This is a genomic window from Parafrankia soli (assembly GCF_001854695.1).
Lineage (GTDB): Bacteria > Actinomycetota > Actinomycetes > Frankiales > Frankiaceae > Parafrankia > Parafrankia soli.
Genome location: NZ_MAXA01000113.1, coordinates 1 through 57671 on the forward strand (window position 1 = coordinate 1; position 57671 = coordinate 57671).

The 57671-nt window shown below is 73.9% G+C and carries 44 protein-coding genes (1 of these 44 running past the window's edge); 30 read left to right on the forward strand and 14 right to left on the reverse strand.

Annotation, left to right across the window (positions count from 1 at the left end; all coding sequences use genetic code 11):
- On the reverse strand, nt 1-1574 hold a 1574-nt coding region (locus BBK14_RS10490), incomplete at its 3' end, for a glycoside hydrolase family 13 protein (RefSeq protein WP_241831382.1).
- A 170-nt stretch (nt 1575-1744) separates the two neighbouring features.
- Here BBK14_RS10490 and BBK14_RS10495 point away from each other — a divergent pair.
- On the forward strand, nt 1745-3964 hold the full coding sequence (locus tag BBK14_RS10495; protein WP_071061441.1) for an ATP-binding SpoIIE family protein phosphatase: 2220 nt from the start codon (nt 1745-1747) through the stop codon (nt 3962-3964).
- A gap of 42 nt (nt 3965-4006) precedes the next feature.
- Here BBK14_RS10495 and BBK14_RS10500 read toward each other — a convergent pair whose 3' ends face one another.
- The gene (locus BBK14_RS10500; RefSeq protein ID WP_071061443.1) at nt 4007-5551 is read right to left on the reverse strand and encodes a DUF2867 domain-containing protein; all 1545 of its coding nucleotides are present in this window, start codon (nt 5549-5551) and stop codon (nt 4007-4009) included.
- A 57-nt stretch (nt 5552-5608) separates the two neighbouring features.
- Nucleotides 5609-6130 carry an HNH endonuclease gene (locus BBK14_RS10505; RefSeq protein WP_020462780.1) on the reverse strand — a complete coding sequence of 174 codons (522 nt, stop codon included), beginning with the start codon at nt 6128-6130 and terminating at the stop codon, nt 5609-5611.
- A gap of 277 nt (nt 6131-6407) precedes the next feature.
- On the opposite strand from BBK14_RS10505, the gene BBK14_RS38825 reads away from it, so the two are divergent.
- The 7 genes from BBK14_RS38825 to BBK14_RS10535 all read left to right on the forward strand — a co-directional run bounded on the left by BBK14_RS38825 (nt 6408) and on the right by BBK14_RS10535 (nt 14092).
- Nucleotides 6408-6560: a hypothetical protein gene (locus tag BBK14_RS38825; protein ID WP_198541232.1), complete on the forward strand. Its 153-nt coding sequence runs from the start codon at nt 6408-6410 to the stop codon at nt 6558-6560.
- Nucleotides 6561-6719: 159 nt separating this feature from the next.
- On the forward strand, nt 6720-7958 hold the full coding sequence (locus BBK14_RS10510) for a mechanosensitive ion channel family protein (RefSeq protein ID WP_116430044.1): 1239 nt from the start codon (nt 6720-6722) through the stop codon (nt 7956-7958).
- A gap of 84 nt (nt 7959-8042) precedes the next feature.
- Nucleotides 8043-8783, forward strand: a complete 741-nt coding sequence (locus BBK14_RS10515) for a response regulator transcription factor (protein WP_071061445.1) — start codon at nt 8043-8045, stop codon at nt 8781-8783.
- A complete protein-coding gene (locus BBK14_RS10520) occupies nt 8758-10797 on the forward strand; it encodes a sensor histidine kinase (RefSeq protein WP_071061448.1) in 2040 nt (679 codons plus the stop codon). Before BBK14_RS10515 ends, BBK14_RS10520 begins: the two co-directional genes overlap by 26 nt.
- Nucleotides 10794-13172 carry a 4-alpha-glucanotransferase gene (locus BBK14_RS10525; RefSeq protein WP_071061451.1) on the forward strand — a complete coding sequence of 793 codons (2379 nt, stop codon included), beginning with the start codon at nt 10794-10796 and terminating at the stop codon, nt 13170-13172. The genes BBK14_RS10520 and BBK14_RS10525 overlap by 4 nt, the downstream gene beginning before the upstream one ends.
- 229 nt (nt 13173-13401) lie before the next feature.
- Entirely contained in the window at nt 13402-13710 is a 309-nt protein-coding gene (locus BBK14_RS10530; RefSeq protein WP_235014288.1) for a hypothetical protein, read from the forward strand.
- On the forward strand, nt 13697-14092 hold the full coding sequence (locus BBK14_RS10535; protein WP_071061750.1) for a DUF5130 family protein: 396 nt from the start codon (nt 13697-13699) through the stop codon (nt 14090-14092). Before BBK14_RS10530 ends, BBK14_RS10535 begins: the two co-directional genes overlap by 14 nt.
- 67 nt (nt 14093-14159) lie before the next feature.
- Here BBK14_RS10535 and pepN read toward each other — a convergent pair whose 3' ends face one another.
- Nucleotides 14160-16715 (reverse strand): aminopeptidase N, encoded by a 2556-nt coding sequence (pepN, locus tag BBK14_RS10540; RefSeq protein ID WP_071061455.1) that lies wholly within the window; start codon nt 16713-16715, stop codon nt 14160-14162.
- Nucleotides 16716-17108: 393 nt separating this feature from the next.
- Here pepN and BBK14_RS10545 point away from each other — a divergent pair, with 393 nt between their 5' ends.
- The 3 genes from BBK14_RS10545 to BBK14_RS10555 all read left to right on the forward strand — a co-directional run bounded on the left by BBK14_RS10545 (nt 17109) and on the right by BBK14_RS10555 (nt 19883).
- Nucleotides 17109-18521, forward strand: coding sequence for an AI-2E family transporter (locus tag BBK14_RS10545; RefSeq protein WP_071061752.1), 1413 nt, complete (start codon nt 17109-17111; stop codon nt 18519-18521).
- 80 nt (nt 18522-18601) lie between these two features.
- Complete coding sequence (locus BBK14_RS10550) at nt 18602-19336, forward strand: mycothiol-dependent nitroreductase Rv2466c family protein (protein ID WP_083390851.1); 735 nt, start codon at nt 18602-18604, stop codon at nt 19334-19336.
- Between the two features lie 61 nt (nt 19337-19397).
- Nucleotides 19398-19883, forward strand: coding sequence for a ribose-5-phosphate isomerase (locus BBK14_RS10555; RefSeq protein WP_020462770.1), 486 nt, complete (start codon nt 19398-19400; stop codon nt 19881-19883).
- On the opposite strand, the gene BBK14_RS38830 is transcribed toward BBK14_RS10555, so the two are convergent.
- Nucleotides 19829-20248 (reverse strand): hypothetical protein, encoded by a 420-nt coding sequence (locus BBK14_RS38830; protein WP_198541233.1) that lies wholly within the window; start codon nt 20246-20248, stop codon nt 19829-19831. The genes BBK14_RS10555 and BBK14_RS38830 overlap by 55 nt on opposite strands.
- Nucleotides 20249-21029: 781 nt before the next feature.
- On the opposite strand from BBK14_RS38830, the gene BBK14_RS10565 reads away from it, so the two are divergent.
- On the forward strand, nt 21030-22196 hold the full coding sequence (locus BBK14_RS10565; RefSeq protein WP_071061460.1) for a dolichyl-phosphate beta-glucosyltransferase: 1167 nt from the start codon (nt 21030-21032) through the stop codon (nt 22194-22196).
- A 108-nt stretch (nt 22197-22304) separates the two neighbouring features.
- Nucleotides 22305-26456 (forward strand): alpha-(1->3)-arabinofuranosyltransferase, encoded by a 4152-nt coding sequence (locus tag BBK14_RS10570; RefSeq protein ID WP_241831383.1) that lies wholly within the window; start codon nt 22305-22307, stop codon nt 26454-26456.
- Here BBK14_RS10570 and BBK14_RS10575 read toward each other — a convergent pair.
- Nucleotides 26436-28142, reverse strand: coding sequence for a glycosyltransferase family 4 protein (locus BBK14_RS10575; RefSeq protein WP_071061462.1), 1707 nt, complete (start codon nt 28140-28142; stop codon nt 26436-26438). The two genes, BBK14_RS10570 and BBK14_RS10575, sit on opposite strands and share 21 nt — an antisense overlap.
- Nucleotides 28143-28383: 241 nt before the next feature.
- Between BBK14_RS10575 and BBK14_RS10580 the strand changes: the two genes are divergently transcribed.
- The 3 genes from BBK14_RS10580 to BBK14_RS10590 all read left to right on the forward strand — a co-directional run bounded on the left by BBK14_RS10580 (nt 28384) and on the right by BBK14_RS10590 (nt 32556).
- Nucleotides 28384-29787, forward strand: coding sequence for a lipopolysaccharide biosynthesis protein (locus BBK14_RS10580; protein WP_071061464.1), 1404 nt, complete (start codon nt 28384-28386; stop codon nt 29785-29787).
- 178 nt (nt 29788-29965) lie between these two features.
- Nucleotides 29966-30751, forward strand: a complete 786-nt coding sequence (locus BBK14_RS10585) for an FkbM family methyltransferase (protein WP_071061465.1) — start codon at nt 29966-29968, stop codon at nt 30749-30751.
- Nucleotides 30751-32556 (forward strand): hypothetical protein, encoded by a 1806-nt coding sequence (locus BBK14_RS10590; RefSeq protein WP_071061466.1) that lies wholly within the window; start codon nt 30751-30753, stop codon nt 32554-32556. Before BBK14_RS10585 ends, BBK14_RS10590 begins: the two co-directional genes overlap by 1 nt.
- A gap of 62 nt (nt 32557-32618) precedes the next feature.
- Here BBK14_RS10590 and BBK14_RS10595 read toward each other — a convergent pair whose 3' ends face one another.
- Both BBK14_RS10595 and BBK14_RS10600 read right to left on the reverse strand, forming a co-directional pair.
- Complete coding sequence (locus BBK14_RS10595; protein WP_071061467.1) at nt 32619-33404, reverse strand: ABC transporter permease subunit; 786 nt, start codon at nt 33402-33404, stop codon at nt 32619-32621.
- The gene (locus tag BBK14_RS10600; protein ID WP_083390852.1) at nt 33401-34621 is read right to left on the reverse strand and encodes an ABC transporter ATP-binding protein; all 1221 of its coding nucleotides are present in this window, start codon (nt 34619-34621) and stop codon (nt 33401-33403) included. The genes BBK14_RS10595 and BBK14_RS10600 overlap by 4 nt, the downstream gene beginning before the upstream one ends.
- 3 nt (nt 34622-34624) lie before the next feature.
- On the opposite strand from BBK14_RS10600, the gene BBK14_RS38160 reads away from it, so the two are divergent.
- From BBK14_RS38160 to BBK14_RS10620, 5 genes are all read left to right on the forward strand, one after another.
- A complete protein-coding gene (locus BBK14_RS38160; RefSeq protein WP_157904237.1) occupies nt 34625-34771 on the forward strand; it encodes a hypothetical protein in 147 nt (48 codons plus the stop codon).
- A 400-nt stretch (nt 34772-35171) separates the two neighbouring features.
- Nucleotides 35172-35501 carry a hypothetical protein gene (locus BBK14_RS10605; RefSeq protein WP_071061468.1) on the forward strand — a complete coding sequence of 110 codons (330 nt, stop codon included), beginning with the start codon at nt 35172-35174 and terminating at the stop codon, nt 35499-35501.
- 354 nt (nt 35502-35855) lie between these two features.
- Entirely contained in the window at nt 35856-37904 is a 2049-nt protein-coding gene (locus BBK14_RS10610; RefSeq protein ID WP_071061470.1) for a SpoIIE family protein phosphatase, read from the forward strand.
- A gap of 82 nt (nt 37905-37986) precedes the next feature.
- Nucleotides 37987-38724, forward strand: coding sequence for a DUF4230 domain-containing protein (locus BBK14_RS10615; RefSeq protein WP_071061472.1), 738 nt, complete (start codon nt 37987-37989; stop codon nt 38722-38724).
- A 443-nt stretch (nt 38725-39167) separates the two neighbouring features.
- Nucleotides 39168-39767 carry an Hsp20/alpha crystallin family protein gene (locus BBK14_RS10620; RefSeq protein WP_071061475.1) on the forward strand — a complete coding sequence of 200 codons (600 nt, stop codon included), beginning with the start codon at nt 39168-39170 and terminating at the stop codon, nt 39765-39767.
- A 147-nt stretch (nt 39768-39914) separates the two neighbouring features.
- Here BBK14_RS10620 and BBK14_RS10625 read toward each other — a convergent pair whose 3' ends face one another.
- Entirely contained in the window at nt 39915-40808 is an 894-nt protein-coding gene (locus BBK14_RS10625) for an exodeoxyribonuclease III (RefSeq protein ID WP_020462757.1), read from the reverse strand.
- 68 nt (nt 40809-40876) lie between these two features.
- Here BBK14_RS10625 and BBK14_RS10630 point away from each other — a divergent pair, with 68 nt between their 5' ends.
- From BBK14_RS10630 to BBK14_RS10645, 4 genes are all read left to right on the forward strand, one after another.
- On the forward strand, nt 40877-41320 hold the full coding sequence (locus BBK14_RS10630) for a hypothetical protein (protein WP_071061478.1): 444 nt from the start codon (nt 40877-40879) through the stop codon (nt 41318-41320).
- Nucleotides 41317-42063 (forward strand): RibD family protein, encoded by a 747-nt coding sequence (locus tag BBK14_RS10635; protein ID WP_071061480.1) that lies wholly within the window; start codon nt 41317-41319, stop codon nt 42061-42063. Before BBK14_RS10630 ends, BBK14_RS10635 begins: the two co-directional genes overlap by 4 nt.
- Nucleotides 42064-42156: 93 nt before the next feature.
- Complete coding sequence (locus tag BBK14_RS10640; protein ID WP_071061482.1) at nt 42157-43014, forward strand: DUF1206 domain-containing protein; 858 nt, start codon at nt 42157-42159, stop codon at nt 43012-43014.
- Between the two features lie 250 nt (nt 43015-43264).
- Nucleotides 43265-46045 carry an ATP-binding cassette domain-containing protein gene (locus BBK14_RS10645; RefSeq protein WP_071061484.1) on the forward strand — a complete coding sequence of 927 codons (2781 nt, stop codon included), beginning with the start codon at nt 43265-43267 and terminating at the stop codon, nt 46043-46045.
- Nucleotides 46046-46279: 234 nt separating this feature from the next.
- Here the strand turns inward: BBK14_RS10645 and BBK14_RS10650 are convergent, their stop codons facing one another.
- On the reverse strand, nt 46280-46645 hold the full coding sequence (locus BBK14_RS10650; protein WP_235015031.1) for a DUF962 domain-containing protein: 366 nt from the start codon (nt 46643-46645) through the stop codon (nt 46280-46282).
- A 197-nt stretch (nt 46646-46842) separates the two neighbouring features.
- Nucleotides 46843-47469, reverse strand: coding sequence for a TetR/AcrR family transcriptional regulator (locus BBK14_RS10655; protein WP_071061486.1), 627 nt, complete (start codon nt 47467-47469; stop codon nt 46843-46845).
- Between the two features lie 304 nt (nt 47470-47773).
- On the opposite strand from BBK14_RS10655, the gene BBK14_RS10660 reads away from it, so the two are divergent.
- Both BBK14_RS10660 and BBK14_RS10665 read left to right on the forward strand, forming a co-directional pair.
- Nucleotides 47774-49306, forward strand: coding sequence for an MFS transporter (locus BBK14_RS10660; RefSeq protein WP_071061761.1), 1533 nt, complete (start codon nt 47774-47776; stop codon nt 49304-49306).
- A 73-nt stretch (nt 49307-49379) separates the two neighbouring features.
- Nucleotides 49380-50366 carry a tRNA-dihydrouridine synthase gene (locus BBK14_RS10665; RefSeq protein WP_275078472.1) on the forward strand — a complete coding sequence of 329 codons (987 nt, stop codon included), beginning with the start codon at nt 49380-49382 and terminating at the stop codon, nt 50364-50366.
- An 83-nt stretch (nt 50367-50449) separates the two neighbouring features.
- On the opposite strand, the gene BBK14_RS10670 is transcribed toward BBK14_RS10665, so the two are convergent.
- A complete protein-coding gene (locus BBK14_RS10670; protein ID WP_020462748.1) occupies nt 50450-50857 on the reverse strand; it encodes a TOBE domain-containing protein in 408 nt (135 codons plus the stop codon).
- 205 nt (nt 50858-51062) lie between these two features.
- Between BBK14_RS10670 and BBK14_RS10675 the strand changes: the two genes are divergently transcribed.
- Together BBK14_RS10675 and BBK14_RS10680 are read left to right on the forward strand one after the other, a co-directional pair.
- Entirely contained in the window at nt 51063-51527 is a 465-nt protein-coding gene (locus BBK14_RS10675) for a BlaI/MecI/CopY family transcriptional regulator (RefSeq protein ID WP_071061488.1), read from the forward strand.
- Nucleotides 51528-51532: 5 nt separating this feature from the next.
- Complete coding sequence (locus BBK14_RS10680) at nt 51533-52702, forward strand: M48 family metalloprotease (protein WP_071061490.1); 1170 nt, start codon at nt 51533-51535, stop codon at nt 52700-52702.
- A gap of 67 nt (nt 52703-52769) precedes the next feature.
- Here the strand turns inward: BBK14_RS10680 and BBK14_RS10685 are convergent, their stop codons facing one another.
- Together BBK14_RS10685 and BBK14_RS10690 are read right to left on the reverse strand one after the other, a co-directional pair.
- Nucleotides 52770-53639, reverse strand: coding sequence for a L,D-transpeptidase (locus BBK14_RS10685; RefSeq protein ID WP_241831385.1), 870 nt, complete (start codon nt 53637-53639; stop codon nt 52770-52772).
- 272 nt (nt 53640-53911) lie between these two features.
- Nucleotides 53912-55789, reverse strand: a complete 1878-nt coding sequence (locus BBK14_RS10690; RefSeq protein WP_071061494.1) for a class I SAM-dependent methyltransferase — start codon at nt 55787-55789, stop codon at nt 53912-53914.
- A 242-nt stretch (nt 55790-56031) separates the two neighbouring features.
- Here BBK14_RS10690 and BBK14_RS10695 point away from each other — a divergent pair, with 242 nt between their 5' ends.
- Nucleotides 56032-57671, forward strand: partial view of a glycoside hydrolase family 3 protein gene (locus BBK14_RS10695; RefSeq protein ID WP_071061496.1) — the 5' portion only. It continues 325 nt past the right edge of the window; the window shows 1640 of its 1965 coding nt (coding positions 1-1640); it begins with the start codon at nt 56032-56034; its stop codon lies off the right edge, out of view.

Consider the following 57671-nt stretch of genomic DNA (forward strand, 5'->3'; position numbering starts at 1 on the left):
CCCGGCTCGGCCGCGCCGCCCGGCTCGGCCGCGCCGCCCGGCCCGGCCGCGCCGCCCGGCTCGGCCGCGCCGCCCGGCCCGGCTGGTCCGCCGAGGAAGGGGAGCGCGCGGCGTAGCGCCAGCGCGCCGCGGACGAGCACCCTGGTCGACATCGGGTCCACGGACTGGGCGGACGCGGTCAGCGTCGCCCAGTCGGGCGGTTGCGGGAGCCACGGCTCGGCTGCCCCGGCGCTGAACCCGTACGGAGGCGCGTCGCCGGACCACGGCAGCGGCACCCGTGCGCCGTCCCGGCCGGGCGAGGTGTGGCCGGACCGTTCCCAGACCGGGTCCTGGCGGGCCTCGGGCGGGACGTCGACCTGCGGCAGGCCGAGCTCGTCGCCCTGGTACAGGTAGACCGTGCCGGGCAGCGCCAGCAGCGTCAGCAGCGCCGCCCGGGCCCGGCGCAGGCCGGTCTCACCGCCGCCGTAGCGGCTGACCGGACGGACGACGTCGTGGTTGGCCAGCACCCAGGTCGGCGGCGCGCAGACGGCGGCTGTCGCGGCCCGGGCGGCATCGATCGCCGCCCGCCACGCCGGGGCGGAGAACGGCGCGTACAGCAGCGAGAACGTGAAGGTCAGGTGCAGCTCGTCGGGACGGACGTACCGGGCGAGGCGCCCCGGGTCGGCGACCCAGGTCTCGCCGACGAGCACCCGCTGTCGGCCGTCGCGCCGGTCGTGGGCGTCGACGATCGCCCGCCACTCGCGGTAGATCTCGTGGACGCCGTCCTGATCCCAAGCGTGCGGCTCGATCTCCTCCCGGAAGCCGGTCTCCGGCGTGGGGAGCGCGTCGGTCGGATGGTCGCGCAGCTCGCCGTCCTTGACCAGGCCGTGCGAGACGTCGATCCGGAAGCCGTCGACCCCCCGGTCGAGCCAGAATCGGATGATCTCGGCGTGCGCCGCCCGCACCCGCGGATGCTGCCAGTTCCAGTCCGGCTGCTCCGGGGCGAACAGGTGCAGGTACCACTGGCCGTCCGGAACCCTCGTCCAGGCGGGGCCACCGAACACCGAGATCCAGTTGTTCGGGGGGAGCGCACCGTCCGGGCCGCGCCCGTCCCGGAAAAGGTAGAGGTCCCGCTCCGGCGCGCCCGGCCCGGCCGCGAGCGCCGCCTGGAAGGCGGGGTGCGCGCTGCTGGAGTGGTTCGGGACCAGGTCGACGACGACCTTCAGGCCGGCCTCGTGGGCGTCGCGCAGCAGCGCGTCGACGTCCGAGAGAGTGCCGAACAAGGGGTCGACGTCGGTGTGGTCGGCCACGTCGTAGCCGTGATCGGCCATGGGGGAGCGGTAGAAGGGGCTGACCCAGATCCCGTCGACGCCCAGGTCGGCGAGGTCGGGCAGGCGCCGGCGGATGCCCTCGATGTCGCCRACCCCGTCGCCGTCGGCGTCGGCGAAGCTGCGGACGTAGACCTCGTACATCACGGCGTCGTGCCACCACGTGGAGTAATCGGTCTCCTCGGTTCCCGCTGGTGGCGCGGCCGGGCYGGAGCGGCCGCCGGGCTGCCCGGGTTCGCCCGCACGGTATGTGACAACGGGATCCATGCCAGCATCAAACCCTCTCTGCGGGCATGAAGTAAACGGGATGCTCTGGTTACGGAAAGTGTCCGTCGAGCGGCTCGGCGGGCGCGATGTCCGACTCTCGAACTACACTTCCGCGAGTGGATGACGTCACTGTCCGTTATGGTGCGCTTCCTGGGGGTAGATGTGTCCCGGTGGCTAAACGTCCCCTCGGTGCCGCGGCCGATCCGGTCGAGGCGTCCGGACGGGCGGCATCCGGACCGGCGACGTCCGGGCGGGCGACGTCCGGATGGGAGAGTCGAGGCCCGGTGATCGACACGGAGTCCCGCTCGGCGGGCTGGGCCGCCACGACGGCCACGGTTGGCCGCGCCATCGTCCGCGAGCTGTCGAGTACCCGGCGCCGGCGCCGCGCGCACGTCACCGAGGAGGCGACGCTCGAGCAGCTGTCGTTCCTCGCCGACGCGAGCCTGGTCCTGAGCAGCTCGCTCGACCCGCAGCGGATCATCGACATGATCGCATCCCTGGTTGTGCCCCGGATGGGCGACGCGGCCGTGGTCTGGCTTCGCGGCGACGGGGACAGCATTCGGATCGCCGGGTCGCGCTTTCTCGACCCGAAGACGGCGGACTTCGTCCGGGCCATCGTCCAGATCCACCCGCCGACAGCCACCGAGGACATCCCGCCGGGCGTCGTCGTCCGGACCGGCCAGTCGTACTACGTGCCCCGCTACACCGAGGACGTCGTCCGCCGGCTGTTCCCCGGCGAGGCCGCTGAGCGGTTCGGGGAGATCCAGGCAGGAGCCGCGATCACCGTGCCGATGTACGCCCGGGGGAGGGTGTTCGGCGCGCTGACGGTCGGCCGGCGCGAATCCGTCGAGTACACCGCGCTCGACATCCGCCTCATCGAGGAGCTGGCCCGGCGCGGCGGCACCGCGCTCGACAACGCGCAGCTCTTCCGGGATGTCGAGGAGTCCGCGCTGACACTGCAGCGCTCGATGCTTCCCGCGCACCCGCCGGCCCTGGACGGCATGGAGATCGCGATGGAGTACCGGCCCGGCACGGCCGGTACGGAGGTCGGCGGGGACCTCTACGACGTCATCCCGCTGCCCGGCGGGCGGGTCGGCGTGGCGATCGGTGACGTGATGGGCCGTGGCCTGCACGCGGCCGCGGTGATGGGCCAGCTGCGGGCCGCACTGCGGGCGTACGCGCTGGAGGACTGGGGGCCCGCCGAGCTGCTGGCCCGGCTCGACCGGGTTGTCGACTCGCTGCCCGGCCTGCAGATGGCCACCTCCATGTACGCGGTGTACGACCCCTACTCCGGCCGGATGACGATCGCGAGCGCGGGCCATCCGCCGCCGCTGTTGCTGCTGCCCGACGAGGAGCCGGACTACCTCGTGCTCGAGCCCGGGCTCCCGCTCGGGACGGGTGAGCAGGGCACCTTCTCCGAGCTGACCGTCTCGCTCCCGTCCGGCTCGGCGTTCGTGATGTTCACCGACGGCCTGGTGGAGTCCCGGCGCCGGCCGCTCGCGGACGGCCTGGAGCACCTGAGGTCGGGCCTGGGCGAGCAGATTGCCCGTCCGCGCGCCGTTCGGGCGTTCGCGCCGCCTTCGGATGATCCGTCTGTGGACGCGGCGCCTGCCACGGGTGATCCGTCTGTGGGCGCGGCGCCTGCCGCGGGTGATCCGCCCGCAGCCGCCGTGGCGCTGGCGGCCTCCGCGCCGGCCGCCGCGGCTGGCGGAGCCATGGTCACGCCGGAGCGGCGGATCAGGGAGCGGCGGTCGGGCCGGGACCGCCGCGGGGGCTACCGCAGGACGCGGGCGAGCGGTGACCGCCGCCGCACCGGCGGTGGCTTCGCGGCCCGCAGCTGGTCCGGCCCGGACGCGGTGAGCGGCAGCGGATCGGGCCCGAGCGAGGAGAGCGCCCGGACCCTGCTCGAGCGCTGCCTGCTGGCCGCGGATCTCCCGCCGCGCACGGACGACGACATAGCGCTGCTCACGCTGGTCACCCGGCAGCTGCGCCCGCCGCTGCTCCAGCTCGCGCTGCCCGCCGTCGCCGCATCGGCCGGACAGGCCCGCACGGCCGTCCGGCGCTCGCTGCTCGACGCCGGGATCGGATCACTCGACGACGCGATCCTGTTGGTCAGCGAGGTGGTCACCAACGCGGTGCTGCACGCGCGCAGCGATCTCGTGCTGCGGGCCACCCTGGAACCCGGGCGGCTGCGGGTGAGCGTCGAGGACAGGGAGGGCACCGCCCTGCCCCGGCCCGGCGGCAACTCCCCGGACGATCCGGAGGCCGAGCACGGCTGGGGCCTGCTCCTCGTCGAGGCGCTCGCGCAGGCCTGGGGAGTCGAGACGACACCGGACGGCAAGCGCGTCTGGTTCGAGATGGAGATCCCCGACGAGGCCGACCACACCTGAGACCACACTTGAGGACGAGGCGGTGTGCCGGTCGGTGGCCGGTCACCGGCCGGCCGGCGTGGTCGGCTCGATCGAAGTCGACTCCGTCGGGGCTGTCACAGCCGGCGCGGCCGCGGCCGGGGCGGATTCGGCCCGGCGGACGATAGTGCGCAGCATCCCGCCGAAGACCACGGCGTGGAACGGGCTGACGGCCCGCCAGTAGAGGTGGCCCGGCAGCCCGCGCGGCAGGAACAGCGCCCGCTGCCGGTAGACCGTCCCGCCGTCGGGGCCGCCTGGCTCGACGCGCAGTTCGAGCCAGGCGTGGCCGGGCAGCCTCATCTCGGCGCGCAGGCGCAGCAGCCGTCCGGGGACCAGCTCCTCGACCCGCCACAGGCCCCCCGCCGGCGCGGCCACGGCCTTCGACCGCTCGTCGGTGTAGAGCGAGCTCCCGGCCCAGGCCGGATCGGTCGGGACGGGCTCGCCTGGCGGAGCGCCGCCGGCCAGGATTCCGTTGGACGGGGCGTTGTCCGGCGAGCCGCCGTCGGCCGCGGTCCGGACGTCCGCCGCGACCGGGCGGTGCCCGCGGCGGCCGGCCCGGTCGGCGGAGAGGTACGCGGCGACCTCGGGGAACGGCGCGGCGAGCGGGCTGCCCGGCCAGACCGCAGTCGACCACCGGGTCTCCACCGTCCGGTCGCGCACCCGCGCCAGCGCGTAGGCGACCGCGGTCTCGAACGGCAGCAGCCCCTCGGGCGGGTCCGGCACCCACCGCGCGATGTCGTGCTCGCCGACGACGACCTCCGTCCGCAGCGAGCGGACCAGCGGCCGCGCGATCGCCCGGGGGACCGGCGTCACCACCCCGACCCACAGCGACGACAGGCCGGGGGAGAGCACCGGCACGCGGATGATCACTCGGCGACGCAGGCCCTCGACCGCCGCGAAACGCTGCATCATGTCGGCGTAGGTCAGGACGTCCGGCCCGCCGATGTCGAACGAGCGGTTGATCTCGGCCGGCAGCTGGAGACATCCGATGAGGTAGTGCAGGACGTCCCGGACGGCGATCGGCTGGATGCGGGTCCGCACCCAGCGTGGGGTGAGCATCACCGGCAGCCGCTCGGTGAGGTGGCGCAGCATCTCGAACGACGCGCTGCCGCTGCCGATGATGATCGCGGCGCGCAGCACGACCGTGGGCACCCCGGAGTCGAGCAGGATCCGCGCGACCTCCTGCCGGGACGCCAGGTGCGCCGACATGCCGATGCCGGTGGCCGGGCTCAGCCCACCCAGGTAGATGATCCGCCGGACGCCGGCGGCCCGCGCCGCCCGCGCGAACGCCGCGGCCGCCCGGCGGTCGACGGCCGAGAAGTCGCCGCCGGTGTCGATCGAGTGGATCAGGTAGTAGGCGACGTCGACATCCTCCATCGCCGCGTGCAGCGACTCCGGGTCGAGGGCGTCGGCACGGACCACCTCGATGTCGGGATGCCGGGCCCAGCCGACGTCGGACAGCCGCGCCGGATCACGGGTCATGCAGCGGACGTGATGGCCCTGGCCGAGCAGGCGGGGTGCCAGCCGACCACCGATATACCCGGTCGCACCGGTGACGAGTATGCGCACCCCGGGTACCTGCCCCGGCCTGGCGGCGGGTACCGCCCGCAGACCGGGTGGGACGGGTCAGGCGCTCGCGGCCTCGGAGACGTCCCCCACCGTGCTCAGGTACCGCGACCACCGCGGGTCCATGCGACGGGACCCCAGAATGCGCCAGGCGGCTCCGCTCGGCGCTCTGGGCGCCGTGCGAAGCCGCCAACCGAGGTCCGCGACGGCCCGGTCGGCTTTGACATGGTTGCAGCGGCCGCAGGCCGCCACGACGTTCTCCCATACGTGTGGCCCGCCGCGAGAGCGGGGGATCACGTGATCCAGTGATGTCGCCGGGGCGTTGCAGTACACGCACCGGTGATGGTCGCGTGCCAGTACACCCTTGCGGGTGAGTGGAATCTGTGAACGGTAGGGTACGCGCACGAACCGTGCCAACCGCACGACGATCGGAACCTCGACTGCGGCCGTCGTCGAACGCAGCACCTGGCCGGCGGATTCGACCATCACGGCCTTGTCGGTCAGAACGAGCACCAGTGCTCTTCTTTGTGACACCACGCACAGAGGCTCGTACGTGGCATTGAGAACCAGCGCCTCTGCCACGCGCCGACCTCCTGCCCACCCGAGGGTCCTCGCGGACCGTCCTACCCAGCGTCTCCGGTGACAATGGACAGTCAACCTTCTTCGGCGGCAGAACGCGAGCCTGTTTGCATGGTCATCCGTCCCGGCAAAGCGTCGATGTGCATATCCGGCGTGGTTTGTGACGAACAACAACCTCATTCGACCGTGTGTCGTGACCGAAAAATTACACTGTGTGACTGACTGGCGGGCCGTGTCCGTGTGTGGCCGACACGGGGGTGCCCGCCGTCCGGGTCCGCCGATGGGCAAGACTGTCAAGGTCGACTCGGCGCTGCGCCAGCTCGCTGCGCGGGCTACGGAGCGCCGCCGGGGGATGGGTGCCGGCGGCCTTGCCGCGGCCCGGCCGGGGGGCTTCCAGACGCACACGGCGCCCGATCGGCGTCGATCCGACTGAGAGACCTGCTTACGGAGGATGGCCGGCGTTGTGTCCATCTCACGTGTCCCGTTTGGTGCTGTCCCGTTCGGTGGCGTGCCCGCCGAACCAGTCGCGGCCGGGCTGCCCCCGGCGGTCATGGGCGCGGAGCCGTCCCTGCTGGCTCAGCCCGTGATCCCGATGCTCGGCGCGATCCTGTCGCCCACCGCCGCACCGACGACCGCGGCGACGGTCTCGCCCAGCCCCATACCCTCGGTGTCGATCTCGCCCGGTCCGACGACGGATCCGCTCGTCTCGATCGAGGGCGTCGCGAACGCGCTGCGGGACGCCTGCGGCACGGACCCCGGCCTCATGTGCCGCACCGTGTACGACGTCACGGGTAGTAACTATCTTGCGTCCGGCGCCGAGGTGTTCCTCGGCACGCCGATCAAGATTCTGCTGATTCTGCTGTTCGCGATGGTGATCCGGACGCTGCTGCACCGGTTCATCCGGCGGACCACCGAACGGGCCGCCTCGGGGCGCAGTACCGGCATGCTGCGCGGGCTGCGGTCGAACACCTTGCTGGGCGCATTCGGTGATCCGACCGTTCTGCTCGAGCGGCGGCGCCAGCGCGCCGGAACGGTCGGATCGCTGCTGCGCAGCGTGACGTCAATCTTTGTGTTCGGGCTGGCTTTCCTCACGATCCTCGGCGAGCTCGGCCTGAATCTAGCCCCGATCGTGGCCAGCGCCGGAGTGCTCGGCATCGCCGTCGGTTTCGGTGCGCAGAACCTCGTGCGCGACTTCCTGTCGGGCATGTTCATGCTGCTGGAGGACCAGTACGGCGTCGGCGACGTGATCGATGTCGGCCCGGTCTCGGGCACCGTCGAGGCGGTGAGCCTGCGGATGACCCGAATGCGCGACGTCGAGGGGACGGTCTGGTACGTCCGCAACGGCGAGATAACCCGGGTCGGGAACAAGAGTCAACAGTGGGCCCGCACGGTTCTCGACGTCCCGCTCGACTACGACACCGAGGTCGCCGCCGCGAAACGGGTGCTCGTCCGGACGGCCGACAAGCTGTGGAAGGACGAGGCCTGGTCCGGCCTGATCCTCGCCGAGCCGGAGGTCTGGGGCATGGAGACCATGACCGCGGACGGCTACACGCTGCGGATCGCCATCAAGACCCAGCCGCTCAAGCAGTGGGACGTCGCCCGCGAGCTGCGGGAGCGGGTCCGGGCGTCGMTCGGCCGGGCCGGGATCGAGCTCGGCACCGTCCAGCGCAGCGAGGTCGTGGTCGTCGACGACGATGACGACGACAAGCCCGCCGAGGAGGAGGAGGAGACGCCGGGCGGCACCGGCGGCTCGCCGGGCCAGGGCGCGAACGACGTGCCGACACCCAGGATCGATCCGCCCGCGCCGGCCCCTTCCAGGCACAGCGCCTGAAGCGGGGCTGAGGATCGGACAAGGTCTTGCTGAGATGCGCGTCCGGAGCATGGAACTGTCGGGCGAGCGGGGCAGACTGGAGCCGTGCGAGTACTGGTGGTGGACGACGACGCGGCCGTCCGCGAGTCGCTGGAGCGGTCGCTGAGGTTCGAGGGCTACGAGGTGCGCACGGCGCCCGACGGGGTCGCCGCGCTGGAGGTGGTGGCGCGCGACCAGCCGGACATCGTCGTGCTCGACGTGATGATGCCGAGGATGGACGGCCTGGAGACCTGCCGCCGTCTGCGGGCGCGCGGTGACGACGTCCCCGTCCTCATGCTGACTGCCCGTGACGGGCTGGCCGACCGGGTCAGCGGCCTCGACGTGGGCGCCGACGACTACCTGGTGAAGCCCTTCGCGTTGGAGGAGCTGTTCGCCCGGCTGCGGGCGCTGATCCGGCGGTCCACCCTCGTGACACGGGCCAGCGTGGGCCACGGCCCCGCGCAGGGCGCCGAGCCGGGCCAGGGCGTCCCCCCCGCGCTGTCGTACGCGGGGGTGGCGCTCGACCCGGCGAGCCGCCAGGTCCTGCGGGAGGGCCGGGAGCTGACGCTGACCAAGACCGAGTTCGAGCTGCTCGAGCTGTTCCTGACCCATCCGCGCCAGGTCCTCTCCCGATCGATGATCATGGAGAAAGTCTGGGGCTACGACTTCGGACCCTCCTCGAACTCCCTGGAGGTGTTCGTGAGCTACCTGCGGCGCAAGCTCGAGGCCGGCGGGGAGCCACGGCTGCTGCACACGGTGCGCGGGGTGGGTTACGTCCTGCGTGAACCCGCCGCCGACCGGGTGTGAGCCCGCTGCCGCTGTCAGGGCCGACGATGCCGACGAAACCGGCCAGGTCGAAGAGGCCGGCAAGGCCGGCAAGGCCGACAACGCCGACGAGGTCGGTGTGACCGGGCCGGAGCAGCCGGCGGACACGCTGGTCGAGGGCCGGCGGGTGGGGGGTCCGTCGTCCCGGCCGGCGGCGTCGCGCTGGCCCAGCCGGCTCCCGCGGCTGACGCTGCGGGCCCGGATGGCGCTGCTCGCCGGGGTGGCCGTAGCCGCCGCGGTCGCCGTCGTGGTCAGCGTCGCCCTCGGCGTCACCCGGATCGTGCTGAACCAGGCGATCGACGACCAGCTCCTGGAACAGGCCAAGGCGTCGGCCGGCAACCTGCAGGCGAGCCAGATCAGCGTCCGGGCCCTGAACTTCGGCATGGAGCTGCAGTTCCTCGACGGCGACGGAGTGCCCCTGGAGAGCGCCTTCCCGTCGCTGGAGACCTTCGCTATCCCCGTCGACGCGGCCGACGCCGAGGTCGCGCGGGGCCTGCGTGGCAAGAACCTGCGCACCGTCACGGTCGAGGGCCAGCGGTACCGGGTGGCCACCGTCCCGCTGCGCTATCCGCCGCCACTCACCGGCACCGGGGCCCTGCAGCTGGCCCGGTCCACCTCCGACGTGGATCGCACGCTGCGCGATCTCGGGCTGGTGCTGTTCATCGTCGGGCTGGTCGGCGTGGTCGGCTCGGTGATCGCCGGCCGCCTCGTCGCCCGCGCCTCGCTGAAACCGGTGGACGCCGCGGCGGCCGCGGCGGAGGAGGTGGCACGTACCCAGGACCTCTCCGCCCTGATCCCGGTCACCGGCTCGGACGAGATCGCCCGGCTGGCTACCAGCCTCAACAGCATGCTGCGGGCGCTGGAGGCATCCCGGCTGCGGCAGCGCCAGCTCGTCGACGACGCCGCCCACGAGCTGCGCACGCCGCTGACCAGCCTGCGCACCAACATCGAGCTCCTGATGCGGGCGGAGACGACTCCGAACCGGGCGCTGCCCGCGGCGGACCGCGACGCGCTGCTGCGCGACGTCGACGCCCAGATGCGCGAGTTGACCGCGCTGGTCAACGAGCTGATCGAGCTGGCCCGCGACGAGGTGCCCACGGAGGAGATCGAGCGGCTCGACCTCGCCCAGGTCGTGCGGGCCGCCGCGGACCGGGCCCGGCGCCGGGCGAACACCAAGGGCATCCGGATCGAGGTGAGCGTCGAGCCGTCCCTGGTGGACGGGCGGCCGAGCCTGCTGGAGCGGGCGGTGACCAACCTGCTGGACAACGCGGTGAAGTTCAGCCCGCCGTCCTCGACCGTGCGGGTGGTCAGCCGGGCCGGCGAGGTCACCGTCGCCGACGAGGGCCCGGGCATCGCGCCGGCCGACCGGGCCCGCGTCTTCGAGCGCTTCTACCGGGCCACGGCGGCGCGCAGCCTGCCCGGCTCCGGCCTCGGCCTGGCGATCGTCGCGGACGCCGCGGCGATGCACGGCGGGACGGCCGAGGCCGCCGAGTCGCCGTCCGGCGGCGCGCTGCTGCGGATGACATTGCCCTGCGTGGCGGCCTGGGAGCGGGGGGTTCCCTGGGACGGCGACGATCCCGTCGGGTACGGCGGGTTCGTCTCCGACGGCGGGACCGCCGGCGCGAACGGCTCCCTTTCGGCAGGCGGCCCTCCTCCGAGGGGCGGCCCTCTGCCCATGGGCGGCTTCGCTCCGGCGGGCGGAGCCGCGCCCGTGGGCGTCTCCCCGACGCGCTCCGGGCCCGCGGCTGCGGCTGCGGACGCGGACGCGGACTCGCCGTGGCGGCGGCCGGCCGGCGGCTCCGCGGCGGCCGCCGAAGCGGAGCAGGCGGTGGCCGAGAGAGCGGAGAAGGCAGAACAGACGGCAGAGCGGGCGGCTGGGCGGAAGGCGGGCGGGGCAGGCGCGGGCGGTCCGGCCACGGCGCCCGGCGTTGGCGCGGAGCGGCCCGGGGGGCGTCCGACGGTCCGCCCGGGGCAGCGGGCAGGATCAGGTCCGTGACATCCGCGACCGAGCGCCCCGACCAGCCCGCCGCGCCCCCCGCTGCTACCGCGGCGCCTACCGCTGCGGCGCCGTCCACCGCCGCATCGTCCACCGCCGGGCCGTCAGCCGGCGGCGCGGTCGGAGCCGGTGGGCAGCCGGGTCCGGCGTCTGTCTGGTCCGGGCTCGGTGACCTCGCGGCCCTCGCCGCCGAGTTCGGAGTGGCCACGTCCTACGACGGGCAGGACGGCACGCCGGTCACGGTGCAGCCGACGGCCGTCCGGGCGGTGCTGGGCCTGCTCGGCGTCGACCCGTCGGACCCGGCCGTCGCGCTCGCCGGGGCACGCGAGGCGCGTCGGCGGCGCCCGCTGCCCCCGTGCGCGGTCGTCCGGGCGCAGGCCCCCGCGCCGGTCGCCGTGCATGTGCCGGATGCCGCCGCGGACGCCGTCACCGCCGAGGCCGTGCTGGCCGGAGGGGAGAGCGTGCCGCTGTCGGTCGGGCTGCGCGGCACCGTCGGGGAGGTCGACGGCCGTGCCGTCCGCGCCGGCACGGTGGACCTGCCGTCCGGCCTGCCGCTCGGGGATCACCGCCTGCGGCTGAGCTTCGGCGGGAGCACCGCCGAGTGCCCGCTGATCGTCGTCCCGGAGCGCGTGCCCGACTTCGCGGCCGCCCCGAGCCCGGCCGAGGCCACCGGGCGGGCCTGGGGCTGGATGATCCAGCTGTACGCGCTCACCTCCGCGGGATCGTGGGGGATGGGCGACTACGCCGACCTCGCCACCCTCGCCGAGTGGTCCGCGCGTGACGGCGCCGACGTTCTGCTGGTGAACCCGCTGCACGCGGTGGCGCCGACCTTTCCGGTCGAGCCGTCGCCGTACTCGCCGGCGAGCCGCCGCTTCGTCTCACCGCTCTACCTGCGGCCCGAGCTGACCCCGGAGTACCGGCACGCCTCCGAGACGGTGCGGGCGGAGGTCGACCGGCTGGCGGGAGTCGCCCGCCGGGAGGGGACCAGGGACGGCCTGATCGACCGGGACGCGGTGTGGCGGGCCAAGCTCGCCGCCGTCGAGCTGCTGTTCACCTCGTCCGGCGGCGGGACGGGCGACGGGCCGGCCGGTGGGCAGGAGGCCGACGGCGCGCTGCGCGACTTCGCGCTCTGGTGCGCGCTCGCCGAGCGGCACGGCCGGGACTGGCGCACCTGGCCGGAGGACCTGCGCGATCCCGCCGGGCCGGCGGTCGACGCCGCGCGCGCCGGGCTGGCGGATGACTCCGCGCGCGCCGAACTAGCGGAACGCGTCGCGTTCCACGTCTGGCTGCAGCGGCGGTGCGACGACCAGCTCGGCGCGGCGCAGGCCGCGGCCAGGGCGGCCGGGATGCGGGTCGGCGTCGTTCACGATCTGGCCGTCGGGGTCGATCCGGGCGGCGCGGACGCCTGGGCGATGCGCGGCGTGCTGGCCACCGGTGCCTCCGTCGGCGCCCCGCCGGACGGCTTCAACCAGCAGGGCCAGGACTGGGGCCTACCGCCGTGGCGGCCCGACGTCCTCGCGGAGAGCGGGTATGCCCCGTTCCGGGCGATGGTCGCCGCGGTGCTGTCCCGGGGCGGCGGGCTACGGGTGGATCACATTCTCGGGCTGTTCCGCCTGTGGTGGGTCCCGGACGGTGCCGGTGCTGCCGGCGGCACCTTCGTCCGCTACGACGCCGAGGCGCTGCTGGGGCTGCTCGCCCTCGAGGCGCACCGGGCCGGCGCCCTGGTCGTCGGTGAGGATCTCGGCACCGTCGAACCGTCGGTGGCCGAGGCGCTCGACGGCGCTGGGATCTTCGGCTCCTCGGTGCTGTGGTTCGAGCAGGCGGCGGACGGCTCCCCGCTCCCGCCGGGCGAGTACCGGGCCCGGACCATGGCCAGCGTGACCACGCACGACCTGCCGACCGCCGCCGGCTTCCTCGAGGGCGAGCACGTGCGCGTGCGTGCGCGGCTCGGCCTGCTCGCCCGCACCGACGAGCAGGAACGCGCCGCCTGGCTCGCCGAACGCGCCGGACTGCTGCGGCTGCTCGCCGACGAGGGCCTGGTGAGCCCGCCGGCGGGGGTCGTGGCGGCGGAGGAGGATCGCCTCGATCCGGAGCTGCGTGCGGCGGCCGCGCTCGGCCTGCACGTCCTGCTTGCCCGGTCACGCGCGCGGATCGTGCTGGTCGCCCCCGGCGACGCGTTCGGCGACGTCCGCCAGCCGAACCTGCCCGGGACGGTCGACAGCTATCCGAACTGGCGGCTACCGGTCGTCGACGATGCCGGGGAACGCGTCACCGTCGAACGGCTGATCACCGATCCCCGGTCGCGTCGGATGGTCGAGGCACTCGGGGCGATCACCGCCGATCGGGCGGGAGCCACCACCACCCGGCGCCCCTGAAGCGCTGTGGCACGCGTCGCCGGGACGCAACCGTGCTCGTCGGCGGTGTGGGCGAGCTAGCTCGCACCCCTGGGCACGGACCGTGCCGGCCGTTCCCGGTACCCTTCCGGACGTGATTCCACGTCGTCCGCGCCGTACGTCTCGGCGGTCCGCCGCGGCCGGCGATCTGCCCCCGACCTCCAGGTCGGGTCGGCGGGTCGCCGCGCGCCGCGTTCTGACCGTCGCTGCGTTGTCCCTGTTCACGGTGCCCTTCCTCGCGGTGTCGGCCTCCGCGCAGGATGTGGGGACTCCCTACGACCCCGACCCGCTGTCGGCTGTCCATGCCTGGGCGCTCTACGGTGGAACGGTCATCGGCGGCTTCCTGCTGGCGTTCCTCCTCACCGCGGTGACGAGCCGACTGAGCCGCCCGTCGCGCTACCGTCCGGGCCAGCCTTGGGAGCACGACGAGATCTGGATCGGCGCGAAGCCGGAGGACATCGAGGCGAAGCGTTCGCGGGCCGCCGTACCGGGTGCGGGTGGTGCCAGTGGCACCTGGTGAGGCATTCACCCACGAGCAGACCGAGCGGATCGAACGTGCTCGGCAGTCCGCGCAGACCCAGACCGGCATCCGCTTCGCTGTCCGCGTCGGTGCGCTGGACGGCGATCTGAAGCTTGCCGCCGAGCGGCTGCTGGGCGGCCTGGCCGATCCCCGCAACGACGAGGCGGTGCTCGTCGCCGTCTCCCCGGGGCAGCGGTTCGTCCGCGTTGTGACCACGCCGGCCGCGAAGAAGCGCATCAGCGACTCGGCCGCCGGTCTGGCGGCCCTGGCCATGACGTCCAGCTTCGCTCTCGGTGACCTGGTGGGCGGTGTGATCACCGGGCTGCGTCAGCTCTCCGACGCCGCCGGCGCGCCCGCCGCGCCGACCGGGTCCCGCCGCTGATCTCGACGGTTCCCGCCGCTGACACCGGCCGCCGCGCCGGGCGCAGAGAGCCCGGCGCGGCGGACCGTCAGCCCGCGACCGGCCCCGCGGTGTCCTTCGCCCGCGCGGCGAGTGCCCGCACGAGCCCGTCCCGGCCCTCCATCAGTGCCCGGCGCAGCGCGGGCACCGGGTCCCGCTCCGCCAGGTAGGCGTCGGTCAGATCCACCGTCGACTGCTCGATGACCCCGGACGGGAACAACATCTGGGTGATCGTCTGAGCGGTGTCGAACGAGCGGGTCTCCCAGATCCCACCGATCTCGGCGAAGAACCGGTCGACGTACGGCCGGGTCAGCTCGAGCTGGTCGGAGATCCAGAAACCGTTCATCGTGGCGACCGCCAGGTGGTTCGACAGGGCGTCCGAGTCCATGACCGCCGACCAGGCGTCCGCCTTGGCCTGCGCCGTCGGGCGGGCGCTGCGCGCGGTGGCGGCGCGCTTCTCCCCGGTGGCGGTGTTGTCCCGGGCGAGCTCCGCGTCGATCTCGGCGTCGCCGTAGACCCCGCGCGCGACGAGCTGGATGAGCAGGGTCCAGCGCAGCTCGGTGTCCAGGGCGAGCCCCTGCACCACGTCGGTGCCCTCGAAGATCGCCTTGACCCGGGCGATCTGCCCGGGCTCCTCGGTCTGGGCGAAGGCGGTCGCGAAGACGAGTTGCAGGTCGCCGCCGGGCTCGGCGGAGCGCATGAGCTCCTCGGCCCGGGTGGTCAGCTCGCGCAGCGCCGCCGGGCGGTTCGCCGGGTCGCCGTAGCTGTCGACGGTGAGCGCCGCCTTGGCGACCAGCGACTGCACCACGCCGATGTCGTCCTCGGCGTCGATGCCGGACAGCACGAGCCGGACGTAGTCGCGGGCCGCGAGCTCCGCGTCGCGGGTCATGTCCCAGGCCGCCGCCCAGCACAGCGTGCGCGGCAGCGAGGCCGAGATCGTCCCGATCGAGTCGATCAGGGTCCGCAGCGACCGCTCGTCCAGACGGACCTTGGCGTAGGTGAGGTCGTCGTCGTTGAGCACGATCAGGTCGGGCTGGCGGACCCCGACGAGCTTCGCGACCTCGGTGATCTCCCCGACGACGTCCAGCTCGACCCGCTCGCGGCGGACGAGCGCGCCCGTGGTGTCCCGGTCGTAGAGGCCGATCGCGATCCGGTGCGGGCGCAGCGTCCGCGACGCGGTCGCGGGGGCGCTCGCCGGCTCCTGGACGACGTCGAACGAGGTGAACAGGCCCGACGAGTCGGTGAGGAACCGCGGCCGCAGCGTGTTCGCCCCGGTGGTCTCCAGCCAGTCGGCCGACCACGGGCTCAGATCCCGCCCGCTGGCCTTCTCCAGCTCGACGAGCAGGTCCTTCAGCGAGGTGTTGCCGTACTCGTACTTGCGGAAGTAGCTGCGCAGGCCGGCGAGGAACTCCTCCTGGCCCACCCACGCGACGAGCTGCTTGAGGACGGAGGCGCCCTTGGCGTAGGTGATGCCGTCGAAGTTCGTGCGCACCGCGTCCATGTCGGGGGCGTCGGCGACGATCGGGTGCGTCGAGGAGAGCTGGTCCTGGCGGTACGCCCAGCCCTTCTCCGCGTTGGCGAAGGTCGTCCAGCCGTTGGTGAAGCGGGTGGACGTCACCTGCGCCAGCACGGACATGTAGGTGGCGAAGGACTCGTTGAGCCACAGGTCGTCCCACCAGCGCATGGTCACGAGGTCGCCGAACCACATGTGCRCCATCTCGTGCAGGATCGTCTCGGCCCGCCGCTCGCGGCGCGCCTCGGTGACCTTCGCCCGGAAGACGTACTCCTCGAGGAAGGTGACGCAGCCGGCGTTCTCCATCGCGCCCGCGTTGAACTCCGGCACGAACAGCTGGTCGTACTTCCCGAACGGGTACCGGTAGTCGAAGACCCGGTGGTAGAAGTCGAAACCCTGTTTGGTGATCTCCAGGATCTCGCCCGGGTCGAGGAACTCGGCGAGCGAGCGGCGGCAGTACACCCCGAGGTCGATGCCGTCGTGGTGGTCGCGCACCTCGTGGTACGGCCCGGCGACCAGCGCGGTGATGTAGGTCGACATCACCGGGGTCGGGGCGAAGGCGGTCCGCGTCGCGCCGTCGGGAGCGGCCGTGGTGCCGGTGACCACGCTGTTGGAGATGATCCGCCAGTCGGCGGGCGCCGTCACCGCGAGGGTGAAGGCGGCCTTGAGATCCGGCTGGTCGAAGCAGGTGTACATGCGGTGCGCGTCGTACGTCTCGAACTGCGTGTAGAGGTACACGGCGCTGTCGACGGGGTCGACGAAGCGGTGCAGGCCCTCGCCGGTACGGGAGTAGGCGCACTCGGCCACGACCCGGAGCTCGTTCGTCGCGGCCAGGTCGGGCAGAGCGATCCGCCCGCCGTCGAAGACCACCGCCGGGTCCAGCGACCGGCCGTTGAGGACGACCTCGCGCACCGCCGGGGCGGCCAGCTCGACGAAGGTCGACGCGCCGGGCTCGGCGCAGGTGAACGACGCGGTGGTGCTGGACAGGAAGGTCTCGTCGCCGACCGTGAGGTCGAGCTCGACGTCGTAGGACGAGACGGCCAGCAGGCGGGCGCGCTCGCGCGCCTCGTCGCGGGTGAGGTTGTGAGGCACCCGGATCCTTTCGCAGAAACGTCGCGGAGTCGGCGAGGACGCGCGGCCACTGGGCATGCGGCCCACTGGGCCGGCGAACCACTGGACGTGCGCGCCGCGTCGCGGTCGCACGCGGCCATGACGTTGACCTCGGTGACCAGTCTCCCACGCCCGGACGCGGGGCCGGCGACGTCCGGACCGCACGCCGACCCGCCCGCTTCCGGCCCGGCGGGGCCCGCCGGGCCCGTCCTGTCCTGGCACCTCCGGCCTGGTCCGGCCACGGGATCGCGTTGTTCGGACGTGTGCTGAGTGCGTTGTTCTCACCCTTGGTGGAAGCTTGCGCCGACCATCGGGTTGGATGTCCCGAAGGACGGAACCTTCAGACACCGGACGTAGGGGGTAGCGGTGCGGCGGGTGGCGGGACTGGGCCGGGTCCCGGTTCGGCGTGGCCCGAGGAGGGCGGCCGCGGACGCCGCGGCCGACTCCGGGGCCACCGGCTCCGCCACACCAGGCTCGGCGGGCCCGGCGGGCCCGGCGGGCCCGGCCACACCAGGCTCCGCGGGTTCCGCCGGGGGCCCGGGTCCCGACGGCCGGCCCGCCCCGGCCGGCCCGCGCCAGCGCATCCCACGCCGGCTGCGCCTCGCCCGCTCGGGGGCCGGTGCCGGCCCGCCCGAGCAGGAGCCACGCCGGGCCGGTCCGGCCGGAGCGGCCGGAGCGGGCAGCGCCGCCGCTGGCGCCACGCAGGGCTCGACGGCGCGCCGTGCCGAGCAGCACGTGCCGGTGTCCCTCCGCGTCGCCTCCGCGTGGTCCTGGCGTCTACTCATCATCGGGACGGCCGTCTACGTGCTGGCCATGATCGTGGGACGGGTGCGGATCGTCGTGATCCCGGTCATCGCCGGCCTGCTCATCGCGGCTCTCATCCACCCGATCGCGCACCGGTTCCAGCGGATGGGCGTGCCCAGGCTCGGCGCGGCGTTCGCGGCCCTGCTGATCTTCCTGTTGCTCGTCGTCGGGGCCGGTGTCGCGGTGGGCTTCAACGCCGCCAACGAGATCCCCGCGGTGGCCGACCAGGTCAGCGAGGGCGTGGACCAGGTCCGGGACTACCTGACGGACGGCCCGTTCCACCTTTCCCAGGGCCAGATCGACAACCTGGTCGACGACATCCGCAGCAGCCTCACGAGCAACCGCGGCCGGGTGGTCTCCGGCGTGCTGTCGACGGCGTCGGTCGCCGCGGAGGTGCTGACCAGCATTCTGGTCGCACTGTTCTCGACCTTCTTCTTCCTCTACGACGGCGAGCGGATCTGGAGCTGGATCGTCACCCGGTTCCCCAGCGGGGCCGAGGACCGGGTCCGCGGCGCGGGTCGGGAGGCCTGGCTCACCCTCACCGGTTACATCCGGGGCACGGTGTTCGTCGCCGCGGTGGACGCGGTCGGCATCACGATCGGGTTGGTCGCCGTCGGCGCCCCGCTCGTCGCGCCGCTGGCGCTGCTGACGTTCTTCGGCGGCTTCATCCCGATCGTCGGCGCGACCGTCGCCGGCATCGCCGCCGTGCTGGTCGCGCTCGTGTCGAACGGCGTGCCCGACGCGCTGATCATCCTGGGCGTCGTGATCGCGGTGCAGCAGGTCGAGGGCCACCTGCTGCAGCCGTTGGTGATGCGTCGGGCGGTCCGGCTGCATCCGCTGGCCATCGTCATCGCGCTGTCCGCGGGTGGCGTGCTCGCCGGGATCCCGGGGGYGATCGCGGCGGTGCCCTTCGTCGCGGTGGTCAACCGGGTGGCGACATACCTGGCCTCGGCCGGGAAGGATCCGCAGCCCGCGGATGGTTGACGTGGGAACGAGGCCCGATGGCCCTTCCGGGCCATCGGGCCGGACCCCGTCCTGTTCCGTGCGCCACCTTTGGAGCTGCCATGTCAGCCGACGTCGCCGTCTCGGTAGATCCTGTCGCCGACGGGCCCGCCGCACCCGCCGACCGGGCCGGATCCGTGGATGCCGCCGGCACCGCGGTGGGCAATGTCGAGGCACTGCCCACCCCCGAGCCGGCGGTCGTCGACGCGGACTTCTGGTTCGACCCGCTGTGCCCCTGGGCGTGGCTGACCTCGCGCTGGATGCTGGAGGTCGAGAAGGTCCGCCCGGTCCGGACCCGGTGGCACGTCATGAGCCTGGCGGTCCTCAACGACGGCCGGGACATGCCCGAGCAGTACCAGGAGCTGATGAAGCAGGCGTGGGGGCCGGTGCGCATCTGCATCGCCGCCGCCGCGACCGCGGGGGAGGAGATCCTCCTCCCGCTCTACACGGCGCTGGGCCGTCGCCGTCACCTGGAGAAGGCCGAGCTGACGGAGGAGACCTTCGTCGCCGCGCTGGAGGAGGTGGGCCTCGACCCGGCGCTGGCGGCGGCCGCGCACTCCACGGAGTGGGACGAGCGGCTGCGGGCCAGCCACTCCGACGGCATCGGCCGGGTCGGCATGGACGTCGGGACGCCCGTCATCGCGATCGGGGACAACGCGTTCTTCGGCCCGGTGATCACTCCGACCCCGCGCGGCGAGGCCGCCGGTCGGTTGTGGGACGGCGTCCTCCTGGTCTCGGAGACACCTGGCTTCTACGAGCTCAAGCGCAGCCGCGAGCAGGGTCCGATCTTCGACTGATCCGCGAGGGGTTGGTCACCCCCGCGCGGCGGTGCGCGGTGACCGGGCATGATGGCGCATCATGCGCGTCCATCTGGGTTCTGATCACGCCGGGTTCCACCTGAAGAAGGCTCTCGTCGCGCGCCTCGCGGAGCTCGGCCACGCCCCCGTCGACCACGGGCCTGTCGAGTACGACCCCGACGACGACTACCCGCCGTTCGTCATGGCCGCCGCGGCCGCCGCCGCGGCGGAGCCCGACAGCCTGGGGATCGTGATCGGCGGCTCGGGGAACGGCGAGGTCATCGCCGCCAACAAGGTTGACGGGGTGCGTGCGGCCCTGGTCTGGAGCGAACAGACGGCGACCCTCGCCCGCCAGCACAACGACGCCAACGTGATCAGCGTGGGCGCCCGCATGCACTCGCTGCCCGAGGCGGTGGAGCTGGTCGAGATCTTCCTCGCGACGCCGTTCAGCGGAGAGCAGCGTCACCTCCGCCGACTGCGGATGATCTCCGCCTACGAGCGTTCCGGGGAGATCCCCGAGCCGTCCCCCTCCTCGCCGGCGTCCTGAGCGCCGTTCGGCCCGCGGCGGGCCCCACCGGCCCGCCGCGGCCGTCCGGCGCGCCCTCGGCCCGCTGACGGGTCCGACGGGTTCGCTGACGGGCCTGACGGGCCTGACGGGCTCGACGGGCCGGGGCTGTCGGCGGAGCGCGTGGCGGCGCGGCCTGCCGCCGGATCCGTGGCGCCGCCGGGCCCCGCCGGCGCGGGGTGGGCGTGGCGCAGCACGACCGCCTGCTCCGCCCAGGCCAGGTCCGCCTCGGTGGGGCGGGAGACGTCCCGCGCGCGCATCGCGGCGCTGAGGCTCAGCCGGGAGCGCCCGGCGCCCACCAGGCCGCGCAGCATCGCGTCGGCGCGGTGTTGGTCGTCACGTGGCATGCCGCCTCCCGTCAGGTCCGCGCGCGGTGGCCGGCGGCCGCGGTACGTCGGGCGCGTGCGGGCCGCCGGAAAGGCCTCGAACCGTATGGTGCCCGCGTGCGTGCGCGGATGCGCGGATCCCCGCGCCGTACGGCCGGCGGAACGCACGATGGTGGTATTCCGCGGACGTAGTGACCACCCGCATCTCCGGTGCCGGCGCCCCGTGGCCAGGGGGCTGTTCCCATTGGGAAATCTCCTGGTGGCCCCATGTTCGCGGGGTGGTCGAGAACCGGGTCGTACCGGGCCCCGGGGCGGCGGGTGGCCCCGTCGCGGGGTGCCGCCGGGGCCACCCGCCGGACATCCCCGCCGCGGTTCGTGCGACCGTCGACACCGACGTCGCCGTCAGGTCCCGAAGTTTCGTGCTGTTTCCGGGTCCAGGTACACATGTGACGATCCGGGGCTTCTCGGGAGGTAGATGTGAACGATGAGTAGCACCTTGGTGCCGTTGCGTACAATGTTCCCGGTGTTGCCGCTGACCATGAAGAACCCCGTCTGCCCAGCGGCGTCGATCTTCAGGCCATTCCGTATGCTGAGCGCCGATCTGCGGCGATCGTTGCGCGGGTATGGCCGGTAAGCGAGCGGATCTGTCGCCCTCTGGCGTACAGACGTCGCTAAGACGGGAGGAAGTTGACAGAGCATGCAACTCCCCCGAAACTCGGCGATTCAGACTGGTCGCCACGGACAGACTCCATCCGGTGAGGGTCCGGTCATCGCTCCTGTCGTCACAGCCGAGGGGTGAGTAATGGACCTTGTGCCCGTGAGCGTGGTCATTCCCGCTTACAACGAGGCACTTCGTCTTCCGGCGTCCCTGCCGCGGCTGCTGGCTGTCGTGGGCAAGATCCCCAGGGCTGAGGTGATCGTCGTCGACGACGGCAGCACCGATGGCACCGCCGGGGTCGCCGAGGACCTGCTCGAGGGCTTTCCGAACCACCGTGTGGTACGCCTGCCGTGGAACTGCGGAAAGGGCACCGCGGTAAGGGCGGGCGTGTCGGCCGCGCATGGCCGGTCGATCGTCTTCATGGACGCCGACGGGGCCTCCGACGTGAACGACCTGCCGTTGCTGCTCGCCGCGCTCGAGCACGCCGAGGTGGCGCTGGGTTCGCGGCGAATCGGCGACGGAGCCACCCGGACAAGCGGCCGCAGGGCCGGTAGCTGGGCTTTCAACCAGATTACGCGTTCACTCGCGGCGCTGGATGTCGCTGACACGCAGTGTGGCTTCAAGGCGTTTCGGCACGCGGAAGCCAAGATTCTTTTCAGTCTCGCGCGCTCCACCGGCTTCGGATTCGACGTCGAGGTGCTCTCGATCGCGCGCTCGGTGGGCTATCGCATCGCCGAGGTACCCGTGCGCTGGGAGGAGACGCCCGGCGGCACCTTCCGGATTACCCGGCACACCCCCGCGATGCTCGTCGACGTCGTCCGGGCCCGCCGCTATCTCAGCCGGGTCGGGCTCCCGCCGGTCAGCCGTCGCCAGCGGCTGGGCGAGCTCGGCGTCGTGGACGCGTCCGAGCTGCTCGGCCGGCCGGCCACGCCGCGCGGTGCGGGGGAACCGCAGGGTGCCCCGCCCGGCCAGCTGCCAGTGCCCGCGACCCCCACCCGGCCCGGCACACCGGCCCGGCCGACGGCTCGTACCCGGCCCGGCACACCGGCCCGGCCGGTGCCTGTCGCCCGGCCCACGACCGCCGCCGCTCCCGCCCGGCCCACGGCCGTTCCCGCGCTGCCCGCGGCTGCTCCGGCCCGGCCCACGGCCCTTCCCGCGCTGCCCGCCGCCCCCGCGCGGCCCCCCGCGGTGCCCCGCCCCATGCCGCGTCCCGCTCCCGCGGTTCCAGCCGTGAGCGTGGCGCACGGGACCGGGCGGTTCACCCCGTCGCCCTCCCGCGGTGAGATCCCCGGTCCTGCGCCCGCACCGTGACCAGCGGAGCCTGCCCGGGCCCGGTCGCGCCGCCGCGGGAACCGGCCGCCGCCCGGGCGTCACCGGCTCCCATCGGCCGCACCGGTCCCCAGCCCTGTCGGTGCGAGGTTGTATGAAGGTCGGGCCAATCCCGACTACCGCCTGGAGCCTCCCATCTCCTCCTCGCCGGCCGGACACGCCGTCCGCCCGGGTCCGACCGACCCGGCCGCCGATCACACGTCCGCGGGAGCCCCTGCCCGCGGCCTCCGTGGGGCGGGCCGGTCACGGTCCGACCGCCCCCGCGCGGCGCCCGGCCGGGCCTCCCGCCGGCCGCTGCTGGCGATGTTCGCCGGCTTCGTCCTGCTGTTCCTCCTCCAGGCACCGGGGAAGCTGACAGCCGACACCAAGCTCGACGTCCCGCTCGAGCCGTGGCGGTTCATGTCGGCGGCCACGCACCTGTGGAACTCGACGTCCGACTTCGGCTTCCTGCCGAACCAGTACGCCGGCTACCTGTTCCCGATGGGCCCCTTCTTCGGGCTGGGGAACCTGCTCGGCGTGCCGCCGTGGATCACCCAGCGGCTGTGGATGGCGGTGCTGCTCACCACCGCCGCCTGGGGCACGGTCCGCCTCGCCGAGGCGCTCGGGATCGGTCGGCCGAGCGCCCGGTTCCTGGCCGGCCTGAGCTACGCCCTGTCGCCCATGTTCCTCGGCAAGGTCGGCGCGACGTCCGTCGCGATGGTCGGGGCGGCGATGCTGCCCTGGATCACCCTGCCGCTGATCCTCGCGCTGCGCCCCGACGGCGCCGGCGGGGCGGACACGGGCCACCGTGACGACACCGGGGAGCGGGCCCGGGAGTTGGCCGCCGCGCGTCTGTCGCCGCGGCGCGCCGCGGCCCTGTCGGGGCTGGCGGTGCTGTGCACCGGTGGCATCAACGCGACCGTCACGCTGTGTGTGCTGCTCTGCCCGGCCGTCGTCCTGGTGTTCGCGGGCGCGACACGGCGGGCCTGGGCACTGCGGGCATGGTGGTGTGTGTGCGTGGTGCTGGCGTGCGCCTGGTGGATGCTCGCGCTGGCCGTCCAGGGCCGCTACGGGCTGAACTTCCTCCCCTTCACCGAGACCGCCGACACCACGACGGGAACCACCTCGGTCGGCGAGACGCTGCGCGGCGCCGCGGACTGGATGGCCTACCTCTCGCTGCCGACCCCCTGGCTGCCGGCGGCCCAGGAGTACGTGAGCACCCCGCTGGCGGTCGTCGCCTCGGCGGTGGTGTCCGCCTTCGGTCTCGCCGGCCTGGTCCGCCGGGATCTCCCAGCCCGCCGCTTCCTGCTCGTCACGCTCGCCGTCGGGGTGGTGGCGGTGGCGGCGGCCTACCCGGGCCAGCCGGGCAGCCCGCTCGCGGACGGCGTCCGCTCGCTACTGACCGAGCCGTTCGGGTTCCTGCGCAATGTCTACAAGTTCCAGCCGGTCGTCCGGCTGCCGCTGGCGCTGGGCCTCGCGCACCTGCTCGGCGTGGCCCTCTCGTGGCGTCCCGGCGCGGTCCGGGCCGGCGCCGCCGGCCCGCCTGAGGACGCCGGGCCCGCGGGCAGGGCACGGCGCGGCGCGGAGGGCGCCGGCGATGATCGGCGCAGGCTCGTCCCGGTGCTGGCCATCCTGGTGACGGTCGGGACGCTGGTCGCCGGGATGGCGCCGATGCTGCGTGGCCAGGGCCTGCAGCCCCGCCCCTTCACGAAGGTGCCGGACTACTGGGCCCAGGCGGCCGACTGGCTCGCGGACCATCCCGAGGRCGGGCGGGCCCTTGTCCTGCCGGGCGCCCCGTTCGGCGAGTACCAGTGGGGCCGCCCCCTCGACGAGCCGCTGCAGTGGCTCGCCCGCACCCCCTGGGGGGTGCGCAACATCATCCCGCTGGGCGGTGTCGGGACGACCCGCCTGATGGACGGCATCGAGCACATGATGGCCACCGGCTCCACCCCCGGGCTCGGGGTGACGCTGGCCCGCGCGGGGGTCGGCCAGGTGCTCGTGCGTAACGACATCGAGCAGAAGGACTGGGACATCCCGCCGTCGACGGACCAGCTACACCGCTCGCTGGAGAGCTCGGGCCTGGTCCGGGCGGCGTCCTTCGGGCCCGAGGTCCAGGCCCGCACCACCGCCAAGGCCCGGCTCGTCGAATCCCTGAGCGAGTCCGCCGAGAAGGTCCCGGCGATCGAGATCTGGACGGTGCCCGGGGGAGCCAGCATGGTTCAGGCCTACCCGGTCGACACCGGGGTCGTCGTCTCCGGCGGCCCCGAGGCCACCGTGCAGCTCGCCGGCCAGGGGCTGCTCAGCGCCGATCGAGCCGTGGTGCTGGCCGGGGACCTCGCCGAGCCGGACCGCCCCGCCGGCGGCACGGCGGCCGGCGCGGCCGACGACACCGCGATCACGCGGGCGCCCATCGCCGATCCTCCGCCGGCGTCCCAGGTCGTCACGCCCACGACGGCCTGGGCCGTCACCGACACCAACACCCGCCGTGACTACACCTTCGGCATCGTGCACGACTCGGCGTCCTACCTGCTCGGCCCGGACGAGACCGTCGCCGGCCGGCCCGGCGCGCCGAGCCAGTGGGTCGACCGGCCGGTGGTCGGTCACCAGACCGTCGCCGGCTACGCCGACGGGATGTCCGTGCAGGCCTCCTCCTACGGCTACGACCTGCTCGCGGCTCCTGACTTCGCGCCGTCCGCGGCCGTCGACGGGCAGACCTCGACCTCCTGGACGGCGCGGCGCCGTCAGGGCGCGACCTCCCAGGGACAGTGGATCCAGCTCGACGTCGGCCGCGAGATGTCCGTGCCCTACATCGACATCCGGCTGCTGCAGGAGGGCGGCTGGCGCCCGGAGGTCGAGGCGCTGCGGGTGACCACCGAGCGTGGGTCGGCGGTCACCCAGGTCTCGCCGATCGAGGACATCCAGCGGCTGGCGGTGCCCCCGGGGATGAGCCGCTGGTACAGGATCACCTTCGACAAGGTCAGCCGGGAGACCGACCCCGTCCTCGGGGCCGGCCTGCGCGAGATCGAGATCCCCGGCGTGCGGTTCCAGCGGTACGCCCAGGCCCCGGCCGACATGGTCGACGAGTTCCAGGCACCGGACGAGGGGCTGGTCGCCTACTCCTTCGAGCGGACCAGGGTCGACCCGCTCCAGCCCTTCGGCGGATCCGAGGAGATCACGCTCTCCCGGCGGTTCGAGGTGCCCCGCCGCCTCACCTTCACCCTCACCGGCACCGCGAGCGCCCTCCCGCCGCCGGCCGGCGCCGAAGTCGACTCCTCCGACGATCCGCTGGTCATCCCATGTGGCCAGGGGCCGGCCCTGACGATCGACGGAGTCCGCCACGACATCCAGGTCGAGGGCAAATACAGCGACCTCGCCACCGCGCGGCCGTTCCGCATCAGCCTGTGCTCGGAGGGCCACCAGATCACCCTGGACCCGGGTCAGCACCTGATCACCGTCGACCTCGGCCAGTCGACGATGCTCGTCGACTCGCTCAGCCTGGTCGGCACCACCGCCGCGACCAGCACGGAGAAGCCACGGACGACCCGGATCGGGGAGTGGGGCGCCGAGCGGCGGACGATCGAGATCGGCGCCGGCGCCAGGTCCTTCGTGTCGGTGCGGGAGAACGCGAACGCGTCCTGGACGGCGACCCTGGACGGGAAGCCGCTCACCGCGGTCCGGCTCGACGGCTGGGCGCAGGGCTGGATCGTGCCGGCGGGGGCCGCCGGCACGGTCGTGATCGAGAACCTTCCCGGCCAGGAGTACCGGCGCAACCTGCTCATCGGGCTCGCCCTGGTCGTTCTCCTGATCGTCCTGGCGGCCGTCCCGGGCCGGCACCGGCTCCGGCGCCGCTCCGACCCCGACGGGTACCCGCTGGGCCTCGAGCCGGGGCGCGTCCCGCTGGTCGGGCTGCTCACCCGCGTTCCGGGCGCCTGGGCGGGGATGGCGCTGGCGACAGCCGCGGTGTTCCTGGTAGCGGGCTGGCTGGCGCTCGCGGTACCGGTCCTGGTCCTCGTCGGCCGGCGGTTCCCGGTGATGCTCGGCGTGCTGGCGGTGGCTGGCATGGTCGGCTCCGGCATCGCCGTCGCGGTCAGCCCCGACAGCATTCCGTTCTCGGGCGAGGGCGCGTTCGGCTGGCAGGCCCAGACCCTCGGATCGCTGGCGTTCGCCGCGACGGTCGCCGCACTCGCGCTACGCCGTGCCGAGCCGGCCCGGCCCGCATCACCCGGACCGACCTCGGACGGCTCAGCCGGCCATGTCCCGTAGCCGTACGCCGCCGCCGCCGGCGGCGGCGGCGCTGGCGCGGTTCGGGCCGGCGTGCGTGGCGGCGAGGAGCAGGTCCTCGCCGGTGGCCGCGCGGGGCCGCTGCGCCGGCCGCAGCCCGCGACGGGCCAGCGCGGTGCGGGCCCCGGTGCTGTCGGCCCCGTAGAACAGCGCGACGAACCGGCGCCCCGGGCCCGGCAGCCCCGGCTCCGGGCCGGCCGCACCGGATTCCGGGGCGATCTCGAAGACCAGATCGGTCCGGCGCAGCACGGGAACCTCCGCACCCGGCGCCAGATCGAACTCGACCCAGGTCGCCTGGTCGTCGCGGCGCCGCCGGTCCCGCGGCGGGCGGGCGGCGAGTGGGCGTGCCGGCGCGTGCCGGGCCGGAGGCTCGCCCGGGCCCCCGGCCGAGCGGCCGCCCGCGCCGGCCCCGGCGAGCCGGTCGAGCTCGGAGCCGATGACGGCGGCCAGCAGATCGGCGCTGGTGTCCCAGCTGAAGCCGCCGGCCCACGCCCGCGCGGCCGCGCGGATCTCCCCGGCCCGCGTCGGGTCGGCGAGCAGGGTCAACGCGCGGTCGACCGCGTCGGCGAGCTGCCCGGGCTCGTCCACCAGCCAGCCGGTCACCCCGTCGCGGACGGAGTCGCGCAGTCCCGGAACCCGGAACGCGACCGCCGGTACCCCCATCCCGTTCGCCTCGAGTACCGACAGGCCCCATCCTTCGCCGTGGGAGGGGTTCACCGTCAGCCAGGCCGACGCCAGAACGGCGTCGCGGACCTCGGGAGCCGCGAATCCGTGCCAGCGCACGGTCGCGTCCGACGAGCCGTCGCCCTGTGTGAGCATCAACCGGGCGGCGATGTCGGCGAGGCGGCGGCGGTCCGGCCCGTCGCCGACGAGGTGCAGGCTGAGGCCCGGGTGCCGCCCGACCAGCACGGGCAGCGCCTCGATCAGCAGGTGCAGGCGCTTGTGCGGGACGAGCCGGCCCACACACACGATCGTGGGCGCCGCCGCCCTCGCCCCGATGGCGCCCTCGGTACCGAACGGGCCGTCTGTCCCGCCCGCGCCGCCGGAGGCGACGGCATCGCCGCCGGCGTCACCATCACCGTCGGCGATGGTGACGCCGTTAGGGACGAGGAACCGGGCCCCGGGCAGCGCCAGCACCCCACGGGCCTCGTCCCTGGTGGACGGCGAGACCACGGCCACCGGCCGGCGGCCGTAGACCCACCGGCTGCCCGGGGTCTCGAGCAGCTGGCCGATCCGCGCCACCGGCCGCGGGAAGTACAGCGGGAACTGCTTCTGGTGGACGTGGTGCAGCACCTGCACCACCGGAATCCGGCTCGGCAGCACGAGCGGGCTGAAGAACGGGATGCCGTTCTGGCAGTCGACGACGGCGTCGACCCGCTCCCCGGAGCGGACCATCCGCGCCAGCCGGGCGAGCACCGACGGGTACACCCCGAAGGTGCCCCCGCCGCGGCGCACGGCGACCCCGCCGTCCGTGGTCGCGGCGGCGGCGCCCGGTGGGCGGGAGGTGAGCAGGGTGACGCGGACGCCGGCGGCGGCGAACCGCTCCGCGACCGAGTGGCAGAACAGCTCCGCCCCGCCGGCCTGCGGATGGGCGTTGTCGCGCCAGTTGAGGAAGACCAGGTGACGCCCGGTGAGGGCGTGAACGGGCCGGGGCGCGGCTGTGGTCACCGGATGTCTCCCATCGCTGGAGGTCTCGCGGCGCAAACCTACTGGCCGGCCGCCCCCCACCTTCGGGGGGCGCTACGGGACCGCCGCCCGCGRCGACCCGTTGTGTGTGGTCGTACGATTACCGGCAATTCCGCCCGCCAGCCGGTGGCCCGCCTCGACCGGCGCGGAGTACCAACCAGCGCGGAGCACCGACCGCGGCAGGAACGCACGGACCCAGGAACACGGACCCAGGAAGAGGCAGATGGCGACGCGCTCCCGGGCGATGATCGCCGGGATGTTGGCCGGCCCGGCGGCGCTGGCGGTCGCGGGTGTCCTCGTGAACGGTCTCAACCTGTTCATGAACCTGGTGCTCGCGCGGGTGCTCGACCCGGCCCGGTACGGCGCGGTGGTCGTCCAGGTCAGCATTTTCATGATCCTCTCGGTGGTCGGCAACGCGCTGCTCATCGCCGTCGTGCAGCGGGAGACCGCCGATGACGGCGACAGCCGGCGCGCCCAGCGGGCCTGGATCAGGCGCCTGCGTGGTGTCTGTGGCATCGGTGTGGTCGCCGCGTCGGCCGCCGCCGTGCTGCTGTGCCGGCCGGCCGCGGCCCTGCTCTCCTACGCCCACCCGCTGGCCGTCGCCGAGGCCGTGATCGGCGCGGCGGTGTGGACGTTGCTGTGCGTCGAGCGCGGAGTGCTCCAGGCCCGGGGGGCCTATCCGCGCCTGGCGGTCAACTTCGTGGTCGAGGCGGCGCTGCGGATCGGGCTGATCGTCGCCTTCGTCGGCGCGGGCCTGGGGGTCAACGGCGCGGGGCTCGGGCTGGTGCTGGGCATCGCGCTCGGCGCCGAGCACGCCCGGCTGGGGGTCGCGAAGGTCCCGCGCCCGGCGAGGGCCGCGAAGCCCCACGCGGCGGCACCACCCTCCACCGGCCCGCTGCTCATCCCCGGGCCGACGCGGTCCGGCCGCAGCGGGCTGTTGGCCGACACCTGGGTCGCGCTCGGCGCGCTCGTCCCGCTCGCGCTGCTGCAGAACATGGACGTCGTGATCGTCGGCTGGCTGGACCACGACGGGGCCGGCGCCTACGCGGCGATCTCGACGGCGTGCAAGATCCCGGTGTTCATCGGCCTGGCGGTGGCGAACTTCCTGCTGCCCGAGGCGGCGCGCAGGCGGGCCGCCGGGCACGGCACGGCCCCGGTGCTGGCGGTGGCGCTCGCGTTCGTCGTCACCCCGGGGCTGCTGCTCGCCGCCCTCGGTTCGGTGGCCGCCAGGCCACTGCTGTCGATGGTCTTCGGACCCGACCTCGCGGGCGCGGCCTCCTCACTGTCCGTGCTCGCGCTCGGCATGACCTGCCTGGCCGTGACGCTGATGTTCACCACCTACCTGCTCGGCGCGGCCCAGCGGCAGGTCGTCGCGGTCCTGACGGTGTGTGCCGTCGTCACGGCAGCGGCGCTGGGCCTCGCCGGCGGGGACCCGATGCGGACCTCGCTGGCCGGGCTTGCCTGCCATGCCATGACGGCGCTGGTCCTCGGGGCCCTGGTACACCGCCTGCACCGCGCCGACGCGCGGGCCGCCACGGCGCCGGCCGCCGCCACCGGCGAGGCGGGTACGGTCCCTCCGGGTCAGCATCCTCCCGGCGGGGAGGCACAGCCCGTCGGCGTCTGGTGACACCTGACAGCGCACCGCTCGCCGCACCGCTCGCCGCGTCGCCGGCAGCCAGCGCCCACCCGTGCCGGGCGTCCGTGCCCGGCGAACGTTCCCACCAAGGCCCGAAGCAGCCCGCCGGACGGCGGGCCGGAGGCCCATCGCGACCCGCCCTCCGGCGGGCCGTCCGAACGGAGTATCCGTGGCCCTGACCAGTTCCCTCGCCGAGCGCATCCCCGACAAGGTCTTCGCCTCGGCCATCGCATACGCCCACCGCCGCTTCGAGCCGATCCTGAGCCAGGTCCGCATGTTCGTCGACCCGCACCAGACCGCGGTCGACGTGGGTGCCTGGTACGGCCCGTGGACGTACTGGCTGTCCAGGGTGGCCCGGTCGGTGGTGACCGTCGAGGCCAACCCGGAGCTGGCCGACTTCGTGGCCAGGACGGCGCCGTCCAACGTGACCGTGGTGCCGAAGGCGGCGTCGGACACGGCCGGGACGGCACGGTTGTGGCTGCCCCCGGGCGGCCGGGGCACCGAGGGGCGTGCCTCGCTGCTGCGTCCGACCGGCCGTGACGCGGCCGGGGCCTCCGCCGCCGAGGGCCGGACCGTCGACGTGGAGACGATCCGGCTGGACTCGCTCGACCTGCGGGACGTCGGCCTGATCAAGGTTGACGTCGAGGGGCACGAGCTGGCCGTCCTGCGCGGCGCCGAGGGCCTGGTGCGCCGGTTCCGGCCGGTGCTGGTCGTCGAGGTGGAGGACGCGCGGTCGCCGGCCGCCGACACCCTCGACCTGCTGGCGAGCTGGGGCTACGAGGGCACCTTCCACCTCGACGGGGTGTGGCACCGGCTCGAGGGTTTCGACCTGGTCGGTCACCAGCGCGGGATGGAGGCCGTCGCCCAGCACGGGTACCTGCGCGCCGTCGCCGAGGGCACCGGGGACAGCTACGTCAACACGATCGTCTTCCGTCCCAGGGCCGCCCGCATCTGATGCCGGACCCGACCGACGCGGCCGACCGGACCGACGCGGCCGAGCTCGACCCGGACGCCACCAACGATCTCGGGAGGCCCCGCTCCGGCCGGCCGGGCGCCCCCGCTCCGGCGTTCACCCGCCGGCGGCTGATCGCCGGCGTGGCCGGCCTCGGCGCGCTGTCCGCCGCCGGGGCGGCCGCGTGGCGCCTGCTCGACGACGGCTCCGGCCCGCCGTCGTGGCTGCCGTCGCCGCACGCGTCCACGCCGGTGGGCGGGGCCACCGCGGCTCCGTCCCTGCCCCCCGGCTCGCTCAAGGAGATCCCCGAGGACCTGCTGACGATCTTCGGCGCGCCGGGCACGTTCGGTGATCTCGGCTCCGCGTCCAGGATCGACGTCGTCGACGTGCCTGGCTGGGGATTCGGCCCCGGGCAGGCCGGGTTCATGTCGGCGGTCGCGGCGGACGGAACGGTCTTCATCGGCACGACGCCGTTCACCGACGACCAGTCGAAGCTCACCGGGACCGGCATGGAGCTCGGCCTGTTCGAGCCGGAGGGGCGCCGTTTCACCCGCCTGGTCATCCCGTCCTCCACCGGCAGGGAGGCGCAGCCGCGCGCCGACCCCGCCTTCGCCGGCATCGGCGGCGGCGACGTCTCGGACGTCATCGTGGTGCCCGCGCCGGCAGGGGAGGAGGGCGAGCGGGCCGTCTTCACCTCGCTGATGCCCTACTACAACTGGGACGTGCGGACCTACGGCCAGATGCCGGCCTTCGGGCAACTGCGCCGCGGCGGCCCGGGCGGCGCGTGGCGCTACGACCCGGGGCTGTCGCGCACCGCCGACGCCCTGGCGGGCACCCTCGAGCCGCACATCGCCGCCACCGCCTTCCCCGTCATCTACCAGGGGCAGCCGCGTTCGCCGCGCGGCCCCGCGTCCATCGCCAGGCTCCCGCGCAGCGGGCACCTGGTCGTCGCCCAGTACCTCGGTACCGGCTACGGCGGGACGGAGAACGGCGCGCTCATGGTCCTCGACCTCGACGGCCGCGTCCGCGCGTACTGGCAGTACCCGCAGGTCCGGCCGCTGGGCGTACAGGTGGTGGTCAACCCGCGGGAGGTCGTCGCCGACCCGACCAGCGAGGCCGACGACGAGCGCTTCGTCCTGATCAGCGACTGCCGGGGCGCCGACTACGTCACGCATCCGTTCCCGATCCAGGAGTTCTCGTACCAGGCGTCGACCGGCCGGATCATCCCGCGCAGCACCGCGGTGCGCGCCGTGCAGGACGGCTCGCGGATGGAGACCGCGGGCTTCGGCGCGGACGGCACCCTCTACGTGGCCCGGACGAAGGCCGACGGGCTGCGCGCCGACCGCCTCGCGGTCTACCCGAAGCTCGGGCGCGAGCGGGGCCTGGTCACCCGGACCCCGGCCACCGGCAACTGGCCGGTCGCGACCTGGGGCCAGGACAACCGGCCGGACTTCCTCGTCGCCAACACCGACCGCGGCGGGCTGGTGCGCAGCCTGACCGTCGACCCGACGACCGGGACGGTGCTCCTCGCCGGCCTGGACGGTTTAGTGACGGCGGTGCGCCCGGCGGGCCGGGGCAGCCGGATGACCTTCCGGACCCTGGACCCGGTGGACGTCGGCCTGGACCACCTGCGCGGGCCGGCGACCCGGTACGTCGGGATCCGGCGGGGGGCGGTGGACGCGCGGCGCCGCGTGCTGTGGCTGCCGGTGAACCAGATGGTGCTCGACGGCATCCGTTGGCCCTACCCGCCGTTCAAGCTGGACCAGTGGCTGCTGCGGGTGAACCTGGACGTGCTGCTCCGCGAGTGAGCGTCGGCCCGCGCGCCGGGCGGTTCCGGTCCGGTCGGACGGGCGGGCCGGCGCCCTGGTCGTCAGGCGGTGACGTCCCGGCGGCGGAACAGCACCGCCGTGACCGCCGCGGCCAGCCCGCAGAACACCAGCACCCGCACGCCCGCGGCGGAGTACGCGGTCGTGTACCCGTTGCCGCCGACGGCCACGATCTCCATCAGGTGCGCCGGCAGCCACCCGCCGGCCGGGGCGTAGATCCGGGACACCAGCATCTCGACCGGCAGGGCGTAGGCGACCCCGACCGCGATCGCCGCGGCGGGGGAGCGCAGCACCACGGCCGCGAGCGCCCCGACGGCGGCGTAGCCGAGGGTGCCGAACGCCACGTTGGCCAGGCCCTTCCCGAACTCGGCCAGCCCGGGAAGGGACAGCCACGCGTCGGTCGGGATGTTGTTCAACGGCGCCAGGGCGAACGACAGCCCCACCGTGACCAGCGCGGACACGGTGACCACGAGCACGAGGAAGACCACCAGCGCCAGCACCTTGCCGGCCAGCAGCCGCAACCGGTGCGGCTGCGCGACGAGCTGGTTKCGCAGCGTCCCATGGGAGTACTCGCCGGCGATCGCCGAGGCGGTGACGGACAGCGCCACCACACCCAGCAGGATCGTCACCGCCTCCAAGCCCTCGATGACCCCGGACGGCGCGGCGAGCATCGCGACCGACACCGGATCGCCGTCGAAGTCGGTGCGGCCCGCCGAGAAGATCGTCAGCGCCGTGCCCAGCGCGGCGACGGCCGCGACGGCGACGAGAGTGCCGACCAGGAACCGCCGGCGCAGCAGCGGTACCCACTCGGAGCGGAAAGCGTCGATCATGTGGCACCACCTCGCATCGTCAGGTCACCGTCGACGTCCCCCGTAGCCTTGAGGAAGGTCTCCTCCAGGTTCGGCCGGTGCGTCCGGATCGACCGCAGGGTGATCCCGGCCCGCATGGCCAGCCGGTTGATGTCCGGCGCCAGCCCTTCGGGCGCGTGCGCGACGACCACCGGGTGCCGTTCGACCATCGCCGGCATGGGCCGTGACCCGCCGGCCATCTCGATCTCTATGCGCAGCCCGGCCGCGCCCAGCACCCCGGCGAGCCGGACGGCGTCGTCATCGCGCTCGGGCACCATCAGGATGCGCGGATCCTCGGCCGCCAGGAGTTCGGCCACATGCCCCTGGAACAGCATCCGGCCGTTCCTGATCATCACCAGGTGGTCGCAGATCTGCTCCACCTCCGAGAGCAGGTGGCTGGACACGAAGACCGTCATCCCCGTGCCGGCGAGATCCCGCAGCAACGTGCGGATCTCCCGGATGCCGGCCGGGTCCAACCCGTTCGTCGGCTCGTCCAGGATCAGCAGGTCCGGGTTCGGTAGCAGCGCCGCCGCGATACCGAGCCGCTGCTTCATCCCCAGGGAATAGGTGCTGAACCGGTCGTCGGCCCGGGTGGAGAGGCCGACCTGGTCGAGTACCTCCGCCACCCGATCGCGCCGGCCCCGCCGGCCGGGGCCGGCCGCTCCCGCACCAACCGCTCCGTGCCTGCTGGCTCCGCCCGCCCGGTGGGATCGGCCGAGTCCGCGCAGCAGAGCGAGCTGGTCGAGATTGCGCCGACCGGACAGGCCCGGATGGAACGTCGGCCCTTCGATCATCGCCCCGGTCCGGTCGAGGTACTGATCGGGCGCGCTCACCGGCTCGCCGAGGACGTAGGCCTGGCCCTCGGTCGGGCGGACCAGGCCCAGCAGCATCCGCAGCGTCGTCGACTTGCCGGCGCCGTTCGGTCCGACGAAGCCGGAGAGGGCGCCGACGGGAACGCGGAGGTCCAGGTGATCCACGACGCGGCGTTCGCCGTACCGCTTGGACAGGCCGCGGGTCCAGACCGCGGTGTCGGACGGCACCGGCCGCGAGCCACGGTGCCGGCCGCGGGCGGGCGCGGTCGACGTCGACCCGCCCCTCCGCCTGGTGTCGGACGGGACGGTCGACGTCGCCCCGCCCCGCCCGGTGTCGGACGGGGCGGCCTGGCGACGCGCCGGCTCGGCGGGCGTGCTCGCCGTCATCGCGTGCCTGATGAGGTCGTCGTCGGCATCGTCGGAATGATCTCCTTCGGGCGAGTGGACGTCATGGTCGCCGAACGGCGACGAGGAGGGCGGTACGCCCACGGGATGGGCACGGCCGCGGACGGCCGTGCCGGGACCGGGTTCGAGTGACCGTGCCTGGGCCGGCGGAACGCGAGGCGTCTTCCGTCGGGGCTGATGCTCCTCACCGCGCCGCGGTTCCTCACCACCACACGGCCTGCACTGACGAAACAGTCGGGTGACGACAGGTAACCACCAGTCGCGCCGGTGGGTTCCGCTCTTTCTGCTCGGTTACTCGAACGAACGCACGGTAGCCGAACGTTCCTGGCGGTGTCCTGTCGAGACGAGGAGTCCGGGGCCGGACCCGGCCGTGCCCGCCGTGCGAATCGGGTGGGACCACCAGAAAGGACGAAATCCCGGCGGGGGACGTCCGCCACGCTTGGTTCCCGAACGTGTTGGCAGGGTATCTCAGTGTGATCGTGGTTCGCCCAGGGCCCATCCGGGGCGGGCGGCGGCCGGCGGGGGGCGATCGGTGCTCTGGTTCGTGCTCACCTCGTTCGTGCTCGGGATGCTCGCGGCGGTGGCGGCCCGAGCGGTCCTTCCCGGCCGCCGCCCGCTGATGCTGAGGACGGCCTCCGTGCTGGGCGTCCTCGGCGCGCTGCTCGGCGGAGCCGTCGGTCAGGTCGTGCTCGCCCACCCGGCGGGCGCCGAGCCCACGTCACGGGCGGTCGTCGGGTCCCTCCTCGGCGCCCTGTTGATGATCACGATCGGTTGGGGTGTGCGAGCGCACCGTTACCACAGTGGCCCGCGTCGAGCCGGATCCCAGCGGCCGAAGCCCGAACGCGTGGGCCCGCGCCGTTGACGGCTACCGCGCGCGGTGTCCCGCGCGGACCACCACCGTCTGCCCGATGCCCGGCCGATGTCTCGCCGATGCCCGGCGTGCCGACGGTCAGAGGTGTGCCGGCTCCCGGCCCCCACCCGCTGCCCGGCACCATGGTTACGCATGCAAACCATGCATACCCGACACCGGAACTACCGGCGGTCGACACCGAACGATGTCGGGATCTGGTGCCCCGGCGTTGCTGATCGGATGGCCGCTGGATGGGCGTCTCCCGACCTGGACGACAATGTCTCCTGAGGACAGCGCGTCGTGGCGGGACGGCCTCCCCGGGGACACCCCCGGGATCACCGCGGTCGTGCGCCGGAGGAGTGACGGGTGGGTGAGACGGCGGGTCTGCGCAGCGGTATCCGCGTGCTCGTCACGATCTCCACGATCGCCGTAGCCGTGATGCTCGCGCTCGCCGTGTTCGCCGCGTTGCGCGCGAACAACGCGGCCGCCGAGCGCGGCGAGCGGCTCGACCCGGCGGCGACGACCACCGCTCTTCTGCTCGCCGACTTCGTCGACCAGGAGAGCGCCGTCCGCGGCTATCTCATCACCKAGGAGCCGAGCTTCCTCGGCCCGTACAACGAGTCCGATCGCACGATTCCCCAGCAGATGAACCGGCTACAGCAACTGCTGGCCGAGTTCCCCGACCTCATCCAGGGCACCGCCGAGATCGAGGCCGCCTACCAGGCGTGGCGCAGTGATGTCGCCGAACCCGAGGTCGCCGCGATGGAGGTCGGCGACGTCCAGATCGCGCGGAACATCGAAAAGGCCGGCGGCAGGGTGCGCTTCAACGAGCTGCGCGGCCGGGTGGCGGATCTCGGGATAGCGATCGACAACGAGCAGACCACGGCGTCCGGGCGGCTGGAGAGCGCCGCGGTCCTCCTCCTCAGCTCACTGGCGAGCGCCGCGTTTGTGATTCTCGGCGTGGTACTCACGGTGTTGACCGTGCTGCGCAGGTGGCTGCTGCGCCCCATCGACGCCCTGCGCCGGGCGGTGAACGCCGTCGCTGCCGGCCGATACGACACCAGGATCCCCGAGGTCGGGCCGGAGGAGATCGTCGAGCTCGCCGGCAACATCGAGGCGATGCGCGCGCAGCTCGTCCGGCTCGTGCGGCAGAACGAGCGGTCATGGGAGGCCCTCGCCCAGCAGGGGCCGGCGGTGGTCGCGTTGCGTGACGCGCTCACACCGTCCGTGCTGCGGGCGCCTGGGCTGGTGCTGCGGGGACGGGTCGACCCGGCGCAGGGCGRGCTCGCCGGCGACTGGTACGACTCCTTCGAGCTCCCGGACGGACGGGTCGGGATCGTGGTCGGTGACGTCTCCGGCCATGGCGCCGTGGCCGGTGTCTTCGCGTTGCGCCTCAAGCAGCTCCTCGACGCCGCCCTGACCCGGGGCGCCGATCCCGGCCAGGCGATCGAGTGGGTCGTCGACAGCCTCGGGGAGACCGACGAGATGTTCGCGACCGCGGTGGTCGCGGTGGTCGACCCCGCCAGCGGGGAGGTCCGGCTCGCCAACGCGGGCCATCCGGACGCGCTGCTGCTGCGCCGGGCGCGTCGCGCCGGGACCGCGGGCGACGTCGGAGAGGGCGCGCCCAGGGCGGGGGAGCCCGCCGGTCCGCGGACGGTTGTCGCCGTCGCCGGCACGTTCGTCGCCGGTGCCGTCGTCAGCGAGACCATCGAGGGCGAGGCCGTCGAGCGCGATGCCGCCGCAGCCGATGCCGTTGGAGCCGGTCTCGTCGGAACGGACACTTCTGGAGTGGACGCCGTCGAGGGCACGGCCGGCGCGGGGCGCGGGGCGCGCGCCGAGGCGGTGAGCCGGTCCGGGCGTGGTGCCTCCGGCGGGGAGGCGCGGGAGCCAGGACTGGCCTCGGCGGCGGCCCGCGCCGGGTCCGCCGGCGGAGGCGTCGGTGACGGCGCTGGCAGCCGCGCTGGCAGCGGCAGCGGTGGCAGCGGTGCTGGCGCGGGCAGCGGCGGCAGCGGTGGTGGCGGGGCTGGGGGCCCGGGACTCCCGGAAGCGGGGCCGGGACGGCCACAGGCCGCCGGCCGCCGCGCGGAGGTAGCCTGCCTGGCCGCCACCGGGCCGATCATGTCGAGCCTGGTCGCCGCCGACGGCGCGTGGCACACCGACGTGCTGCGGCTGGAACCCGGCGACGTGCTGTTCGTGTACACCGACGGGCTGGTGGAGGCCAGGAACGCGGCCCACCAACAGTTCGGCGTCGATCGGCTCGTCGCCGAGCTGCTGCGCGACCCGCGGCGGGCGCCGGCCGAGCTGTTGGACGACGCGTTCGAGGTCGTGCGGCGCCACGCCCCGGGCCGGCCGAGCGACGACCGCACCGCGATCGTCGTCGCCCGCACCACCGAGGTCTCCCGCCCGCGTCCCTGACCGGCCCCCGCGGCTGGGAAGCGACGAGCGGCACGATCGCGACAACGATTGATCGCAATCTTCGTCGGGTACATGTCCGACCATGAGTGACGAGTCCGGTTCCGCCCTTCGGGACACGCCTGGTTCCACCGAGCAGGACGATTCCGGCGCCACGCGACGTATCCGCGCGGTGCGCTCCCGACTCAGCCCCGTCCGCCTGATCGCCTACCTCGTGCTGGTGCTCCTCGTCATCTCCGGCCTCGCGTTCGTCACCGGTTGGCGGCCGTCGATACCGAACCCGTTCGAGGAGCGGACGATCGACCGCAGCTCGCCGGCCGTGCTCCGCTCGCTCGAGGATCTCAGCGAGTACCACGCGGCGAGCGCGCACTTCGAGGTCGTCGTCGACCTGGAGGAGGACAGCCGCTGGATCCCGGACGCGCTGCGCGGGGAGCGCACGCTGTTCGTCGGGGTCGGCACCGTCGACTCGGTCATCGACTTCGGCAAGCTCGGGGACGGCGCGGTCACCGTCTCCGCGGACCGGCGGTCGGTGACCATCCAGCTGCCCGCTCCCACCATCTCCGAGCCGCGGCTCGATCTCGCCAAGAGCTACGTGGTCGCCCGCCAGCGGGGCGTGCTGAACCGGGTGGGCGGGCTGTTCGGCGGCCAGAGCAATGACTCCGAGCTCTACCAGACGGCGTCCGCGAAGATGGCCGACGCCGCGAATGCCGACGGCCAGGTGCTCGCGCTCGCGAAGACGAACACCACGGCGATGCTGCGCGGCCTTCTCGGTGCGCTCGGCTTCACCGATGTGAAGGTGACCTACGCGGAGGACCCCAAGTAACGCCCCGGGCGCCGAACCCCTCCTGCCGGTGGTCTCCCGCCGGCGGGACGGAGCAGCGGTGGGCGGAGACGCGGCCCAGCGCGATCCGGGACGACCGGACGCGCTGGGCCGCTCGCGCGTTCGGCGGCCTGCCCGCCCATGGGTCCGGCTCACTGGTGGTCAGGCGGCGTCCTCGCGCGAGGTTCCTCCTGGTCGGCGCCGTAACGCGGGTGACTGTCGGAGCCCGCAGTGGTTTGTCCTGCGCGGTGGGGGGTGGCGCCGCAGGAGGAGAGCCTCCCCCCACAATGGTTCTGCACATCAGTGGCATGCGAGTTACTGAGCTCACTTGCCTTCGTAAGATTGAGTCGTCTAGACTCATGAACGTGCCCGACGGAGAGGTCGATCGGGCCCGACGACGAGAGGCTTCACGCACGAGGCCCCGCCCAGAGGGGAGTACGACCCAGATGAGCACCTACCTGTGGGACCCGTTCGCCGCGTTCGAGCGCATGGACCGTGAGTTCAACGAGATCGTCCGGCGGTCGTGGGGCTCGCGGGAGCGCACCGTGCGCCCGCTGCGCGCGACGAACCGTCCGCAGAGCGTCGTGCCGAGCGCCGATGTCCTGGTCGACGGGGACGACGTTCTGATCAATCTCGAGCTGCCGGGTGTCGACGTCGAGAAGGACGTGACGGTGGAGATCGACCGCGGGGCGCTCGTCGTCCGCGGTGAGCGTTTGTCCACCCAGGAGAAGACGGTCAACGGCCGGGTACACCGCGAGCGGTGGCACGGGTCGTTCCGCCGGGAGTTCGCCCTTCCGGAGAACGTTGACGCGACCGGGATCAGCGCGCGCTACGACCGCGGTGTGCTGACCGTCCGGCTGGCGGGAGCGGCGGCGGCGCCGCGCAGCACGCGGATCCCGGTCAGCGCCTCCCCGGCGGCGGCGCAGCTGCCCACGGCGGAGGGGAGCGCCGGCACGGAGAACAGCTCCAGCGCCCAGAACAGCTCCGTCGCCGAGAGTGGTGCCCTGCGTGACGGTGGCGCGGCGGCCGAGTCGCCCGCGTCCTGACCCAACGCGGCACCGGTCGGCGCGCTAGCAGCGCCTGACCGGAGAACGAAGCATGATCGCCCCCGGTGTGCGGACCCTGTCTGGTCCGTTCGCCGGGGGCGACTGCGTTACGGGCCGAGCCGGCGTCGGCAGCCGGCCGGGGAGCGGTCAGGTGGAGGCGCGACGGCGGGTGCCCGCCCCGGCGCGGGAGGACGACCCACGCGCGGAGGAGCCGCGCGAGGACGGGGGCGGCACCATCGGGCCGATGTCGCCGTCCGGCGCCTCGTCCAGGTCGACGACGACCGGGGCGTGGTCGCTCGTCCCGGTGCCCTTGCGGGCGGCCCGGTCTACCCACACCGCGCGTGCCCGGGCCGCGACGTCGGCCGTGGCCAGGGTCAGGTCGATGCGCATCCCGTAGTTCTTGGGGAAGCAGAGCTGACGGTAGTCCCAGTAGGTGTAGACGGTCTCGTCCGGCCAGCGCTCGCGCATCAGGTCGAGCAGGCCGGCGTCGTGCAGCCGCCCGAGCGCGGCGCGCTCGGCCTCGGTCACGTGGGTCGCGCCCTCGAACTCGGCGATGTCCCAGACGTCGGCGTCCGTCGGCGCGATGTTGAAGTCGCCGAGCGTCATCACCGGCCCCTGCGGGGCGAGCTCGGCCACGACGTCGCGCAGTGCGGCCAGCCAGGCCAGCTTGTAGGCGTAGTGCGGGTCCTCCACCGTGCGCCCGTTGGGCACGTACAGCGACCAGATCCGGATCCCGCCGCAGCTCGCGGAGATCGCCCGCGGCTCGGGCCCCGGGAACCCGGGGTCGCCGGGCAGCCCGCGCCGTACGTCCTCCAGCCCGGCGCGGGAGAGGATCGCCACCCCGTTCCAGCGGCCGTCGCCGTGGTGCGCGACCCGGTAGCCGCGGCGGAAGAGATCCTCGTCGAAGAGCTCGAGGAACGCCTCGTCCGAGAGCTTGGTCTCCTGCAGGCAGACCACGTCGGGGCTCGCGCGGTCAAGCCATTCGATCAGCCGGGGCTGCCGGGCCTTGGCCGAGTTGATGTTCCAGGTCGCGATCCGCACACCGTGAGACGGTAGTCCTCACCTCCGACAGATCTCCGCACCGACCGGTCCGTGCCATCCTCGGAGACATGACACCGATATCCGCTCCTGGCAGGAGCGCGCGGCCTGGTCGGCCGGGATTCGCCGCGGCGTTGTTCGTCGCGGCGGGCGCCGCCGGCCTCGCCGGCTGTGACCAGGTCTCCGAGGAGACCCGTGCGGCCGGCGCGACCGTGGTCTGCTCACAGATCAACATTCAGCCGAGCGAGATCGAACAGAATCCGGAGTCGGCGCGCCTGGTCGCCCTCCTCGTACGCGACCTGGCGCCCGAGGACGACATCCGGGCCATCGCCGACCGCGTCGCGGACGATCCGACGGTGCTCAGCCCCCGCGCCCAGCTCGCGGACTGGGTGGACCAGCGCTGCGGGAACGCCGTCGGCGGCTCTGGCGGCTCTGGCGGCTCCGGCGGTTCCGGCGGCTCGGGTGGCGACGGGGCAGGCGGCGGGGACTCGGACGGCGAAGACTCCGAGGAGTGACCGCGCGCCCGTACGTGCTTCTGAGCTGCGCGATGTCACTGGACGGGCGGATCGACGACTGCTCGCCCCAGCGGCTGGTCCTCTCCAGCCAGGCCGATCTCGACCGCGTGGACGAGGTCCGGGCCGGTTGCGACGCGATCCTGGTCGGTGCCCGTACGCTGCGCCGCGACAATCCCGGCCTCGCGGTCCGCTCGGAGCTCCGCCGAGCCGAGCGGACGGCGGCCGGCCGGCCGGCGACGCCGCTGCGCGCCGTCCTGACCAGCGGCGGACGGCTCGACCCGGACGCCCGCTTCTTCCTGGACGGCGCGGAGAAGGTCGTCTACCGGTTCGCCGGAGCCGCGCCCCGGTCCGCGCCTGAATCTGGGCCCGGCGCTGGAGCCGGGGCGGGTACCGGGACCGGGACGCCGGCGCCGGCCGTCCCCCCGGATCTTTCCGTGGTGGCGACCGTCGTCGATCTCGAGGCGCCGCCGCTGGAGCACCTGCTGGACGACCTGAGCCGGCGCGGCACGCGGCGCCTACTGGTCGAGGGGGGCACCACCGTGCACACCGCGTTCCTCACCGCGGGCCTGGTGGACGAGCTGCACCTGGTCATCGCGCCGTTCTTCGTCGGTGAGGCCGCCGCGCCGACGTTCGTCGGCCCGGGTTCGTTCCCGTTCGACACCGCGCACCGACTGCGGCTCGTGGACGTCCGCCAGCTCGACGGCGTCGTGCTGCTGCGTTACCTGACACCGTCCGTGACCTGATGTCGTCCAGCTGACGCCTATCCGTTTTGTGGGCCTCCCGTCGGGCAGACGGCCTAAGGGCGTTCCGCCCGAACTGTTCGTCGAGGAGGACCCGTGTCCGTACCCAGTGTCGCGCGACCAGGGCGCGCGGCCGCGTCTGCCGGCGGTGCCAAGGCCCGGCGTGCCCACGACAGCAAGGCGGTCGACCTGACCGCGCGCCTCGGTTTCGCAGCCCGAGGACTGGTCTACGTCCTGATCGGGATCATCGCCCTCCAGATCGCGTTCGGCGGTTCCGGGGAGCAGGCGAACCGGCAGGGCGCGCTGCGGGAGATCTCGGACAAGCCCTTCGGCACGGCGGTGCTGATCCTGCTCGTCATCGGATTTGTCGGATATGCGCTGTGGCGCCTGCTGGAAGCGGCCGTCGGGCACCACGAGGAATCCGACGAGAAGAAGCGCACAGCCAAGCGGGTGGTGTCCGGTATCCGCGGTGTGATCTACCTTGTGATCGCGGGCAGCGTCGTCGCCTTCCTCACCTCGGGTAGTTCGGGATCCGGCTCTGGCGAGCCCGCTCCGTATACGGCACGGGTCATGGATAACACCGGTGGCCGGTTGCTGGTCGGCGCGGTCGGCCTGATTGTGGTCGGTGTCGGCATCGGCATGATCGTCAAGGGTGTGACGACCAAGTTCGAGGAGAAGCTCAGGAGCGGGGAGATGAGCCCCGCGATGCGCGCCGCCAGCAAGCGCGTCGGCCAGGTCGGCTACGTCGCGCGCGGCATCGTGTTCGGCCTGGCCGGGGTGTTCGTGGTCAAGGCCGCCGTCGAGTTCGACCCCGACGAGGCCAAGGGCTTCGACGGCACGCTCCGCACGATCGCCGACCAGGCGTACGGCCAGGTGCTGCTCGTCGTCTGTGCCGTCGGCCTGGTCCTGTTCGGCGCCTACTCCTTCATCGAGGCGCGGTACCGCAAGCTCTGAACCAGCTCCCCGCACGGCCGAACCGCCCGCCGGACGAAGGCGGGCGGTTCGGATCATCCGCCCTGGTGGTTTGCTTTGTCGGTCGTCGCCTTCCGGACATGTCGCGGATCAGTGCAGAATCCGTCGGGTCGGGAAGGCAGACTAGGTGTCGTCGAGCGGACGATCAACGTCGTCGCGCGGCCACGGCGTCGCCTGGCCGGCACTGACATCGCAGCCGGCACCATGGCGGTAGGGGCAAAGGGGAGTACAGGTGGATCGGACCACGCTGAGCGTGATCAGCCCGGCGGGCCACAACACGCTGACGGGCGACGCTCCGTGCGTGGTCGGTCGAGCGCGCGGCGCGGACATCGTCATCAACGACGCGCGGGTGTCCCGGCGTCATCTCGTGCTTGAGCCGGTCGCCGGCGGCTGGCATGTGCGGGACACCAGCGCCAACGGCCTCTGGCAGGACGGGCGCCGGATGGGGGACACCACGGTCCGCTCGACCGAGGTCCGTTTCCGGCTCGGCGCCGCGGACGGCCCTGAGGTCGTGCTGGTGCCCTCGTCCGTCGGGCTGGCCTCCGGTGCCGGAGCGGGCTCCGCGCCCGCCGCCTCGGCACCCGCTCCCGCGGTCCCGGCCGGGCCGCCGCCGCGCGTGGCGGGTGCGCCGGGATGGTCGTCGCCCAACCCCGGTCCCGCGCCCGTCGGCCCAGGTCACACGCCTACTCCCGGCCACGCGCCCACCCCCGGTCAGGTGCCTGCCCCCGGTCGCGCGCCCGCCTCCGGCCGGGCCCGGGTAGCGGCACCGCCGACGGCCCCGGCATCGGCCCGCCCGCCGGTCCCGGGGGGCCACCAGCCACCGCACGCCGGGGGCCCGGGCGCCGCCGGCCCGGACACCGCCTCCGCGGCGCTCGACCTGGAGACGGCGCAGAGCGCCATCGTGCACGCCCGCCGCAAGATGCACCCGCTGCGGCCCGGCACGCTCCGGCTCGGCCGCTCGCGCGACAACGACATCTCCGTCTCGGACCTGCTCGCCTCGCGGCACCATGCCGAGCTGCTGGTCGCCCCCGGCAGGGTCGAGGTCGTCGACCTCGGGTCGGCGAACGGCACGTTCCTCAACGGCCAGCGCATCGGGCGGGCCCAGGTCGGGCAGCGCGACGTCATCGCGATCGGGCACCACCTCTACCAGCTCGAGGGCGACTCGCTGGTGGAGTACGTCGACTCGGGTGACGTCGCCTTCGAGGTGCAGGCGCTGTCGGTGTTCGCCGGCACCAAGCAGCTCATGCACGACATGACCTTCCGGCTCCCGGGCCGCTCGCTGCTCGGGGTGGTCGGTCCCAGTGGCGCGGGCAAGTCGACCCTGCTCAACGCGCTGACCGGCTTCCGCCCGGCGGACGTGGGCTCCGTCCGCTACGCCGGGCGGGATCTCTACGCCGAGTACGACGAGCTGCGCCGGCGCATCGGCTACGTCCCGCAGGCCGATCCGCTGCACGCCCAGCTCACCGTGCGTGAGGCGCTCGAGTACGGCGCCGAGCTGCGGTTCCCGGCGGACACCACGGCGCAGGAGCGGCGGGCCCGGGTGGCGGAGGTCATCGGCGAGCTCGGTCTGACCGCGCACGCCGACACGGCGGTGAGCCGGCTGTCGGGCGGGCAGAAGAAGCGGACGTCGGTGGCCCTCGAGCTGCTGACCCGGCCGTCGTTGCTGTTCCTGGACGAGCCGACGTCGGGGCTGGACCCGGCGAACGACCAGTCGGTGATGGAGACGCTGAAGGGCCTGGCCAAGGGCGGCGGGGTCGGTTCGGCGGACGAGAGCGGCCGCACGGTCATCGTCGTCACGCACAGCGTGCTCTTCCTGGACCTGTGCGACTACATCCTGGTGCTCGCCCCGGGTGGGCACGTGGCCTACTTCGGCCCGTCGGACGGGGCGCTGCGTTTCTTCGGCAAGGAGGACTTCCGCGAGTTCGCGGCGGTGTTCCGGGAGCTGGAAAGCACGCCGGGTGCGGAGATGGCGGCCCGGTTCCGTGCCTCGGAGTACTTCGTGCCCTCCGCGGTCGTGGCGCCGATCGTGCGCAAGGCGCCGGCGGAGCTGCCGAGCGTGCGCCAGCAGCCGGTCACCTCCCAGCTCGCGACGCTGACCCGGCGATATCTGCGGGTCGTGCTGGCGGACCGTTCCTACCTGCGGCTCATCGCCGCCTTCCCGTTCCTGCTCGGGATCATCCCGCGGGTGATCCCGGCCCCCGACGGGCTGAAACCCTTGCCGGACGCACCGAACCCGGACGCGATGAAGGTCCTCGTGGTGCTGGTGTTGTGTGCGTGTTTCATGGGGATGGCGAACTCGGTCCGCGAGATCGTCAAGGAACGCGACATCTACCGGCGGGAACGAACGATCGGCCTGTCCCGGACGGCCTATCTCGGCTCGAAGATCATCGTTCTCACCGGTATCACGACCCTGCAGTGCGTGATCTTCACCCTGATCGGCCTCGTCGGCCGCACGCCGCCGGAGGCGTCCCTGCTGGGCTCGCCGCTGATCGAATGCCTGGTCGCGGTGATCGTCGCCGCGCTGGCGTCCATGATGATCGGGCTGCTGGTGTCGACGCTGGTCGACAACGCGGACAAGACGATGCCGATCCTGGTGCTGGTGACCATGGGGCAGCTCGTGCTCTCCGGTGGGCTGGTGTCGCTGTCCGGTCGACTGGTGATGGAGCAGGTCGCGTGGATCGCCCCCGCCCGCTGGGGCTTCGCGGCGCTGGCGTCCACCGACGACCTCAACGAGGTCTCCAAGCTGGGCAGCGAGGTGTTCCGCACGGATCCGGCCGACGGGCTGTGGGAACACAGCGCGGGCATCTGGGTGCTCGACGTCGTCCTCGGCCTGGTCCTCGGCGCGGCGGCGCTCGCGCTGACCTCGATGATGCTGCGCCGGATCGACCCCAAGGTGACCCGGCCCGCCGGCCCGCCGCCGGGAGTCGGCCGCCCGCCGCAGGCCGGGCAGGCACCGCCGGCCGGCCCCGGTGGCCCCGGTGGCTACGGTGCCGCGCCCGGCGCGCGCCGCTAGTACGGCAACGGCATTTGGGTGTTCCGTGCTCCGCACGCCGCGGTCACCACCAACCTCAATCGATCTTGGTGTTCCGCGGAAACTCCACTCGGCCGACGTCGTCCGGGCCTGGTCGGCCTGGCGCAGGCGACACCGACACCAGGCCCGACGCCGCCATTACCAACGACGAGGTCACGCACAAGTGCCGTTGCAACTAGGCGCGTCCCGCTGGGCCGATCCCGCAGGGTCCGGGGCCTAGGTCCGGGAGCGGCGTGGCGGGCGGGTCTGGCCGCCCAGGCCGCGCCCGGCGAGCAGATCGGCGACTTCCTCGCACCAGAACGCCAGCCCGCACAGCTGGTAGGTGACGAAGCCCTTGGTCAGCGTAGGGCTGTTCTGCTCGAAGACCGAGTGCCCGGCGACCTGCAGTGCCCAGCTCGCCACGAACATCGGCAGGCCCACCTTGGGCCGGCCGACGAGCAGCGGCAGGGAGAAGGCCACGCCGGGGATACCCACGAGATGAGTTGCCCGGATTCCCCGCGTGGTGTGCTGGGACCGGTAATAGGCCATCTTCTCGGCGAACGGCGCGGACGCCGGCGGCGGCTCAGGCTCCCGGGAAGTCACGGGCCCCCTGGAAGTCAGGGGTTCCCGGAAGGGCCCGGGTGCTGGCGCGGCCGGCCTGCCGCCGAGTGGTGAGTCGGCAGTCGTCATGGACGCCCCCTCGCTTCGTCTCGTCCCCGAACATCATCGGCGACGAGGGCGGGCAGCTCCAGCCGAGCTGGTGGGTCGCCTACGTCCGGCACGGCGGGCGGCGGCGGGGATCAGCGGGCGGCCTGCTCCGCGGCCGTGCTCGGCCCGAGCGCGGGCGTCCCGGGGGCGGGGGCCGGCCCGCCCGGGGTGGCCATCGCGCGCAGAGCCTCGAGCATCTGGCGGCGCAGCTCCCCGGTCGGCGGGGCAAGCCCGAGCAGCTCGGCCAGCCACATCCCGTCGGCCGCCATGCGGATCAGCGTCGCGGCCGCCGGGTCGATGCGGTCCTGGACGAGGCGGTTCTGCCAGTGCTCGTATCGCTGGCGGAAGCGTTGCAACCGCTCGGGATCGGCGATGAGGGCGGCCAGGAACCCGACCTCGGCCGTGCTGTCCCGAGGCTGGACGCCGGCCGCCGTCGTGGCGTCCAGGTAGGCACGTGCCCAGCCGCCGGGCCGGTCGTCCAGCACCGCCCGGGCGGTGACCTCCGACTCGAACTCGTCGTTCCACCGGTCGTAGAGCGCGTCGATGAGCGACGCCCGCGTCGGAAAGTGGTGTAAGAGGCCGCCCTTGGAGACCGCCGCCTCGCGGGCGACGGCGTCCAGGCTGAGTGCCTGACTGCCGTGCCGGGTGAGGACACGCCAAGCCGCGTCCAACAACCGTTGTCGCGTCGCAGCCGGGTCCGAGGCGGGCACGAGCGCCATTGTGCCGCACCGACCGGCCCACCTGGCACTTCGCACCGCGCTGCCTATGCTACCGGGTTGACCGACCGTCCGGACGGACGGTAGTACTTCGACGGGACGAACCGGGCGGAGGACCCGGAAGCGCGTCAGCCCGAGCCAGGCGCTCGAGGCGGTTCGGACGCGCGCCGACGGGGGCGACGGAGCTATGCGAAGAGCAACGGAAAGCGCGGGACCATCCAGTCGGCCGTGGCCCGGCCGAGAACACCGAACCGAGCCCGCGGACCGAACCGAGCCCGCGGGCGGCGCGGGGCCAGGCATGCCGGGCATGCCGGGTGGGCCACGAGGGCCGGACGGGCCACGAGGGTCAGCAGGGCCATCCGCGGGAACCGGTCCGGGCGGGCCACAGGCCGCCTCGCTGACCCACGGCGCCGTCGGACGTCTGGTGGTCGCCCTCGGCACGGCCACGCTGCTGCAGTGGCTCGGGGCGTTCGCGATCGCGCCGATCCTCCCGCTCTACCTGGAGGAACGGGACGTCTCCGCCGGCGGGGTCGGCGTGGTCATGGCCGCGTTCTTCCTCGGCGCGCTGCTCTCCCAGTACCCCGCGGGCCTGGCCACCACGACGCGGGGGCACCGCCCGGTGCTGGTTGCGGGGCTCGTCGCCTACGCCGTGGGGTGCGCCGGGCTGATCGTCTCACCGGGGATCATGTGTGACACGGCGATGCGGGTGCTACAGGGGGCCGGGGCCGGGGCGTTCGAGGTGGCCGTGCTCACCGCGATCGCCGCGACCGTGCCGCCGGACCTCACCGGCCGGGCCGTCAGCGCCGTCTACACCGGTCAGATCGCCGGCACCGCCATCGGTCCGCTGCTCGGCGGGCTGGTTGGCGAGCAGCGGATGGACCTGCTCTTCCTGGGCGCAGGGGTGGCCGCGGCGGTCGCCTCCGTCCCGGTGCTCGTCCTGCTCCGGCCGGACGGCCCCGGTCACGCGCCGGCGCTGTCTGTGGCCTCCACCGGCTCCGACGCCTCCGCTGTCGGTCCCACCGCTGTCGGTCCCACCGCGGGTGGGGGTGCGGGCGTCCCCGGTGGGCGGGCGGGCGGGGCGGAGGCGGTCGCGGCCGTGGCGGCAGTCGCCGTGCACCGCGACGGTTCCCCTGGTCATGCCGGCCGGCGGGCTCCCGCGTGGGCGTCCCGGCGGCGAACATGGTCACCCCTCGCCGTGGTGGGGCCAGGGATCGAGGGGCTGCTGCTGGTCGCCGCGGTGAACGGCCTGGCCGTCGGGACCTACGAGACCTGCTGGAGCCTCCTGCTGACCGACCGGGGCATCTCGACGGAGCTGGTCGGGCTCAGTTTCACTCTGTTCTCGCTGCCCTACATCGTCTGCGCCATGCCCGCGGGCTGGCTCGCCGACCACAACGACCGCCGATGGCTGGTGGTGGCGGCCACGGCCACGACGGGTGTCACCGTCGCCACCTACTCGTTCATCGGGTCGTTCTGGCTGATCGTCCTCGTGAGCTGTGCCGAGGCGATCGCGCTGGCCGTGAGCTTCCCATCCGCCCAGTCGCTGCTGGCGCAGGAGTCCGGGCCCGGTGGTGCCGGGCGGGCGCAGGGCCTGTTCACGACGACCCAGACCGCCGCGACGGCCGGGGCGGCGCTGACGTCGGGCGCCCTGTACGCGGCGAACGCACACCTCCCGTTCGTGCTGACGGCCGTCGCGGCGCTCGCGGTCGCCGGTTCGCTGCCGTGGCTGTGGCGCAGGGTGCGGGGGACCGTGGTGCCCGCCGCCGTGCCGGCGGGGGCCGTGCCGGCGGCGAGCACGGGACCCGCCGGCGGGGCGCTCGCCAGCCACCTGATCACCCGGTAAGGGGGTGCGCTGGCCGTTACGCTGGCCGCGTGGCAGGCAGCGAGGGGCTCATCCCGGTGACCGGCGGCGCGGCGTGACGGGCGAGGCGCCGCCGGTGGGCGGGGTCACGCTCGCCGGGGTCGCGCTCGAACACCCGATCATGAACGCCGCGGGCACCTGCAAGACCGTCGATGACGTCACCGCCCTCGCCCGCGGAGCCGTCGCCGCGGTCGTCGTCGGCTCGATCACGCGAGACGCCCGCACCGGCAACGGCGGCGAGGTCTACTGGTCCGGCGGCTCCTACTCGCTCAACGCGCTCGGCCTGCCCAACCGGGGGATCGGGTACTACGCCGAACAGCTCCCGGCGATGGCCGACATCGCTCACGGGTACGGCAAGCCGCTGGTGGTCAGCGTGGCCGGGTTCGCCGCCGAGGAGTACGCGACGCTGGCCCGTGTCGCCGCGGACACCGGTGCGGACCTGATCGAGCTCAACCTCGGATGCCCGAACGTGTGGGACGGCGGCTCGCAGAAGCGCATCGCCTGCTTCGACCCCGGTCAGACCGACGCGATCTGCGCCCAGGTCGAGGCCGCCCTCGCCGCCGGCCGGGCAGGCCCCGGCCACCGGCGCGCGCCCGCGTACGGGGTCAAGGTCTCGCCGTTCTCCGATCCCGAGGCCCTGGCGGATCTGGCCGCGCTGCTCGGCCGCCGATCGGAGGCCGACGGCGGGCCGAGGTTCGTCACGGCCGTCAACACCTTCCCGAACGCCTTGGTCCTCGACGACCGACGGCGCCCCGTCCTCGACGTGGCCCTCGCCGGGCTGAGTGGAGCCGCGCTCAAACCGGTGGGCCTCGGCCAGGTGCGCCAGCTCCGTGCCCTCCTGCCCGAGCAGGTGGACGTCGTCGGCGTCGGCGGCGTGCTGGGCGGCCGGGACGTCGCCGACTACCTGGCCGCCGGCGCCCGAGCGGTCCAGGGGGCGACGGCCTTCTGGAACCGGGGCGAGGACCCGACGGTCTTCGGCGACATCCTCAGCGACTGGATCGACGCCGGGAGCATGGCAGACACGAGCGCCGGGGTCGGCTGAGCGACTGGAGCGCGGCCGCCAGCGCCGCGCGAAAGGCGCCGCCAAGGCGGCTGAGCCCCGTGCAGGTGAGCCCGTGCAGGCCGTCAGTGCCGCTCGGGAAGCTCGATCACCACGTTCGTCGCCTTCACGGTGCCCACGGCGAGCACGCCGGGCTCCAGGCCCAGCTCGTCCGCGGCCTCGCGGCTCATCAGCGAGACCACGCGGTGCCGCCCCGACTGGATCTCCACCTGGGCCATCACGTCGTCGCGGCGCACCCGCGTCACGATGCCGGGAAAGCGGTTGCGCGCCGAGGCGCCGACGATCGCCGGTGGGGTCAGCGGCAGCTCGCCGGCGATGTCGATCGCGAACTGCGCGAGCACGGCTCCCTCGACGGCCTGCCGGCCCGCTCCGTCACGCACCGTCGGCAGCCGGCCGCCGTCGGCCCAGCGACGCACGGTGTCGTCGCTGACGCCGAGCAGTCCGGCGACCTCGCTGATCCTGAAGGTCGACATGCCGGCACCATATCCGGCCCCGCTGTCGGTGGCGTCGCGGCCGGTCGCGGCCCGATCCCCGTCGGGGGAGCGCGGCGTGGCCCCGTGGTGTTCCGTCTCATGACGGGAGCCGACCGGGGCCGGCCGCCTCGTATCGTGGTCCGCGTGAGGCGGGGTGCGGACGGGCTGGTCCCGGGGCCGCGGAAGCTGCCGGGGGGCCGGTGTGATGGACGAGGGTTCGGAGGAGCCGGAGCCCGAGGCGGTGCCTGCCGCGCGGCGGCGTCCACCCGGGTCGCTGGAGGAAGAGGTGCTCGGTGTGCTGCACCGCTCCGGGGAGCTCTCGCCGGGTGAGGTCCGCGATCTTCTTCCTGCCACCGCGAGGCTGTCCTACAGCGCGGTGGTCACCACTCTCACCCGCCTGCACACCAAGGGTGTGGTCACCCGTCGGCGGCACGGGCGGGGCTATGTCTACTCCGCGCCGGGGGATCCAGCCACGCTCGTCGCGTGGCGGATGAACCGGCTTCTCGCCGGGCAGGCCGATCACCGCCGCGCCCTGACGCACTTCATCGCCGCGCTCTCGCCCACCGACGAGGCGCTCGTCCGCGATCTTCTCGCCTCCGCGCCGGCCCCCGCCGAGCACGGTGAGCACGGTGAGCACGGGCGCGGCTCCGAGCCGCGCCGGCAGGGCTGAGCCCGGTGGTCGACCAACTGCTCGTATCCCTCGTCCTGGCGCCCGCGGCGGGTGTGGTGACGAGCCGCATCCTGGTCGATCGGCTGCCCCCGCGGGTTGCGGTGCTCGGGTTCACCGCCGCCGCGGTCCTGTTCGCGCTGGCCAGCGCCGCGAGCCTGCTCGCGTTCGGGATGCCCGCGGCGGCGGGCCTGATCGGGTTCGCCCCCGACCTGCGCGCGGTGGCGCGCTCCTGGCAGATCGCCGTGGCACCGCTGTGGGCGTCGTGGATGTGCCTGGCGCTCGGCGCGGCCGTGATCACCTCGGTGGCGGTGACCGGGCGGCGCCAGTACGACTCCCTGCGCGCGGCCCGCACGGAGGCGGCGGCGCTGCCGGGAACCGGCGAGGTGGTGGTGATCCCCGACGGCCGTCCGGACGCCTTCGCGCTTCCCGGCGCGCCGGGGCGGATCGTCGTCACGGAGGGAATGCTCACGGCGCTCGGTGACGGCCGCCACCAGGCGCTCCTCGCTCATGAGCGGGCGCACCTGGCCGGCCGGCACCACCGCTTCGCGTTCACCGCGCGCCTCGCGGCCGCTGCCCTCCCAGCGTTGCGCCCCATGGTCACCCTGATCGACTACGCGATCGAGCGCTGGGCGGACGAGCAGGCGGCACAGGAGGTCGGCGACCGCCGGTCGGTCGCCCATGTCGTCGGAACAGCCGCGCTCGCCGCGACGGAACAGGCCGACCGGCATTCGGCGGCCGCCGGGACGGGAAGTTCACGGATGGGGCGGCGGGTCCCGTCCACGCTCCAGCGGATCGTGCGCGGCCCCGGGTGGCCAGGCGAGCCCTGCCACGACCTCGTCCGCGGCGAGCACGCCCGGCACGCTCAGTCCGCCCCGCACGCTCAGCCCGCCCCGCCAGCCCGGCACTCCAAGCGCAGGGGCCTCGCCCGCAGTCGGCGCCAGCGGGCCGAGGCCGTCCCGCCGGCGATGCTGCGGGCCGGCGCGCCCGGCCGCGGTCCCCGGCCCGGGCCGGTGCCACGCCGGATCGCGGCCCTGCTCGACGCGCCGCTGCGGGGCAACCGCGGGCTGCTGCTGGTGGCCCTGCCGGCGGCCCTCGCCGCCGCGTCGTGCGGTGTCGCCGTCGAGGCGTTGCTCGACCTGCCCTACCGCCGCGTGTTCGCCATCGCCGAACCCTGAACAGCCGCCCCGAACCCTGATCGGCCGCCCTCGGACGAGGGCTCGGCGAGGGCCCGCGCCCGTCGGCTCACCCGACGATCGTGATCGGGGTGCCGAGCGGGACGACGTCCACCAGCCGGAGCAGGTCGGCGTTGCGCAGCCGGATGCATCCCATACTCACGTCCGAGCCGACCAGGTCCGGGCGGTTGGTGCCGTGCAGGCCGATGATGCCCTCGGCGCCGTTGAACTGGGTGATCACGTCGGAGAACCCGGACAGGCCGAAGGCGAACGGCCCCCAGGGGCCGTTCGGGTCGCCCGGGCGCAACAGCTCGGTCAGGTAGAACGTGCCGGTCGGGGTGGGGGTCGCCCCGGTACCGATCCCGACCGGCAGCTTCGTGACCACCGTGTTGTCGCGAAAGATCGTCAGCTGGTGCTCCGAGCGGTCGACGAGCAGCTCGAACGGCGTGGTCGAGATCGTCGTGTCCGCCGTGCGAACCCATCCCACGCTGCCGTTCGGCCGGACGGGAACCTTGACCCGCAGCCAGGCGGGCTGCCGCTCCTCGACGCCGAAGAGCAGCGGAACACCGCGGGGGTTCGGGCTCGCCAACGTCCAGCGTGGCTCGTCGTCGCCGGGCCGCCCGAAGATCTTGATCTGGGGGACGTCCGCGTGCGCGACCCAGCTCCAGCCGGCGGGCAGAGCCAGCTCGGCGCCGTCGCCGGCGGGCGTGCCGTCCTCGCGGGGCGTCGCGCCGCCGGCGCGCGGGCCGACCGAAGGGCTCGCGCCGGGCGCCGGGTGGGGGCGCGGGCCGGGATCCGGTGCGGGACTCCGACCGGACCCGCCGCAGCCGGCGAGCAGCGTCATGCCCACCATCGCGGACAGCAGGACAGCGGTGGCCGCTGCCGGCCCACGCCGCCGGCCAGCGGTGTCCTGCTGTCCCCGCCGCATCCTTTCAGCCATGCCCCCCACACCCCCCGAGACGCGTGCCTTGCCGTGCCGGCGTCACGGCCGCGGCTGGGCCGGGTGGTCCGGCGGGACCACGAGCGCGGAGATCGTCTGTCCCCCTGGCAGCCACCTCGCTACCCTGCGGCCACTGTCGTCGCTCAGAGTAATGAAAGGGAGGGGGGATCATGCGAACGCCAGCCCGGCGGATGAACCGCGCCGCAGCCATCATCGCCGGGCCCTGCTGCCGGGCGGGGCATCAGCGCCCGTCCGGCAGCAGGGCAGGCGGCTCAGGGCAGGCGGGCCAGGATCCGGTAGGCGTTCGAGCGCCTACCGGTGGTGAGGTACGGCCGGCTCGCCATGTCCCACGCGATCGCCGCCGGCATCGCGGTGAACACCGCCGCGCCGACGAGGGCGCGCCGGCCGCGGGCCAGGCCGGGCCGGCTGACCTCGCGCCACGGGACGGCCGGTGACGGTGTCGCGCGCTGCCACATCCCCCAGAAGACCACCGGGGCGTCCCCGCGCTGGTGCGTCTCGCCGAAGCGCACGTCCAGCACCTCGAGGCCGACCTCGCCGAGGGCGGCCGTCAGGTTGTCGGCCGGGACGAGATGCTGGTGCTGCGGCACGAACCAGCCCGGCCAGTACGTCCCGTACCACCGGGCGGCCGGGCTCTGCGCGTTCGGCACCTCGATGAGCAGGTGGCCGCCCGGGGCGAGGACCTCGGCGGCGGCGCGCAGCTCGGCCCGCGGGTCCCGGGTGTGTTCGAGGTAGTGGAACATGCTCACGACGTCGTAGCGCCCGCTCATCGTCCCGGCGAGGTCGGGCAGCAGCCCCCGGTAGGCCTGGTCGACCCAGCCCCGGCGCTCCGCCTCGCCGATGGCCGCGCCGATGTCCAGACCGTCGAACGAGGTCGTCGGCCACACCTCGCGCGCGGCGGCGCAGAAGTGCCCGAACCCGCCGCCGACGTCCAGCCAGCGCCGTGGCGTGGGTACGTCGATCCGCGCCCGTTCCAGGTAGCTGTCGGTGTTGCGGCGGAAGAGCTCCTCGGTCAGCCCGGAGCCCAGGCCGGAGTAGGTGTCCCGGTAGTAGAAGGCGAGGCCGTCGAGGGTCAGCCGCGGGTTCTGGAAAACGTGGCCGCAGCCGCCGCAGCGGTCGTACCGGAACACCCCCGGCTTGACCTGGATGGCGTCCGCGCCGCGCAGGGCCAGCGAGAGGTCCGTGCCGCCGCACCAGGGGCAGCTCGTCGTGGCCGGCTCCAGGAACCGGTCGATGCCCGCGGCCAGGTCGGCGGCGTACTCACGCCGCTTCGCGGCCAGCACGGCGGGCTCGGGGGTGGGCGGTCCCGGCCTGGGCAGGTCCACGCCCGAGCCCGTCACCGCGCCGCCGACCGCCGACGCGAGGGTCCGCAGCGCGGGCCGCCGGCGGGTCAGCGGGCTGCGGACGAGGTCGGCGGCGGGCACCCGGATGCGCCCGGCTCCGACGACCAACGGCTGCAGCCACGACAGCACCGCCGCGCCGAGCGCCCAGCCCGGGGCCGCGGTGGCCCCGGCGGCCACCGCGAGGTCGCGGGCGAGAGGGAAGAACGGTTGGCCGGGCTCCCACGGGCGAGCGGCGAACTGCACCGCGACCCGGTCCGACCCGTCCGCCGACCCGGTCGGCGGCCCGCCGTCCGCGGGTGTGAAGCCGTCCGCGGTGGTGAGGCTCGGCAGGATCGCCAGATCCGTCGACGCGGGCGCGAGCAGCTTGAGGGCCGCCGTCGCCGCGACCAGGTCGACGCGGCTCGGGTCCTTCAGGTCGAGCCCGGTGCGCTCCAGGACGTCCCGGTCGACCAGCAGCGCACGGAAGGCTCCGCGCCCCCGTTCCAGCCGCTGGGTGCGGTAACGCGCCGGATCGACCAGCCGCGCGAGGTCGAGCAGTTCGTGCGCGGGCAGCTCGGCCGGCACGAGGTCCAGGACGGTGAGGCCCTCCCGCAGCGCGTGCGCGCTCGCCGCCCGCCGGGCCGACTCGTCGAGGCGGACGCCGTCCGCCAGCAGAAAGACGTGCGAGGGGTGTACCGGCTCGTCGGCCGGTGCGATGACGGCGAGTGCCCGCATCCGTGCGCGCAGCCGCAGGCCGTTGATCCCGACGCCCGCGCATGCGGCGACCGGCAACAGCGCTCGACGGTTCATGACGCCTCCTGTCTTGGCACCTCCGGAGGCGCCGCGACGGTCACCTCGCAACGTACGTCCCCGGGCGCTCCGCTCCGCGCCCACCCCACCCCGCTTGGCGATCCAGGATGGTGTGTACGGTTCGCTCCCGTTGCCGGCTGGTTTCGGTTCCCGGCCGGTTCCGAGCGGTCCGGTCCGGGCAGGTGAGGTCACAGACGGTGCGAGGAGACGGATCGGGCGACTCGCGGACGAGGGGATGGTCAATGCGGCGTGTGCGGGTCGTCGGGGTGGCGCTCGCGGTCGTCCTGGCGGCGCTGGCCGGTGTCACGGCGTTCGCCTGGGCGGTCCGCGGCACCGACGCGGGCGGCTCGATGGCGGACCGGCTCAGCCTCGCCGACGGCGACACCGCAGGCGGCTCCGCCAGGGCGGGGGACCCGGGCGGCGGCGCGGCGGGCGCGGAATCCGGGCGCGGCACCGCGGAGCACCCCGCTGACGGCCCGGAAACCGGCGCCGACGAGCTGTCGGCCGCCGACCCGGGCGGCGCGGGGAGCGGCCCCGGCGCCGGTTCGGCCGAGGAGAACAGCTGGGTCGAGTCCACGCTGGCCGGCCTGTCGCTGGAGCAGCGCGTAGGCCAGATGATGATGGGATACGTCTTCGGTACCGCGGGCGCCGACCGGAGCCCGGCCGTTGTCACCGCGAACCGGCGGACGTCCGGTGTGGACACGGCCGCCGAAGCCGTCGCGAAACGGGGCCTGGGCGGCGTGATCTACTTCGACGCCGGCGGGACGGGCCCGGGGGCGCTCCCGGACAACATCGTCAACCCGAACCAGGTCAAGACGCTGTCCGCGGACCTGAGCGCGGCGGCCAGCATCCCGCTGCTGATCGCCGCGGACCAGGAGCAGGGAACGGTGCTGCGCGTCCGGGACGGCGTGACCCTGCTGCCCGGCCAGATGGCACAGGGCGCGACGGGACGTCCCACCGACGCGCGGGACGCCGCGCAGATCACCGGCGCGGACCTGCGCGCCCTGGGCATCAACGTCGACTTCGCCCCGGACGCGGACGTCAACAGCGACCCGGCGAACCCCGTGATCGGTGAGCGCTCCTTCGGCGACGACCCTGCGGCGGTCGGGCGGTTCACCGCGGCGGCGGTCGAGGGATACCGGCAGGTCGGGGTGGCCGCGGCCGCGAAACACTTTCCCGGGCACGGCGCGACGTCCGTCGACAGCCACGCCGACCTGCCGACGATCACCAGAGACCGGGCGGCGCTGACGGCGCTCGACCTGCCGCCGTTCCGGGCGGCGATCGCCGCGGGCGTACCGATGGTCATGGTCGGTCATCTGAACGTCCCCGCGCTCGACCCGGCCGCGCCGGCGACGCTGTCGAAGCCGGTGGTCGACGGCCTGCTGCGCCACGAGCTCGGCTTCGACGGCGTCATCGTCACCGACGCGCTGAACATGGCCGCGATCACCGAGCACAACACGCCCGGCGGCGCGGCGGTGCGAGCCGTCCAGGCCGGCGTCGACATGCTGCTGATGCCACCGGACCTGGCGCAGGCGCTTGATGCTGTGGTTTCCGCTGTGCGCTCCGGGGCGATCGTTCCGGAGCGGATCGACGCCTCGGCACGTCGAATCCTGAGGATGAAGTGGAGGCTGGCGCACACCGAGCCCGCCGCGGCCCGAACCCCCGAGGAGGCGGCGGCCACCGCAGCCGCGATTGCCGAGCGGGCGATCACGCTCCTTGACCAGCCGACGTGTGACCTGCTCCCGCTCAGCCGCGGCACCGCCGGCGCAGGTGCGGGCGGGAGGCAGCCGGCGGTGGAGGTCTCCGGGCCGTCAGGCGCCGCGAAGATGCTCGTGGACGCCCTGGGTGCCCGGGGGATCGGCGCCCGGTTGGCCGCCCAGGG

Coding starts and splice junctions, on each gene's coding strand:
- BBK14_RS10615 (WP_071061472.1), top strand. CDS start 37,987: ATGAGTGACGAGTCCGGTTCCGCCCTTCGGGACACGCCTGGTTCCACC.
- BBK14_RS10590 (WP_071061466.1), top strand. CDS start 30,751: ATGCCGGACCCGACCGACGCGGCCGACCGGACCGACGCGGCCGAGCTC.
- BBK14_RS10655 (WP_071061486.1), bottom strand. CDS start 47,469: ATGGCGCTCGTGCCCGCCTCGGACCCGGCTGCGACGCGACAACGGTTG.
- BBK14_RS10690 (WP_071061494.1), bottom strand. CDS start 55,789: ATGAACCGTCGAGCGCTGTTGCCGGTCGCCGCATGCGCGGGCGTCGGG.
- BBK14_RS10565 (WP_071061460.1), top strand. CDS start 21,030: ATGGACCTTGTGCCCGTGAGCGTGGTCATTCCCGCTTACAACGAGGCA.
- BBK14_RS10550 (WP_083390851.1), top strand. CDS start 18,602: ATGTCAGCCGACGTCGCCGTCTCGGTAGATCCTGTCGCCGACGGGCCC.
- BBK14_RS10685 (WP_241831385.1), bottom strand. CDS start 53,639: ATGGCTGAAAGGATGCGGCGGGGACAGCAGGACACCGCTGGCCGGCGG.
- BBK14_RS10580 (WP_071061464.1), top strand. CDS start 28,384: ATGGCGACGCGCTCCCGGGCGATGATCGCCGGGATGTTGGCCGGCCCG.
- BBK14_RS38825 (WP_198541232.1), top strand. CDS start 6,408: ATGGGCAAGACTGTCAAGGTCGACTCGGCGCTGCGCCAGCTCGCTGCG.
- BBK14_RS10555 (WP_020462770.1), top strand. CDS start 19,398: ATGCGCGTCCATCTGGGTTCTGATCACGCCGGGTTCCACCTGAAGAAG.
- BBK14_RS10620 (WP_071061475.1), top strand. CDS start 39,168: ATGAGCACCTACCTGTGGGACCCGTTCGCCGCGTTCGAGCGCATGGAC.
- BBK14_RS38830 (WP_198541233.1), bottom strand. CDS start 20,248: ATGCCACGTGACGACCAACACCGCGCCGACGCGATGCTGCGCGGCCTG.
- BBK14_RS10660 (WP_071061761.1), top strand. CDS start 47,774: ATGCCGGGTGGGCCACGAGGGCCGGACGGGCCACGAGGGTCAGCAGGG.
- BBK14_RS10600 (WP_083390852.1), bottom strand. CDS start 34,621: ATGACGGCGAGCACGCCCGCCGAGCCGGCGCGTCGCCAGGCCGCCCCG.
- BBK14_RS10675 (WP_071061488.1), top strand. CDS start 51,063: ATGGACGAGGGTTCGGAGGAGCCGGAGCCCGAGGCGGTGCCTGCCGCG.
- BBK14_RS10630 (WP_071061478.1), top strand. CDS start 40,877: ATGACACCGATATCCGCTCCTGGCAGGAGCGCGCGGCCTGGTCGGCCG.
- BBK14_RS10670 (WP_020462748.1), bottom strand. CDS start 50,857: ATGTCGACCTTCAGGATCAGCGAGGTCGCCGGACTGCTCGGCGTCAGC.